62 protein-coding genes, 3 tRNA genes and 2 pseudogenes (2 of these 67 cut by a window edge) are annotated in these 54,229 nt (G+C 61.8%); 38 read left to right on the top strand and 29 right to left on the bottom strand.

Annotated features, from left to right (window positions below):
* Together M2S36_RS07870 and M2S36_RS07865 are read right to left on the bottom strand one after the other, a co-directional pair.
* Positions 1-429, bottom strand: partial view of a c-type cytochrome gene (locus M2S36_RS07870; RefSeq protein ID WP_207831266.1) — the 5' portion only. The gene continues 222 nt to the left of window position 1, outside the view; the window shows 429 of its 651 coding nt (coding positions 1-429); the start codon lies at positions 427-429; its stop codon lies off the left edge, out of view.
* Between the two features lie 77 nt (positions 430-506).
* Positions 507-866 carry a hypothetical protein gene (locus M2S36_RS07865; protein ID WP_207831264.1) on the bottom strand — a complete coding sequence of 120 codons (360 nt, stop codon included), beginning with the start codon at positions 864-866 and terminating at the stop codon, positions 507-509.
* Positions 867-1,026: 160 nt separating this feature from the next.
* On the opposite strand from M2S36_RS07865, the gene M2S36_RS07860 reads away from it, so the two are divergent.
* The 8 genes from M2S36_RS07860 to csrA all read left to right on the top strand — a co-directional run bounded on the left by M2S36_RS07860 (position 1,027) and on the right by csrA (position 6,897).
* The gene (locus tag M2S36_RS07860; protein ID WP_004375922.1) at positions 1,027-1,329 is read left to right on the top strand and encodes a DUF1883 domain-containing protein; all 303 of its coding nucleotides are present in this window, start codon (positions 1,027-1,029) and stop codon (positions 1,327-1,329) included.
* A gap of 7 nt (positions 1,330-1,336) precedes the next feature.
* Positions 1,337-1,507 (top strand): hypothetical protein, encoded by a 171-nt coding sequence (locus tag M2S36_RS07855; RefSeq protein WP_013973186.1) that lies wholly within the window; start codon positions 1,337-1,339, stop codon positions 1,505-1,507.
* Positions 1,508-1,551: 44 nt separating this feature from the next.
* Positions 1,552-2,640 carry an NAD(P)H-dependent flavin oxidoreductase gene (locus M2S36_RS07850; RefSeq protein WP_333956931.1) on the top strand — a complete coding sequence of 363 codons (1,089 nt, stop codon included), beginning with the start codon at positions 1,552-1,554 and terminating at the stop codon, positions 2,638-2,640.
* Positions 2,641-2,834: 194 nt separating this feature from the next.
* Positions 2,835-3,593, top strand: coding sequence for a molybdate ABC transporter substrate-binding protein (gene modA / locus M2S36_RS07845; RefSeq protein ID WP_207831260.1), 759 nt, complete (start codon positions 2,835-2,837; stop codon positions 3,591-3,593).
* Positions 3,593-4,273 carry a molybdate ABC transporter permease subunit gene (gene modB, locus M2S36_RS07840; RefSeq protein WP_207831257.1) on the top strand — a complete coding sequence of 227 codons (681 nt, stop codon included), beginning with the start codon at positions 3,593-3,595 and terminating at the stop codon, positions 4,271-4,273. Before modA ends, modB begins: the two co-directional genes overlap by 1 nt.
* A gap of 1 nt (position 4,274) precedes the next feature.
* Positions 4,275-5,366, top strand: a complete 1,092-nt coding sequence (gene modC, locus M2S36_RS07835) for a molybdenum ABC transporter ATP-binding protein (RefSeq protein WP_207831256.1) — start codon at positions 4,275-4,277, stop codon at positions 5,364-5,366.
* Between the two features lie 57 nt (positions 5,367-5,423).
* Positions 5,424-6,446: a DNA topoisomerase IB gene (locus M2S36_RS07830; protein ID WP_207831254.1), complete on the top strand. Its 1,023-nt coding sequence runs from the start codon at positions 5,424-5,426 to the stop codon at positions 6,444-6,446.
* Positions 6,447-6,699: 253 nt separating this feature from the next.
* Positions 6,700-6,897: a carbon storage regulator CsrA gene (gene csrA / locus M2S36_RS07825; RefSeq protein ID WP_207831303.1), complete on the top strand. Its 198-nt coding sequence runs from the start codon at positions 6,700-6,702 to the stop codon at positions 6,895-6,897.
* Positions 6,898-6,942: 45 nt separating this feature from the next.
* Here csrA and M2S36_RS07820 read toward each other — a convergent pair whose 3' ends face one another.
* From M2S36_RS07820 to M2S36_RS07805, 4 genes are all read right to left on the bottom strand, one after another.
* Entirely contained in the window at positions 6,943-7,296 is a 354-nt protein-coding gene (locus tag M2S36_RS07820) for a response regulator (protein WP_207831253.1), read from the bottom strand.
* A 12-nt stretch (positions 7,297-7,308) separates the two neighbouring features.
* Positions 7,309-8,754 (bottom strand): ATPase domain-containing protein, encoded by a 1,446-nt coding sequence (locus M2S36_RS07815; RefSeq protein WP_233686865.1) that lies wholly within the window; start codon positions 8,752-8,754, stop codon positions 7,309-7,311.
* Between the two features lie 5 nt (positions 8,755-8,759).
* Positions 8,760-9,920, bottom strand: coding sequence for a two-component system sensor histidine kinase NtrB (locus M2S36_RS07810; RefSeq protein WP_233686866.1), 1,161 nt, complete (start codon positions 9,918-9,920; stop codon positions 8,760-8,762).
* Positions 9,921-10,033: 113 nt separating this feature from the next.
* On the bottom strand, positions 10,034-10,309 hold the full coding sequence (locus tag M2S36_RS07805; RefSeq protein ID WP_233686867.1) for a hypothetical protein: 276 nt from the start codon (positions 10,307-10,309) through the stop codon (positions 10,034-10,036).
* Between the two features lie 202 nt (positions 10,310-10,511).
* Between M2S36_RS07805 and M2S36_RS07800 the strand changes: the two genes are divergently transcribed.
* Positions 10,512-10,596 (top strand) — tRNA-Leu (locus tag M2S36_RS07800).
* 104 nt (positions 10,597-10,700) lie between these two features.
* Entirely contained in the window at positions 10,701-11,114 is a 414-nt protein-coding gene (locus M2S36_RS07795; RefSeq protein WP_207831245.1) for a DoxX family protein, read from the top strand.
* Position 11,115: 1 nt separating this feature from the next.
* Here the strand turns inward: M2S36_RS07795 and M2S36_RS07790 are convergent, their stop codons facing one another.
* Positions 11,116-11,313 carry a hypothetical protein gene (locus M2S36_RS07790; RefSeq protein ID WP_207831243.1) on the bottom strand — a complete coding sequence of 66 codons (198 nt, stop codon included), beginning with the start codon at positions 11,311-11,313 and terminating at the stop codon, positions 11,116-11,118.
* Positions 11,314-11,884: 571 nt separating this feature from the next.
* Here M2S36_RS07790 and adhP point away from each other — a divergent pair.
* The gene (adhP, locus tag M2S36_RS07785; RefSeq protein ID WP_333956930.1) at positions 11,885-12,898 is read left to right on the top strand and encodes an alcohol dehydrogenase AdhP; all 1,014 of its coding nucleotides are present in this window, start codon (positions 11,885-11,887) and stop codon (positions 12,896-12,898) included.
* Positions 12,899-12,927: 29 nt separating this feature from the next.
* A complete protein-coding gene (locus M2S36_RS07780) occupies positions 12,928-13,164 on the top strand; it encodes a hypothetical protein (RefSeq protein ID WP_207831239.1) in 237 nt (78 codons plus the stop codon).
* A gap of 47 nt (positions 13,165-13,211) precedes the next feature.
* On the opposite strand, the gene M2S36_RS07775 is transcribed toward M2S36_RS07780, so the two are convergent.
* The gene (locus tag M2S36_RS07775) at positions 13,212-13,676 is read right to left on the bottom strand and encodes a GNAT family N-acetyltransferase (RefSeq protein WP_233686869.1); all 465 of its coding nucleotides are present in this window, start codon (positions 13,674-13,676) and stop codon (positions 13,212-13,214) included.
* Between the two features lie 106 nt (positions 13,677-13,782).
* Here M2S36_RS07775 and M2S36_RS25075 point away from each other — a divergent pair, with 106 nt between their 5' ends.
* Positions 13,783-14,055 (top strand): GNAT family N-acetyltransferase, encoded by a 273-nt coding sequence (locus M2S36_RS25075; protein WP_416775311.1) that lies wholly within the window; start codon positions 13,783-13,785, stop codon positions 14,053-14,055.
* 182 nt (positions 14,056-14,237) lie between these two features.
* Here the strand turns inward: M2S36_RS25075 and M2S36_RS07770 are convergent, their stop codons facing one another.
* Both M2S36_RS07770 and M2S36_RS07765 read right to left on the bottom strand, forming a co-directional pair.
* Positions 14,238-14,621, bottom strand: coding sequence for a c-type cytochrome (locus tag M2S36_RS07770; RefSeq protein WP_333956929.1), 384 nt, complete (start codon positions 14,619-14,621; stop codon positions 14,238-14,240).
* A 267-nt stretch (positions 14,622-14,888) separates the two neighbouring features.
* Entirely contained in the window at positions 14,889-16,103 is a 1,215-nt protein-coding gene (locus M2S36_RS07765) for an aldose 1-epimerase family protein (protein ID WP_333956928.1), read from the bottom strand.
* Between the two features lie 184 nt (positions 16,104-16,287).
* Between M2S36_RS07765 and M2S36_RS07760 the strand changes: the two genes are divergently transcribed.
* Positions 16,288-16,956, top strand: coding sequence for an SOS response-associated peptidase (locus M2S36_RS07760; protein ID WP_233686988.1), 669 nt, complete (start codon positions 16,288-16,290; stop codon positions 16,954-16,956).
* Between the two features lie 313 nt (positions 16,957-17,269).
* Here the strand turns inward: M2S36_RS07760 and M2S36_RS07755 are convergent, their stop codons facing one another.
* Entirely contained in the window at positions 17,270-17,995 is a 726-nt protein-coding gene (locus M2S36_RS07755) for a hypothetical protein (RefSeq protein WP_333956927.1), read from the bottom strand.
* 359 nt (positions 17,996-18,354) lie between these two features.
* Between M2S36_RS07755 and M2S36_RS07750 the strand changes: the two genes are divergently transcribed.
* Positions 18,355-18,663 carry a chorismate mutase gene (locus tag M2S36_RS07750; protein ID WP_207831231.1) on the top strand — a complete coding sequence of 103 codons (309 nt, stop codon included), beginning with the start codon at positions 18,355-18,357 and terminating at the stop codon, positions 18,661-18,663.
* A 46-nt stretch (positions 18,664-18,709) separates the two neighbouring features.
* On the opposite strand, the gene M2S36_RS07745 is transcribed toward M2S36_RS07750, so the two are convergent.
* The 4 genes from M2S36_RS07745 to M2S36_RS07730 all read right to left on the bottom strand — a co-directional run bounded on the left by M2S36_RS07745 (position 18,710) and on the right by M2S36_RS07730 (position 22,395).
* Positions 18,710-19,327 (bottom strand): LysE family translocator, encoded by a 618-nt coding sequence (locus M2S36_RS07745; protein ID WP_267955790.1) that lies wholly within the window; start codon positions 19,325-19,327, stop codon positions 18,710-18,712.
* A gap of 646 nt (positions 19,328-19,973) precedes the next feature.
* On the bottom strand, positions 19,974-20,609 hold the full coding sequence (locus M2S36_RS07740) for a hypothetical protein (protein WP_333956926.1): 636 nt from the start codon (positions 20,607-20,609) through the stop codon (positions 19,974-19,976).
* Positions 20,602-21,363, bottom strand: a complete 762-nt coding sequence (locus M2S36_RS07735) for a hypothetical protein (RefSeq protein ID WP_333956925.1) — start codon at positions 21,361-21,363, stop codon at positions 20,602-20,604. The genes M2S36_RS07740 and M2S36_RS07735 overlap by 8 nt, the downstream gene beginning before the upstream one ends.
* A gap of 684 nt (positions 21,364-22,047) precedes the next feature.
* Complete coding sequence (locus M2S36_RS07730; protein ID WP_333956924.1) at positions 22,048-22,395, bottom strand: hypothetical protein; 348 nt, start codon at positions 22,393-22,395, stop codon at positions 22,048-22,050.
* Between the two features lie 562 nt (positions 22,396-22,957).
* On the opposite strand from M2S36_RS07730, the pseudogene M2S36_RS07725 reads away from it, so the two are divergent.
* Together M2S36_RS07725 and M2S36_RS07720 are read left to right on the top strand one after the other, a co-directional pair.
* Positions 22,958-23,175 (top strand): annotated as a pseudogene (locus M2S36_RS07725) (DNA-methyltransferase); the annotation flags it as partial.
* A gap of 17 nt (positions 23,176-23,192) precedes the next feature.
* A pseudogene (locus M2S36_RS07720) lies at positions 23,193-24,094 on the top strand (tyrosine-type recombinase/integrase).
* A 158-nt stretch (positions 24,095-24,252) separates the two neighbouring features.
* On the opposite strand, the gene M2S36_RS07715 reads toward M2S36_RS07720, so the two are convergent.
* A tRNA-Cys gene (locus tag M2S36_RS07715) sits at positions 24,253-24,326 on the bottom strand.
* A 154-nt stretch (positions 24,327-24,480) separates the two neighbouring features.
* Entirely contained in the window at positions 24,481-25,500 is a 1,020-nt protein-coding gene (sohB, locus tag M2S36_RS07710; RefSeq protein ID WP_233686873.1) for a protease SohB, read from the bottom strand.
* Between the two features lie 197 nt (positions 25,501-25,697).
* On the opposite strand from sohB, the gene M2S36_RS07705 reads away from it, so the two are divergent.
* The 4 genes from M2S36_RS07705 (at position 25,698) to M2S36_RS07690 (ending at position 28,866) form a co-directional block, all read left to right on the top strand.
* Positions 25,698-26,408 (top strand): histidine phosphatase family protein, encoded by a 711-nt coding sequence (locus M2S36_RS07705; RefSeq protein ID WP_063912561.1) that lies wholly within the window; start codon positions 25,698-25,700, stop codon positions 26,406-26,408.
* Between the two features lie 56 nt (positions 26,409-26,464).
* Positions 26,465-26,782 carry an SCP2 sterol-binding domain-containing protein gene (locus M2S36_RS07700; RefSeq protein ID WP_046614879.1) on the top strand — a complete coding sequence of 106 codons (318 nt, stop codon included), beginning with the start codon at positions 26,465-26,467 and terminating at the stop codon, positions 26,780-26,782.
* A 212-nt stretch (positions 26,783-26,994) separates the two neighbouring features.
* Positions 26,995-28,062, top strand: a complete 1,068-nt coding sequence (locus M2S36_RS07695; RefSeq protein ID WP_233693626.1) for a phosphotransferase family protein — start codon at positions 26,995-26,997, stop codon at positions 28,060-28,062.
* Positions 28,063-28,098: 36 nt separating this feature from the next.
* Positions 28,099-28,866, top strand: a complete 768-nt coding sequence (locus tag M2S36_RS07690) for an SDR family oxidoreductase (RefSeq protein ID WP_063912563.1) — start codon at positions 28,099-28,101, stop codon at positions 28,864-28,866.
* On the opposite strand, the gene M2S36_RS07685 is transcribed toward M2S36_RS07690, so the two are convergent.
* Together M2S36_RS07685 and M2S36_RS07680 are read right to left on the bottom strand one after the other, a co-directional pair.
* Positions 28,867-29,688 (bottom strand): class I SAM-dependent methyltransferase, encoded by an 822-nt coding sequence (locus M2S36_RS07685; protein ID WP_333956923.1) that lies wholly within the window; start codon positions 29,686-29,688, stop codon positions 28,867-28,869.
* A 186-nt stretch (positions 29,689-29,874) separates the two neighbouring features.
* Positions 29,875-30,225, bottom strand: coding sequence for a hypothetical protein (locus M2S36_RS07680; RefSeq protein WP_016498900.1), 351 nt, complete (start codon positions 30,223-30,225; stop codon positions 29,875-29,877).
* A 204-nt stretch (positions 30,226-30,429) separates the two neighbouring features.
* On the opposite strand from M2S36_RS07680, the gene M2S36_RS07675 reads away from it, so the two are divergent.
* The 4 genes from M2S36_RS07675 (at position 30,430) to M2S36_RS07660 (ending at position 34,610) form a co-directional block, all read left to right on the top strand.
* Positions 30,430-30,621, top strand: coding sequence for a hypothetical protein (locus M2S36_RS07675; protein WP_003257401.1), 192 nt, complete (start codon positions 30,430-30,432; stop codon positions 30,619-30,621).
* 73 nt (positions 30,622-30,694) lie between these two features.
* Positions 30,695-31,078: a glycine zipper domain-containing protein gene (locus M2S36_RS07670; protein ID WP_025339704.1), complete on the top strand. Its 384-nt coding sequence runs from the start codon at positions 30,695-30,697 to the stop codon at positions 31,076-31,078.
* Positions 31,079-31,216: 138 nt separating this feature from the next.
* Positions 31,217-33,046 carry an SLC13 family permease gene (locus tag M2S36_RS07665; protein WP_233686876.1) on the top strand — a complete coding sequence of 610 codons (1,830 nt, stop codon included), beginning with the start codon at positions 31,217-31,219 and terminating at the stop codon, positions 33,044-33,046.
* Between the two features lie 139 nt (positions 33,047-33,185).
* A complete protein-coding gene (locus tag M2S36_RS07660; protein ID WP_207831286.1) occupies positions 33,186-34,610 on the top strand; it encodes a GGDEF domain-containing protein in 1,425 nt (474 codons plus the stop codon).
* 1 nt (position 34,611) lies between these two features.
* Here the strand turns inward: M2S36_RS07660 and M2S36_RS07655 are convergent, their stop codons facing one another.
* Positions 34,612-35,373 (bottom strand): sulfite exporter TauE/SafE family protein, encoded by a 762-nt coding sequence (locus M2S36_RS07655; protein ID WP_207831217.1) that lies wholly within the window; start codon positions 35,371-35,373, stop codon positions 34,612-34,614.
* A gap of 98 nt (positions 35,374-35,471) precedes the next feature.
* On the opposite strand from M2S36_RS07655, the gene M2S36_RS07650 reads away from it, so the two are divergent.
* Both M2S36_RS07650 and M2S36_RS07645 read left to right on the top strand, forming a co-directional pair.
* Positions 35,472-36,377, top strand: coding sequence for a LysR family transcriptional regulator (locus M2S36_RS07650; RefSeq protein WP_207831215.1), 906 nt, complete (start codon positions 35,472-35,474; stop codon positions 36,375-36,377).
* A 701-nt stretch (positions 36,378-37,078) separates the two neighbouring features.
* Positions 37,079-37,657, top strand: a complete 579-nt coding sequence (locus tag M2S36_RS07645) for a cysteine hydrolase family protein (protein WP_333956921.1) — start codon at positions 37,079-37,081, stop codon at positions 37,655-37,657.
* Here the strand turns inward: M2S36_RS07645 and M2S36_RS07640 are convergent.
* Entirely contained in the window at positions 37,642-37,995 is a 354-nt protein-coding gene (locus M2S36_RS07640; RefSeq protein ID WP_063912570.1) for an SH3 domain-containing protein, read from the bottom strand. The two genes, M2S36_RS07645 and M2S36_RS07640, sit on opposite strands and share 16 nt — an antisense overlap.
* Positions 37,996-38,202: 207 nt before the next feature.
* On the opposite strand from M2S36_RS07640, the gene M2S36_RS07635 reads away from it, so the two are divergent.
* The 3 genes from M2S36_RS07635 to M2S36_RS07625 all read left to right on the top strand — a co-directional run bounded on the left by M2S36_RS07635 (position 38,203) and on the right by M2S36_RS07625 (position 40,445).
* Positions 38,203-39,246 (top strand): alpha/beta fold hydrolase, encoded by a 1,044-nt coding sequence (locus M2S36_RS07635; protein ID WP_333956920.1) that lies wholly within the window; start codon positions 38,203-38,205, stop codon positions 39,244-39,246.
* 293 nt (positions 39,247-39,539) lie between these two features.
* The gene (locus M2S36_RS07630; protein ID WP_063912572.1) at positions 39,540-39,725 is read left to right on the top strand and encodes a hypothetical protein; all 186 of its coding nucleotides are present in this window, start codon (positions 39,540-39,542) and stop codon (positions 39,723-39,725) included.
* 336 nt (positions 39,726-40,061) lie between these two features.
* On the top strand, positions 40,062-40,445 hold the full coding sequence (locus tag M2S36_RS07625) for a hypothetical protein (protein WP_333956918.1): 384 nt from the start codon (positions 40,062-40,064) through the stop codon (positions 40,443-40,445).
* A gap of 214 nt (positions 40,446-40,659) precedes the next feature.
* On the opposite strand, the gene M2S36_RS07620 is transcribed toward M2S36_RS07625, so the two are convergent.
* Positions 40,660-40,747: transfer RNA gene (locus tag M2S36_RS07620), tRNA-Ser, on the bottom strand.
* A gap of 134 nt (positions 40,748-40,881) precedes the next feature.
* On the opposite strand from M2S36_RS07620, the gene M2S36_RS07615 reads away from it, so the two are divergent.
* Positions 40,882-41,553 (top strand): Bax inhibitor-1/YccA family protein, encoded by a 672-nt coding sequence (locus M2S36_RS07615; RefSeq protein ID WP_003251184.1) that lies wholly within the window; start codon positions 40,882-40,884, stop codon positions 41,551-41,553.
* Here the strand turns inward: M2S36_RS07615 and M2S36_RS07610 are convergent.
* Complete coding sequence (locus M2S36_RS07610; protein ID WP_207831308.1) at positions 41,534-41,779, bottom strand: hypothetical protein; 246 nt, start codon at positions 41,777-41,779, stop codon at positions 41,534-41,536. The two genes, M2S36_RS07615 and M2S36_RS07610, sit on opposite strands and share 20 nt — an antisense overlap.
* Before the next feature lie 83 nt (positions 41,780-41,862).
* Here M2S36_RS07610 and M2S36_RS07605 point away from each other — a divergent pair, with 83 nt between their 5' ends.
* The 7 genes from M2S36_RS07605 (at position 41,863) to M2S36_RS07575 (ending at position 46,859) form a co-directional block, all read left to right on the top strand.
* Positions 41,863-43,242: a nucleobase:cation symporter-2 family protein gene (locus tag M2S36_RS07605; protein ID WP_207831207.1), complete on the top strand. Its 1,380-nt coding sequence runs from the start codon at positions 41,863-41,865 to the stop codon at positions 43,240-43,242.
* Between the two features lie 182 nt (positions 43,243-43,424).
* A complete protein-coding gene (gene tusD / locus M2S36_RS07600; protein WP_144173979.1) occupies positions 43,425-43,817 on the top strand; it encodes a sulfurtransferase complex subunit TusD in 393 nt (130 codons plus the stop codon).
* A gap of 1 nt (position 43,818) precedes the next feature.
* Positions 43,819-44,178: a sulfurtransferase complex subunit TusC gene (gene tusC / locus M2S36_RS07595; RefSeq protein ID WP_063912576.1), complete on the top strand. Its 360-nt coding sequence runs from the start codon at positions 43,819-43,821 to the stop codon at positions 44,176-44,178.
* Entirely contained in the window at positions 44,178-44,474 is a 297-nt protein-coding gene (gene tusB / locus M2S36_RS07590) for a sulfurtransferase complex subunit TusB (RefSeq protein ID WP_207831205.1), read from the top strand. Before tusC ends, tusB begins: the two co-directional genes overlap by 1 nt.
* The gene (locus M2S36_RS07585; RefSeq protein ID WP_025339766.1) at positions 44,471-44,806 is read left to right on the top strand and encodes a TusE/DsrC/DsvC family sulfur relay protein; all 336 of its coding nucleotides are present in this window, start codon (positions 44,471-44,473) and stop codon (positions 44,804-44,806) included. The genes tusB and M2S36_RS07585 overlap by 4 nt, the downstream gene beginning before the upstream one ends.
* Positions 44,803-45,807: a glycosyl transferase family protein gene (locus tag M2S36_RS07580; protein ID WP_333956916.1), complete on the top strand. Its 1,005-nt coding sequence runs from the start codon at positions 44,803-44,805 to the stop codon at positions 45,805-45,807. Before M2S36_RS07585 ends, M2S36_RS07580 begins: the two co-directional genes overlap by 4 nt.
* A 92-nt stretch (positions 45,808-45,899) precedes the next feature.
* A complete protein-coding gene (locus M2S36_RS07575; RefSeq protein ID WP_233686882.1) occupies positions 45,900-46,859 on the top strand; it encodes a glutathione S-transferase family protein in 960 nt (319 codons plus the stop codon).
* 33 nt (positions 46,860-46,892) lie between these two features.
* Here the strand turns inward: M2S36_RS07575 and cysG are convergent, their stop codons facing one another.
* The 6 genes from cysG to M2S36_RS07545 all read right to left on the bottom strand — a co-directional run.
* Positions 46,893-48,284, bottom strand: coding sequence for a siroheme synthase CysG (cysG, locus tag M2S36_RS07570; RefSeq protein ID WP_333956915.1), 1,392 nt, complete (start codon positions 48,282-48,284; stop codon positions 46,893-46,895).
* A complete protein-coding gene (gene serS, locus M2S36_RS07565; protein ID WP_025339770.1) occupies positions 48,285-49,565 on the bottom strand; it encodes a serine--tRNA ligase in 1,281 nt (426 codons plus the stop codon).
* Positions 49,566-49,595: 30 nt separating this feature from the next.
* Entirely contained in the window at positions 49,596-49,970 is a 375-nt protein-coding gene (crcB, locus tag M2S36_RS07560; protein ID WP_207831197.1) for a fluoride efflux transporter CrcB, read from the bottom strand.
* The gene (locus M2S36_RS07555) at positions 49,967-51,292 is read right to left on the bottom strand and encodes a replication-associated recombination protein A (RefSeq protein WP_013973284.1); all 1,326 of its coding nucleotides are present in this window, start codon (positions 51,290-51,292) and stop codon (positions 49,967-49,969) included. The genes crcB and M2S36_RS07555 overlap by 4 nt, the downstream gene beginning before the upstream one ends.
* A 12-nt stretch (positions 51,293-51,304) precedes the next feature.
* Positions 51,305-51,940 carry an outer membrane lipoprotein chaperone LolA gene (gene lolA / locus M2S36_RS07550; RefSeq protein WP_063912582.1) on the bottom strand — a complete coding sequence of 212 codons (636 nt, stop codon included), beginning with the start codon at positions 51,938-51,940 and terminating at the stop codon, positions 51,305-51,307.
* 62 nt (positions 51,941-52,002) lie between these two features.
* A protein-coding gene (locus tag M2S36_RS07545; protein ID WP_402799134.1) for a DNA translocase FtsK crosses the window boundary here: on the bottom strand, positions 52,003-54,229 show its 3' portion. The gene runs 329 nt beyond the window's last position; 2,227 of the gene's 2,556 nt are visible here — the last part of the coding sequence; the start codon falls outside the window, past its right edge — the gene reads right to left on this strand; the stop codon is at positions 52,003-52,005.

Genomic DNA, 54,229 nt, shown 5'->3' with positions numbered 1-54,229 from the left:
CTGCACGCAGCCAGGAATCTGCCGGCTCCAGTCGCCGTACAGGGCCATGCGGGTGGTGGGGTCATCGGCAATCTGCTGGCGACGCAGGTCGCCTGCGGGGTCTGCCGGCAGGCTGGCCAGGTAGGTGCTGACCGCCTTGATCTCATCCTCGCTCAGGGCCTTGGCAAGCGGCTCCATCACCGGCTGCTTGCGGCTGCCGCTGCGCCAGTCATGCAATTGCTTGCTGAGGTAAGCCGCCGGTAGTCCGGCCAGGCGCGGGAAGCCGGCAGCGGCAATGCCCTTGCCGTCCGGGCCATGGCAACCCAGGCAAGCCATGGCGGCGGGGTTGGCCCCGCCCTGGGTGAAGACTTTCTGGCCATCGGCGGCATGCGCCGTGGGCCAGGCCAGGATCAGCAGGCTGCCGATCACGGCGCGACTCAACGGTGTCATCACGAATCTCCTTTTCTATTGTTATAAGCTTAGGCTTAAAACATATAAGCAAAAGGAGCGTAATCACTTGCCCTGGATCAACTACCGGAGATGCATTTGGTGGCTGCGGTGCGCACATCGCCCAGGCGCAGCGGGAAATTGTTCAGCCGCTCGTGCAGCTTGATGCTGCTGCCGCTGCCACGCTTGTCGATGTCCACCAGCGCCGCCGGGCCCACGCCCGAGCTGATCTTTTGCGGCACGATCAGCCGCAGGCCATCGCCGCGCTGCTCTTCCACCAGCGGGTCGCGGGTATCGGCCAGATTCTGCTTGACGCAATCGGCATACGCGCGCGGAGACTTGCCAGAGATTACATCCAGCGTTTCACGCGATTGTTCCAGTTCCGAAACACTCACACAGCCACCCAGCGTCACTGCCAACGCCGCCACCATCCACTTCATTTGCAGCACCTCTGCCTTCAAGAATCCGATTCGACCACGGCCAGGCCGTTTTGCTCCCTGCTTTGGCAGATTTATCTGCGCCTGGCGCAACAGCGCGGCAGTGTAACCCGACATCGTGGTATCGTTTGCCTTTGCAGAACCAATCCTTGCGGAGCATCACATGAAATTCGTACACCAGCGCGAGCACCTGAACGAGGACGACATCGTCGTCATCGAGTGCTCCCAGCGCTGCAATATCCGCCTGATGAACGACGCCAACTTCCGCAGCTTCAAGAACGGCGGTCGTCACACCTACCACGGCGGCCATTTCGACAAGTTCCCGGCAAAGATCACCGTGCCCAGCACCGGGTTCTGGAACATCACCATCGATACCGTGACCACCCGCCCGATCTCGGTCACCCGCAAGCCAACCTTGACCCACAAGATCAAGATCGTCCGTCGTTCGTCGTCGAAACTCAGATAAGGCCACCATGACCCAGACCACCAAATACGTCATCAAGTACAAGCTCGACGGCCAGCGCCGCTGGGATTTTGCGCTGATGCCCGACGCCTCCCTCGAACAAGCCCTGGAAGCCCTGCGCAAGATCCACGGCGAAGATGCCGAGAAGATCAGCGACATCCAGGTCAGCAAAGCCTTGTAAACACCCGCCCCCGCCGCACCGCTCGCCCGCGCAAGGAGAACCGCATGAGCCACTGGCCCGACCGCCGCATCCTCGACCTGCTGGGCATCGAGCTGCCCATTCTGCAGGCCCCCATGGCCGGTGCGACGGGCTCGGGCATGGCCATCGCCGTGGGCCTGGCGGGCGGTTTGGGCGCCCTGCCCTGCGCCATGCTCACAGGCGACCAGGTGCGCGCCGAGATCGCCGCCTTCCGTACCGGCTGCCCGGGCCGCCCGTTGAACCTGAACTTCTTCTGCCACCAGCCGCCAGCGCCCGATGCCGAGCGCGATGCACGCTGGAAGCAGGCGCTCGAGCCCTATTACCGCGAAGTGGGTGCCGACTTCGCGGCCCCCACGCCGGTATCCAACCGCGCGCCTTTCGACGAGCAGAGCTGCCAGCTGGTCGAGCAACTGCGCCCGGAGGTAGTGAGCTTCCACTTCGGCCTGCCGCAGGCTGACCTGCTGCAGCGGGTAAAGGCCAGCGGCGCCAAGGTGCTGTCCAGCGCCACCACCGTCGAGGAAGCCGTGTGGCTGGAGCGCCACGGTTGTGATGCGATCATTGCCATGGGCTATGAAGCGGGTGGCCATCGCGGCATGTTCCTCAGCGACGACATCACCAGCCAGATCGGCACCTTCGCCCTGGTGCCGCAGGTGGCCGATGCGGTCAGCATCCCTGTGATTGCCGCTGGCGGCATTGCTGACCACCGCGGCCTGTTGGCGGCACTGGCCTTGGGGGCTTCGGCCGTGCAGATCGGCACGGCTTACCTGTTCTGCCCCGAGGCCAAGGTGTCGCCGGCGCATCGCCAGGCCCTGGACAGCGCGCCTGCCAGTGAAACGGCGCTGACCAACCTGTTCACCGGCCGACCGGCGCGTGGCATCAACAACCGCATCATGCGCGAGCTGGGGCCGATGAGCGACCTGGCGCCGCGCTTCCCGCTGGCCGGTGGGGCGTTGATGCCTTTGCGGGCGATTACGGATCCGCAGGGCAATAGCGACTTCAGCAACCTGTGGTCGGGGCAGGCATTGCGGCTGGGCAAGCATATGCCGGCGGGTGCGTTGACCCGGGAGATTGCCGAAAAGGCGCTGGCCGTGCTCGGCCGCCAACCGTCCGCCTAAGCAGGCCTGGCCTCTTCGCGGGTAAACCCGCTCCCACAGGTACTGCGCAACATTCACCTTTTGTGCCGACCCTGTGGGAGCGGGTTTACCCGCGAAAGGGCCCAGCCTGCTTAAGCATTACTGGGCCCCTTCACGGTCCATGGCCTATCGCTATATAGTTAAGGATATAACGATAACCCCAAGGAGCTGTGTTCATGCGTATCCGCCCGCCCCACCTGGCTGCCACCGCCCTGGCCGGCCTGCTCGCCTTCAGCACTGCCTGGGCCGATGAGGTCCAGGTCGCGGTCGCAGCCAACTTCACAGCCCCCATCCAGGCCATTGCCAAGGACTTTGAAAAAGACACCGGCCACAAGCTGGTCGCCGCCTACGGCGCCACCGGCCAGTTCTACGCACAGATCAAGAACGGCGCGCCGTTCGAGGTATTCCTCGCTGCCGACGACAGCACCCCGGCCAGGCTCGAGCAGGAAAAGGCCATTGTCCCGGGCTCGCGCTTCACCTATGCCATCGGCACGCTGGCCCTGTGGTCGGCCAAGCCTGGCTATGTCGACGCCAACGGCGAAGTGCTGAAGAAGAACGCATTCAAACACCTGTCCATCGCCAACCCGAAAACCGCACCTTACGGCCTGGCCGCCACCCAGGTGCTGGACAAGCTGAAGCTGACCGAAGCCACAAGGCCCAAGCTGGTCGAAGGGCAGAACATCAGCCAGGCATTCCAGTTCGTCTCCACCGGCAACGCCGAACTGGGCTTTGTCGCCCTGTCGCAAATCTACAAGGACGGCAAGGTCGAAAGCGGTTCGGCCTGGATCGTTCCCTCGTCCCTGCACGCGCCCATCCGCCAGGACGCGGTAATCCTCGAAAAGGGCAAGGACAACCCTGCTGCCAAGGCCTTGGTCGACTACCTGAAAGGCCCGAAAGCCGCGGCAGTGATCAAATCCTACGGTTATGAAATCTGATGCCACTGGACGCGAGTGACCTGGGTGCCATCTGGCTGACCGTGAAACTGGCCAGCCTGACCACCCTGATCCTGCTGATCGTCGGCACGCCCATCGCCTGGTGGCTGGCGCGCACGCGCTCGTGGCTGCGCGGGCCGGTGGGCGCGGTGGTGGCGTTGCCGCTGGTGCTGCCACCCACGGTGATCGGTTTCTACCTGCTGATCGCCCTCGGCCCGCATGGCTGGCTGGGCCAGGCGACCCAGGCGCTGGGCCTGGGCAGCGCGGTGTTCAGCTTCACCGGCCTGGTGATCGGCTCGGTGATCTACTCCATGCCGTTCGTGGTCCAGCCGCTGCAGAATGCCTTCGGCGCCATTGGCCAGCGCCCGCTGGAAGTGGCCGCCACGCTGCGCGCCAGCCCCTGGGACACCTTCTTCCATGTAGTGCTGCCGCTGGCCCGCCCAGGCTTCATTACCGCCAGCATCCTCGGCTTCGCCCATACCGTGGGCGAGTTCGGCGTGGTGTTGATGATTGGCGGCAACATCCCCGACAAGACACGCGTGGTCTCGGTGCAGATCTTCGACCATGTCGAGGCCATGGCCTATTCGCAAGCACACTGGCTGGCCGGCGCCATGCTGCTGTTCTCGTTCCTGGTGCTGCTCCTGCTGTACGCTGGACGCCGCAGCAAAGCTGGCTGGAGCTGAAATGAGCGCATCGATTGTGGCGCGCCTGAAACTGGCGCGCGACGAATTCACCCTGGACGTCGACCTGCACCTGCCCGGGCGCGGCATCAGCGCGCTGTTCGGCCACTCGGGCTCTGGCAAGACCAGCTGCCTGCGGTGCCTGGCCGGGCTGGAACGGGCCACCAGCGCCTACATCGAAGTCAACGGCGAAGTCTGGGAGGACAGCGCCCGCGGCTACTTCCAGGCACCGCACCTGCGCCCGGTGGGCTACGTGTTCCAGGAGGCCAGCCTGTTCCCGCACCTGTCGGTACGTGGCAACCTGGAATTCGGCTGGCGCCGGGTGGCCGCTGCCGAGCGCAAGGTCAGCCTCGACCAGGCCTGCCAGCTGCTGGGTATCGGCCACTTGCTGGCACGCCGGCCGGCAACCTTGTCCGGTGGCGAGGCGCAGCGGGTAGGCATTGCCCGCGCCCTGCTCAGCAGCCCGCGACTGTTGCTGATGGACGAGCCGCTGGCGGCCCTCGACGGGCCGCGCAAGCGCGAGATCCTGCCCTACCTGGAACGCCTGCACAACGAACTGGAAATCCCGCTGGTGTATGTCAGCCATGCCCAGGACGAAGTGGCGCGGCTGGCCGACCACCTGGTGTTGCTGGAACAGGGCCAGGCGGTGGCCAGCGGCCCGATCGGCGAAACCCTGGCCCGCCTCGACCTGCCACTGGCCCAAGGCGAGGATGCCGGTGTGGTGTTCGAGGGCCTGGTGGTGGGTCACGACCCGCACTACGACCTGCTCGACCTGCGCCTGCCGGGCAAGGATGGGCCGCTGCTGCGCATCGCTCACCCGGCCCAGGTGGTGGGCAGCTCCCTGCGGGTCAAGGTGCAGGCCCGTGACGTCAGCCTGGCCCTGGCAGCCGACAGCACTTCGAGCATCCTCAACCGTTTGCCGGTGCGCGTGCGCGAAAGCCGCCCGGCCGGCAACCCGGCCCATGTGCTGGTCAGCCTGGATGCCGGGGGCAATGCCTTGCTCGCGCGCATTACCCGCTTCTCGGCAGACCAGCTCGGCCTGCACCCGGGCCAGATACTGTTTGCCCAGATCAAGTCGGTGGCCTTGCTGGGCTGAGCATCGGCCGCGTGGCTGGTGTCCATTGATCAGTAACCTGATCGAGGTCTGCCAGCCATGCTCGACTGTCCCCTGCCGCGCACCCTGCACTACGTGGATGACAACCAGCCGGGCCTGACCCGGCGGCGCTGGCGTGGCCGTTTCATCTACCTGGATGCAAACGGCCAGCGGGTGCGCGACAGCGATACCCTCGCCCGGATCGCTGCACTGGTGATCCCCCCGGCCTATACCGATGTGTGGATCTGCGCTGACCCGCAGGGCCACCTGCAAGCGACGGGTCGCGATGCCCGTGGCCGCAAGCAATACCGCTACCATGCGCAGTGGCGCGAAGTCCGCGACCAGCACAAGTACGGGCGCATGCTGGCGTTTGCCCAAGCCCTGCCAAAGCTGCGCGCACAGTTGCAAGCGCACCTTGCCCGGCCAGGCCTGGACCGGGAAAAGGTGATGGCGCTGGTGGTCAGCCTGCTGGACCATACCTTGATCCGCATCGGCAACCAGCGCTATCTGCGTGACAACCAGTCCTATGGCCTGACCACCCTGCGCAACCGCCACGTCGAAGTGAAGGGAAGCAGCATCCACTTCCAGTTCCGCGGCAAGCGCGGCGTCGAGCACAACGTCAGCCTCAACGATCGGCGCCTGGCCAACCTGCTCAAGCGCTGCATGGAACTGCCCGGGCAGGCGCTGTTCCAGTACCTGGACGAAGACGGCCAGCGCCACAGCGTCGGCTCCAGCGAGGTCAACCAGTTTCTGCGGCAGCTGACCGGCGCCGACTTCACCGCCAAGGACTACCGCACCTGGGCCGGTAGCAGGCTGGCGCTGGAGCTGCTCAGGCCCTTGGCCTGGGAGCCCGAGAGCGAAGCCAAACGCCAGGTCACCGCCATCGTTCGCCAGGTGGCCACACGCCTGGGTAATACGCCAGCGGTGTGCAGGCGCTGCTACATCCACCCGGCTGTGCTTGAACACTTTGCCTTGGGGCGCCTGGCCAACTTGCCGAAAAGACGTGTACGCAAAGGCCTGGACCAAGAGGAAGTGGCCTTGCTGTTATTTCTTCAGGCACTTGAGGAACAGGATGACCATTAACTCGGTCTATTCAGCCGATGATGCGAAGAAATTTCCCATTGGGCGCCAAGCCCCCTATTCTTGCCATCGAGCACCTTGGCCGACAAACCGCTGGCGGTTTGCTTCGGCACCTGCAACTGAAGACACGCAACAGAATTTGTCTGTCGGGGAATTACTATCTGCCGAAAGCGTCTTTAATGAGAAGGAAGAGGGACAAGCTCCCGCCGCCGTGGCAACTAGCCCGACGGACTTTTACATCACCAAGGAGAAATACATGCTGATACTCACCCGCAAGGTTGGCGAAAGCATCGTCATCAACGATGACATCAAAGTCACCATTCTGGGCGTCAAAGGGATGCAAGTGAGGATCGGTATCGATGCACCGAAAGACGTCCAGGTCCATCGCGAAGAGATCTTCAAGCGTATCCAGGCCGGCAGCCCGGCACCGGAAAAGCAAGACGACTCGCACTGAGCGACCTGCCTCAAGCCGCACGGACGCGCTTGATCGCCCCGCGCCTCAGGTGCCCAGCAGTTCGCGCACCTTGGCGATCATACAGTCCATGTCGAACGGTTTGTCGAACACCGCGGCGAACAGTTCCGGGCATCCCTGGTTGGCCTGCGCGCCGCTCATGAGGATGACCGGCAACTCGCTCAAGGCCGAGTCTTGACGCATCGAGCGCACCAGCTCCTCACCGTTGAGCAGCGGCATCATGTAGTCGGTGATGACCAGCTGAACGCGCTTTTCCTTCAACGCCTCCAGCGCCTTGAAGCCGTTACTCGCCTTTTCCACCAGGAAACCTTCGTCCTCCAGGGCAAAACCGAGGATGTCGGCAATCAGGTACTCGTCATCGACGATCAGGATGGTGTTCATCGGCCCGCCCCGTCACCCGCTCCCCTGCGGCACCGGCGTTCCCGAAAGCACACCGCAGGCGCCTTCGAACGCCTTGCGCAGGGTAATGCCCTGCGGCCCGATCAGCAGCTCGTGCAAGGCAGGATCATGGTGGCTGTCACGCACCTTGAGGATCGACAGCATGCGCCGTAGCTGCGAATCCAGTTCGACGAAGCGCATCAGCATCAGGTTGTCGACGATACTCGACAGGTCCGGGGCCGGGGCGCTGATTTCCGCACCGAAGATGTCGCGCATTTCCCAGGTGAGCATCACGCTGACATCACGCGCGCGCAGCTCGCCGACCAGCGCGCGGAAAAACGCATTGAGCCGCGCCGGGTCGGTGGCCAGGCGGCTGAACGCCCCCAGGCTGTCGATCAGTACGCGCTTGCTGCCTTGCGCCGCTACCCGTTCGAGCAGGCGCGCACCGACCTGGTCCAACAGGCCCTCGGTGGTCGGTTGCCAGCACAGCTGCAGGCTGCCGCCCTGCTCCATGGCGGCAAAGTCGTAACCCAGCGACACGGCCTTGATACGCAAGCGTTCCGGTGTTTCGTAAAAGCCGAAATGCAGCCCCGGCGCCTGCGGGCTGCTGGCACCGAGAAAGGCCAGGCCCAGGGACGTCTTGCCAATACCCGAGGGCCCGATCAGCAAGCTGACCGAACCCGTAGCCAGGCCGCCACCGAGCATTTCATCCAGGCTTTCCACCCCGCTGCCGATACGCTCCAGGGTGGCACTGCCCGCCTGGCTGGGGTGGCTGAACAGCGACTCCAGGCGTGGGTAGACGTGCATGCCGGCTTCATCGATGAGGCACTCATGGCGCCCCGACAACGCCGCACTGCCCCGCGTCTTGCGCAGCTGGATATGGCGCACGGCGCGGCTGCCGAACAATTGCTCGCCCAGCTCGATCACGCCGTCGACCATGGTGTGCTCCGGGCTGCCCTCTTCCAGCCTGGCGCTGGTCAACAGCAGCACGGTGCAACCGGCAAAGGCCGCATGGCCCTGCAGTTCGGAGACGAATTTCTTGGTGTCCAGCGCGGTTTCCGCACGCACCCGGGCATTGAGCACGCCATCGACGATCAGCAGGCTGGCCTGCTGCCGGGCGATTTCCTGGCGCAGCAACCGTACCACCGCGTCCAGGCCTTCCTGCTCCAGGGTGTCAAAGGCACTGACGAACTGGATCGGGTCGCCGACCAGCACCGGGTCGAAGAACTCCAAGGTCGCCAGGTACTGGAACAGCCGCTCGTGCGACTCGCTCAGCAAGGTAGCCACCAGCACCCGGCCACCGTTGCGCACATGCCCGCAGGCCAGCTGGTTGGCAAGTATGGTCTTGCCGGCCCCCGGCGGGCCCTGGATGATGTAGGACGCGCCAGCCACCAGGCCACCCTGGAGCAACGCATCGAGCCCTTCGATCCCCGTCACCAGCCGCCTGAGTGCCTGTGCCATGGTGTCTACCTGTCGAGTTGGCTGTCCGTCTGGTCCTGATAGATTGGCAAGTAAAGCTGCATGCAAGTTCCCCGGCCGGGCTCACTGTCGACGCAAATGGCGCCACCGCTCTGCCTGGCAAAACCATACACCTGGCTAAGGCCCAGGCCAGTCCCCTTGCCGAAGGGCTTGGTGGTGAAAAACGGCTCGAAGATCCGCGGCAGTACCGCTGGCGCGATACCTTCGCCGCTGTCTTCCACCTCGAAACGCACAAACCCGCCGTGCAGCCCTTCCACTTCGCCGGCCAGTTCGACCACGTCGACCGTCAGGACGATCCGGCCCTGCCCTGTGATGGCATCGCGGGCATTGAACAACAGATTGAGCAGCACCATCTGCAATTGCCCGGCATCCACCTGGATCAGGGGCAGGTCCGGTTGCAACAGTACCTTCAGGTCAATCGAACCAGGCAGCGCATGCTCCAGTAGACCACGGGTGGCGGCAACAAGGTTCGCCGGGGCGACGCAGGCCACATCAAGCTTGCGGTGGCGAGCAAAGCTGAGCAACTGCTTGGTCAGTTCGGTGCCCCGCTGCCCGGCATCGAGAATGTGCTGCAGCATGCGCTGGGCGCGTGCCGGGTCCTGGGTGGCCAGCGCCAGGCGCGCCGAACTGATGATGATGGTCAGCATGTTGTTGAAGTCATGCGCCAGGCCACCGGTCAACTGGCCGAGGGCCTCCAGCTTCTGTGCCTGGAACAGCTGGGCGCGCACCGCGTCCAGCTGCAGCGCCGATTCGCGACGGTCGGTGATGTCCCGGGTCACCTTGGCCAGGCCGACGACCTGGCCATGGTCATCGCGAATCACATCCAGCGCGGCCAAGGCCCAGAACTGCGTGCCATCCTTGCGAACGCGCCAGCCTTCGTCCTGCGCCACGCCCTGCTCCAGCGCCTGACGCAGCAAGCGCTCCGGGCGGCCCTCAGTGCAATCCTGCGGGGTGAAGAACAATGAGAAATGCTGGCCGATCACTTCATCGGCACGGTAACCCTTGATGCGTTGCGCGCCTGCATTCCACGACACCACATGGCCGGACGGGTCGAGCATGTAGATAGCGTAATCCACCACCGACTGCACCAACTGCTCATAGCGGTGGGCAGGCATGACGGGGTGGTCGAGGCAGTCAGCTGAAACCATGCGAGCTCCACCGGCACAACAGCAGGAGGGAAAATAGGCCTGGCCGAACGCGCTCGCCTGTGAGCGCTCGCGTGGTTAGCCCTGCGTGATGGACCCCGTGTGGCTGGCCAGGTTCAACGCTCAGTTTCAACCAGCACCGGGCTTATGTGTCGCGGCATCGCCACTTTCAGCAGCCACAAGCCGACCAGCAGGATAAGCCCGCCACCGGCCAGGGCCATCAACCGCTGCGGTTGAGGGTGTTCGGCATCGAACCCCAGCATCAGCAGGTAACCGCCCAGGCTGATCAGGCTGAGGTAGAGAAATGCCCCCAACACGACCACCTGCGCGAACAGTAGTCGCCAGAACAGCCGTGGGCGCACGATACGCCCGGAAGTAGCGGACTGGGTCATTACCGCACACTCCTGGATCCAATAATGAGGGCAACAGTGGCGTAATGACAGCAAGGTGTCAATTGCCCATACGATCGACCCTTCATTCTGTTGATCATAGGTGCTGCGGTTGACTCAACTATAACAATGGGTTATAAAGCGCGCTTGATTGCAAAGCCCTTCTGCTTAGAAGCGAGCTGGTCGTTGCGACCCCTTCAAGCGTGCGAGTGTGGTGGAATTGGTATACACAGCAGACTTAAAATCTGTCGGCGTGAGCCTTGCGGGTTCGAGTCCCGCCACTCGCACCAAACTTCCTTGAAAAGGCGCCCTTGCGGCGCCTTTTTGCTGTCTGCCAGCAATCCTGGGCGCAGCTGCTAGAGTGGACCTTGTACCCGTCCACTGGAACGCCGCCATGCGCTACTCCCTGTTCGATGGTCAACGCGACATCATTATCCTGATTGCCCGCCTGCTGCTGATGATCCTGTTCGTCTTGTCTGGCTGGGGCAAGCTGACCGGGTTCGAAGGCACGGTCGGCTACATGACCTCACTGGGCGCCCCTGCCCCGATGCTGGCAGCGGCAGTTGCCGTGCTCATGGAGTTCGTCGTCGGCATCCTGCTGATCCTCGGTTTCTACACCCGGCCGCTGGCCTTCCTGTTTGCGCTGTTCGTGCTGGGCACGGCGCTGCTGGGCCACCCGTTCTGGAGCATGGTCGACCCTGAGCGCAGCGCCAACATGACCCAGTTCCTGAAAAACCTCAGCATCATGGGTGGCCTGCTGTTGCTGGCAGTGAGCGGCCCTGGGCGTTTTTCGGTAGACGGGCGCTGAGTCAGTCGTCTTCGCAATCGTCGAACCAGGCTGGGTGATCGCGTTCCTCGTCATCGAGGTCATCCAGCGTTTCCTCGTCTTCCTCCACCTCGTCCTCGGCGCCTTGGGCATCCGCTTCCGGCTCCACATCGTCGTAGAGGAATTCATGGTCAAGCAGGTGATCGTGCTCGGGTTCGTGCAGGTCGTCTTCGTCGTGCATGTTGGCTCCTGGGCTAAAGGCAGGCCTGTATAGGCCGATCGGCCGTGCAGGTCAATGCGCTACCGCTTAATGCTCGGTTAACCGGCCGGGTCCAGCATGCAGGCTCTCCCTTCAAACGTTGCTTGCCCGCCTTCCATGGCGGGCTTTTTTTGTCCCTTGGTATTTCCTTTGTCCAGCCTTGGCAAATCATATTGAACTGCGTGCATATTGCCCGCTGCGAGTGGAAGAAGCCCCTGTACCAGGCCCTGAACAGCAGCGCCCGGCACCGCAATTACCGGACCATGACACGCTCATGACCTGACCTTCACGAAACACTGACATCCGTGTGGGCACACTGACCCTGCTCCGTATGTTCTTGCAGCCCGCCGCATTATTGCCGCGGGCTTTTCTTTTTGTGCCTAGTCTCTGGCAGCCGTCATACGCAGGGCACTTGTGGGAGCGCAAGGCCGGTAAATGAGTACAAGGCGGTTACCCCCCCAGAGCATGACCTGAAGCAGTTTTGCCCCTCCAGGCAAGGGCTATGCTAACCCGGCGATAACCCAAGCTCACTCGGATAGACACGGAGGCTCCTATGAAAGCTGCTGTTGTTGCACCAGGCCGTCGCGTGGCTGTGGTGGAGAAAACCCTGCGCCCCCTCGAGCACGGTGAAGCGCTGCTGAAGATGCAGTGCTGCGGTGTGTGCCACACCGACCTGCATGTGAAAAATGGCGACTTCGGTGACAAGACCGGCGTAGTGCTAGGCCACGAAGGCATCGGCGTGGTCCAGGAAGTAGGGCCAGGCGTCACCTCGCTCAAGCCGGGTGATCGCGCCAGCGTGGCCTGGTTCTACCAGGGCTGCGGGCATTGCGAGTATTGCACCAGCGGCAACGAAACCCTGTGCCGCGAAGTGAAGAACTCCGGCTACACCGTGGACGGCGGCATGGCCGAAGCCTGCATCGTCAAGGCCGACTACTCGGTCAAAGTGCCCGACGGGCTCGACTCCGCTGCTGCCAGCAGCATTACCTGCGCCGGCGTGACCACCTACAAGGCGGTGAAGATCTCCAACATCCGCCCCGGCCAGTGGATCGCCATCTACGGCCTTGGCGGCCTGGGCAACCTGGCTCTGCAATATGCCAGGAACGTCTTCAACGCCAAAGTGATCGCCATCGATGTCAACGAAGAGCAACTGCGCTTCGCCAGCGAGATGGGCGCCGACCTTGTCATCAATTCACGCACCGAGGATGCCGCCAAGGTTATCCAGGCCAAGACTGGTGGCGCCCATGCCGCCGTGGTTACCGCCGTAGCCAAGGCTGCGTTCAACTCGGCCGTCGACGCCCTGCGCGCCGGGGGGCGGCTGGTTGCTATCGGGCTACCATCGGAAGCCATGAACCTGAATATCCCTCGCCTGGTACTGGACGGTATCGAAGTGATCGGCTCGCTGGTCGGCACCCGCCAGGATCTGCAGGAAGCTTTCCAGTTTGCGGCAGAAGGGAAAGTGGTGCCGAAGGTGGCCCTGCGGCCGATCGAGGATATCAACCAGATCTTCGAGGAGATGCTGGAGGGCAAGATCAAAGGGCGGATGGTGATTCAGTTCGCTTCAGAGTAGAAGGCTGGCTAGCACATCGAGGTGAATGTATGAGCATCCGCAGCTTGGCGAAAAACCTGCCACCCGACCCGGCCAGGGACGGCTGGGTGCTCGGATGGGGCGTGCTGAGAGATCGGCATCCCTGGCATTTCGTCGATGTCTATGCCGACCAGAAGACTGCCAGGGCCGAGGCGCAGCGCCGCGGTGCTGGCTACGTTGTGGAGTTCGGCTCGCATCGCCTGGGATCGGATGAATTCGTTTGCGGGATATGCCCGCCGGAAGGCTAGCCTGAATGGGCGGAGCGACGGGGACGCCTGGGCGCCCCCGCCTTCGATCATGCCGACATCCGTCGCATGATCAGCTCGCCATCGATGACTTCGCCGGTCTCGACAAAGCCTTCGGAGGCATAGAGATGTTTTGCCCCGATGTTCTCCGGGGCGACGCCAAGGGCAACACCGGGACCACCTGGCAACGGTTGCAGGTATGCCAGCAGCGCGCGCAGGGCGGCGCGCCCATAACCGCGGCCCTGGTGGCGGTGGTCGATCATCAGGCGATAGATCCAGCGGCTGTTCTCATCCGGATCGAGGGCATGCATCAGGAAACCGACCATTTCACCGGTCTGCATGGCACGCACGGCCAAGGGTTCACACCAGGGGCTATCGGCAGCCTGTTCCAGTGATTCGGCGTTACTGGCGATAAAGTCAGATTGGTCGTCGCGTACACGCAGAGTGCGGCAGTGGGCTTCCTCCTCAGGCGAGCTGAGGGCAACAAGAAGCACCGGTGGGCAAAGAGTGGACATGTTGGATTCTCCGCGGGGCAGCAAGGGCCCCTCCAGAATTTCGTTGACGGTTCATTGACGGACACATCATTGGAAACTGGGTCATGGGGCACCTCCTTGTTCGCGGATGAAGAGACAGTCGGCTGATCCGGCCGACCGGGGCAACATTCCAGAGGACTGCCTGGGAATTGCCAGGGAATTGCACAAGCGATCCAGGATCGCAGTGGAAGCTCGCAATGCGTCGATGTTGCTGGGGTATAGTGTACTTAACTTTTCGCTCTTTGGACACGCATTCATCCGGCTCATCATGGTGAGAAACTCACAGCGCCGTCACGGCGTCGGCTCCGCGATCCTCCGTACACTGGAATCTCAGTGCGGAGCCGTAAAGTTATTCACATAGACAAATGCCTTAAATGATCCGTTGCAAAAACCACTCGGAAAGTTCGGTTTCATTGAGAGCAGTTATGTCGAGAATCTGGATGAGGCAATCCCGGGATTATTTTTGTGAAGCTCTACTCCTGAAGTCGTTGAGAGATCTTAGCGGAGTCTCTTAATTGACCCCGATCCTTCATTAACACTTGCTCACTGAGCTTTTGAAATCAAGCTGCTCATGTATTGGTTAACATCTCGCAGATCCTGAACACTCCAAGAGTGAGGCGGAATCTTGACATTGTTTTCTTTTAATGTGTCTAGAATCAAACTTCCATTTGGGCGAAGCACTATCGAAGATACAATTACTCCGGGATAATCGGCTAATCGCTTCCTGAAACTCAACGTCGTAAGGTCTGGCGTCGGAGGATTGCTTTTCCTTGCCAGCGGCCCTGTTCCTTTGATATCCGCGCCATGACAAACCGAGCATCTCTGCATGTAGAGTTTCTTTCCATTGATATTTTCCGCCAATGAATGCTGCGCTTGGGTTGCTGCGCAGAATCCAAGCAAGGCGATGAACAATTTTCTGTTTTTCATTTTTTCTTGCGCCAATCAATTTTAACGAAACGAACCGTACGCGATCACAACCTCTCCAATCAGGCAGCTCGGCTGCCGACATGAATACGCCTCTTTCCGAGGAAGGACAGCTTAGATGCGGTTCGGTCGTCTGTCGAACGGTAAGACGCCCCTAAGAAGGCAACGGCCAGAAGCCAGCAACTTGATAAACCTTGAATAAGTCGACGGGATCACACGTGAATATCTGGCCGATGCTTTGCAACATCGGCCGACATGCTCTGGCCAGCACTACCCTTTGGTCAGATCAACCAATGGCATCTGCCGCACTTCGGTTTCGCGCCCACCCTGAATCTCGCTCACCTGCTTCAGGGCCTTGTCCACCGCCACCTTGTCCGGCAAGAAGCTGTAGCTGATGTGGAACTGCCTGCGCTCCTTCGGTCCGATTGTCGGCACCAGGTTCAGTGGCCGCTGGTAACGGCGGTTGTAGGAAAAACTCGTCCCTGGCTCCAGCCCCGTGACATAGCCCTGGCCTTGGGTATCGGTATTTTTCCACAGGGAGAATACAGGCAGCGTCCGAATATTGAAGCCGACCGAAACGCCCAGACTGCCAGCCTTGTTGTGCAACACAGCCAACGTATTGCCTTGGCCATCAGCATACGGCACCACGTTGTAAACCGTTTCGTCATAGTCCTTGGTGGGCGCACGGTAGGTTTGCCAATCGGGCAGATCGCCCCTGGCCTTGTCGTTGAACGGCGAGACCTGTTTCACCGGCGCGACGAAACGAGCGCCCTGCTCCAGGAACGGGGTGCTGAAGTTACTGTGATACAGCGCCTGGTATTCCTTCGGATAGTCGCCGTTGTTGGTCAGGGTGTCATTGAGGACGAACACCGCGCTGCCGGGTTCGGTGACCACTTCGGTCATAACGGAGAAGTCGACTTTCTTGAACGCCTGCTCTTTCAGTTCGCCGCGCAAGGTGATGGCGTACGGTGGTTTCTCATCAATGTGCAGGGTGACTTTGCTCGCAGGAATATTGGCGGCCCGACCGTGCAGGGTCAGCAGTTCGCCGTTGTCGATGCCGGGGTGCCCGACCCATTCGTAACCGCAGCGGGTGACCAGTTCGTTGAAACCCTCCAGCCAGCCCAGACCATTACGCCCATTGAGTTCGATGAAGGACGGGTTGACCACTTCCTTGACTGGCGAATCCCAGCCCATGCGCACATTACCGACCGACGCCTGCAAGATGTTCATACCGCGGGTCGGCACTACGGAGAGTTTCATCGTTCCGTTATCGATGTCGACAATGCTGACCCCCTCCTGCCGACCTCCGTGCAAGGTGCGCAGGGTAACGCTGAAGGGCTTGTCGGTTTTTACGCCAAGTTGCTGGCTGGTGATCTGCCAGTTCTGGGCGGCTTTGTCGGTATCGAGTAGAACGTAATCCCAGGCCAGGGCATGAGAGGTTGCGGACAGGGCGCCGAGAGCAATGAACAGCTTGAGGAGGGACATGGCAGTAGCCTTTCTTGGAGTTGTGCCTTTTTATAAACGCGAAGAAACGTTTCAGCAAGCCAGGAAGCCAGACATCTCGGCGCATTCGATGCCCAGCGCAGCCTCCGGCAGTGGTTACGGCAGGCAGAACACAAGTGCGCGTCACCACGACGAGGCAGCGGCTATCCTTCAGGTTGGAGGGCGTATGTGTGGAAGGTTGAGCCAATACCGTGGCATACATGACTTCGTTGAAACCCTGAGCCTGCCAGAGGCCTGGAGGAACAACGTCGGTGACCAGCCGCTTGGCCGGTACAATGTCGCGCCGACCACGCCGGTAGCAGTGCTGCGTGTGGATGATGCAGGCCCGAGGGCGGACCTGGTGCGGTGGGGCTGGCGGCCGCATTGGGCAACCGATCGTGCTGCGCCGATCAATGCCCGAGTCGAAAAAGTTGCGCACGGCCCGTTCTTCCGGGCGATCTGGCCGCACCGGGCCATCACGCCCATCGACGGCTGGTACGAATGGGTTGATGAAGGCAGGCCGAAGAAGCAACCGTACTACATCCGCCGCCGGGATGGGCGCCCTGCCCTGTGCGCCTCGATCGGCCAGTTCACTGGAAGCGAGCACGACGGGTTCGTCATCATTACCGCCGATGCCCAAGGCGGGATGGTCGATGTTCACGACCGCCGGCCTGTGGTGCTGTCACCTGAGCTGGCATATGAATGGATCGCGGCGGAAATGCCGAGCGAGCACGCAGAGCAACTGGTGCTCAGCCTGGGAGAGCCGGTCGAAGCCTTCGAGTGGTATCGGGTGAGCACAGCCGTGGGGAATGTGCGCAACCAGGGCGCCGAGCTGATTCACCCGCTTCAGTGTTGAAAGGCGCCGAGTGATCGCCACCGCTCACACGCCAGGTGTTTTTACCTTCGAGCAACACCCATAACAAAAAAACCGCAGACGTTAGTCTGCGGGGTTTTGAATGGTGAAGGCCGAGGTCGGAATCGAACCGGCGTAGACGGATTTGCAATCCGATAGAAGACTCGCCGTCTCATGGGCCTTTGGCGCTAAAACCAGTTCCAAAACGAATCAGTATTTGCCAGTCTGCAACCCGCATTCTACAAGGGCCGGCGTTTCAGTTTTGGAACTGATTTTCGCTCTCCTCCGGCGCTCTGCCGACCTACTCCCAACCCCTTTACGTCCTGAAGTCAAACCCTTCTGGTGAATGCGTCGTCACGTAGTGCGCCAGGTAGTTGTCCAGTACCGTCTCCGGATCTTCGAGCAAACGGTAATCGGCAAAGTCATCGTTCTTAACGTGATAGACCTTCCCATCGCACTTGCCTTCGTCAAGAAACAGGGCATCGCCCGCATCAGTCAGCAGCCAGCAACGCAGGTAGTGCTCGGAACTCGCCTGGATGCCTTTGACGAAATCCCTGATAACGGCCTTCTTAACCCCACGTAGCACTCGATAGCGTTCGATTGACAGACGTCCGCCGTAGGAAAACGGGGTGTTGGTCCAATCGATGGACAGATAGGAATCCTCGGTCAGCATAAAAGACCAGAAATAGCGATACAGTTCCTTCCAGCGGGGCGGCAGCATCGCACAGTCTCGTTCGAATGCAGGACCCTCTGTTTCAAGTATAACGGGCACGATGTCGAAGAACAGGTTCAACTCCCGCCCTTCAGCCGCCAGCGAGGCCATCCAAGTACCTTCAAACAGCCTGAACATCACTATCGGCACCGCATACTCACGCTCGATCGCCGCACCGGTACGAGGAAAGGCCTCGGCAAAGCCAGGAAACATTTCGCCAACGGATGCGCCAAGCGCATCGATCACCACGCTGTTCAGGCGCGGCCGCTGAGCCTCTCCAAGATCAGCTGCGCTTGTGCACACTAAATCGTACCTATCCTTGTCAAGCATCATCTATCCCTATTCGAGCTCCAACTTCGAAATCCTGTATCGGCCGGACGGATCATTCCTCTAGCTCCGGTATAGGCTCGGCCATGATCGGTACTAAATAGATCTCTATTGCCACATTACCATGCAGTTTCCTAGGGGTGTCTGGCGGTGCTAAGGGGTTGAGTTTATTCGGCAAAACACCCCTCCTGCCCCCTCATTTCCCCGTTAGTGGTATCAAAATTGGTATCACTTGGTAGCCGCCGTTGACTGTCCGCTTTCGACCCATTGCGGACATTCACCAGAGGCTACAATACAGCACCAAATCACCAGCAACTGCCTGCCCTAATAAAGCGCAGGCTCATGAAAAGGAAGTCAAGCAAATGGATGTACTTTGCACCTCTCTGGACGAAGTCCGCCAAGGGATCGATGAAATCGACCGCAACCTCGTTTCGCTTCTCGCCAAACGGGGCCGGCTTGTGACGCAAGCAGCTGCCTTCAAGAAAACCACCGATGATGTGCGTGCGCCTGCTCGGGTTGAGCAAGTGATAAGGAAGGTTCGTGAAATGGCTGACGAAACTGGTGCCTCGGCTGAGGTCGTGGAGCAGGTCTACCGGGCAATGATTTCGGCCTTCATCACTGAAGAACTGGCCACCCATGCGAAGCTGGCCAATGAACCTTCAGCATCTTGATGACAACGCGGGGCTCATCCGAAGCCCCGCCGCTTTTCCTCACCCACTACCTTTGACTCAAAGCCGCAATCGAAACACCAGATGCGACAAAGGTGAGGCCAGCGCCCACATTTAGCCCATTTACCAGCCGCGGCCGCTGGTACAGGTAGCGAGATAACACCGTGGCGAAAATGCCCATCAAGGCAAAACCGAAAGCTGTGAGTACAGCAAACCACACCCCGTAAACCATCATCTGCACGCTGACCGATCCACGAGCCGGATCGACAAATTGGGGAATGAATGCCAACACGAACAAGCCTGGTTTCGGGTTGAGCACAGCCGAAAGCAGACCGGTTAGAAAAATGCTGGACAACGATTGCCGGGACGCCGGCTGAAAGCTGATCAAACTGCGTGCGCGCAAGACCTTGATGCCGAGCCAGAGCAGATAGCCAGCACCAATGAGTTTGATCACCCAGAAAGCGACCACCGAGGTCTGCATCAGAAGGGTCAATCCTAACGAAGCGGCTGCGACGTGAAACAGAATGCCCGCGCCTGACGCCATGCCGGATACGGCCGCTGCGACTTTGCCCTGGCTGAGACCACGGCCAATGGCCAACAGGTTGTCAGGGCCCGGCGCCAATACCAACAGCACGCAGGCAGCAGTGTAGGCAAACCACACATTCATTGGAAACACGGCTCTCTCCTTAAGCCTGATAAAGCATCCATCCTGACGGTGGGGTATGCCAATGGCAAGGAGGAATCTCAAGGATTGTTGGCTCTGATGGGTTTAGACCTGCTGAGTTGTCCAAGTCAGCGAAAAACGCTATGTCTGCAGTGGCTCGAAAGCAGCCGTTCGCATAGGGCAATCGAGCCGCCCAACAGGTGCGGCCCAGGCGCAGGTTCTGCTGAACGGTTTTCAAGACCGTGTGATAAACCCCCAATTCATGGATCCTGCAAAGCAAATCGATTCCAAAACAAAGACGAAACGGTACGGCTACAGGCCGCATACTGCAAGGGTCGCCATTTCAGTTTTGGAATCGATTTCCGCATTCCTCCGGCGCTCTGCCGACCTACTCCCCATTCCTCTCAAATTCATCAAGCGCCCACAGCCTGGCCAACTCGACTATCTCCAGCATGTCGACCAGGTCGCCGTCATCGACCTCTCGCCGCCGGCGTGCGGCATAGGCCATCTCATCGAACACTGCTGCGCGCCCATCAGGATCAGCCCCCAAGGCAACCTGGTCATTCAGCCGTCAGGTACAGACTATAAACCTCGGCTTTGGTGAATTAGCACTCGCCAAGCAAATCGTAGTTTTCCCCCAAAAAACTACTCACTGCACCACGCGATATTGTCCTGGTGAGCCTTCGATTTCGCAGTAGCGGACAATACTTTTGGCTGTGCCCACGAAGGCATCCGCGGCGCTTTCACCCAAAAGAAGCGCCGTTACTGGCACCACGATCTTCTCTTGGATATCTTGCATCGTATTCATCTCTGCAAGACGGAGGCTATAGACCCACTCGCTCAAGCTTTCACTGGACGTTGTCCATCTGAACAACTGACCGTGTTCGAGGGTTCGCGGTGAATCATCTAGGGGGAACCCCATCCAGCACTCGTCAAAATCCACGGCCTTAGACCAGAAGCCTACGTGCAGGAGCGGTTGATTGTTATCCAACGCTGCAATACCAGTCCCCACGAAGCTAATCTGGAAACTCAGATACGCGCCAATCTTTCGTTTGGGCTTCATGATCACGGGCAGAGAGTAAGCAATGTCGGTGTATACCCATTGATTACTGTCCGTCAAAGAAGCTTCCTCCCATGGCCCTGCTACAACGTACTTTCTGACTGATCCGTTGCTCAGCAGGCTATTCAGTTCCTGCTTCAACATCAAAGCGAGGACCTCACACTCTGCACCGACTTTGGAAATTAATGAGATACACTCGGAAATAGTCTTGCCTATATCAGCCATGACAGCCTCCCGCTGCATAAAAAAATATTTGTTGCGAGCCGTTCACTGAGAAAATTTCAGATGTTTCCAGACCAGCAAAACCATCGAAGCCCCTCCAGAAAACCTCTGCTCTCTGCGGTGCTAATTCCAGCGCGCCTAGTTTCTTGAAACCACAAAAAGGGCGAATCCCCAGCCTTTCGAGGCATCCAATCACCTCTTCGGACCAACGACGCAGGAGCAACTCAGAGCTCTTCAATTCATGCAAAGTATTCAACACATCGTACCAAGAGAAAAGTAGGAGGTGGCCTTTCCATATGTCCTCTCGGCCTTTTGCCTCAATACCCGCGCTGGTCTCAGGGGCAATGAAGATGTGCAAGGCTCGTTTCTGCTCATCCGGCGGCAGAAAGTTCTTCCATTGTTTATGGAGTTGGTCTTCACCACTCAAGGGAGCCCTCCACTTGAATTCGATCAGTAGCGACCACTTCTCTGTCCACCACCACAGCTCGACCAACATGTCCGGTTCAACTCGATTTTTTCGGGGCCAAAATCTCATTTCCGCATGTGTCACCGGCCCCTCAGGGAACTCTCCTAGCTTTCCCTTTTTCGCAAGCGCCATCCAGAATGCTCCGATCGCGCCGGCAGGAAGGAAAGCCAACGGCCCCATGACTAAAGCGGTGATCTCGTCTTCCTCCGAGACTCTCTTTTCACCAGGATCTCGATGCCCCAGGTAGCGCTCATATACACGAGATTTATTGTGCGTTATGGCGTGCAGCACACGTTACTCCTTGATCTTTCATTTCGCTCGGGCGCAACCGCCAAGATAAAAGTCAGCCTGTATCCTGCGCGCTCCGCCGCTTTGGGGAGACGAAATATAGCGCGCGGGACATAGCGCACCATGAAATCTGGCGTCAAGTTGCATATTGCACCCTAACCTCTTCCAAGCCCGTTGATGTAGGACCAAGTGATCACCACTGGCCGCAAAAATTACGCCCCAGGTACCACTGAAGAACTGGCGGCCATGGGCGGAGGTAGTTGGCCGTAACCGGAAACCAACAGCCAAGCAGCCATTCACGACCTGCAACTAACGCCCCCCCTCAGACGCTGGGCGCATCGAGCGGCTCAAGCTGCCGCTTCAACCTCAATCAGCGCCCACAGCCTATGCGGCTGCCCGCCAGCGCCTTAACACTTCTCCCCGAGGAATGGGGGCAAGGCTGTGAAGAACCAGTAGATCCCAGTTCCTAACACCAAGGTCCACCGGCTTTCAGGGTTGAGAAACATCCCGACCACGCCAAGCGCGATCAGCGCAACGCCAGCCCACCGTCTGCGCTTGGAGTTAAACCACAGCTGGAACGCTCGAAGCCTTTCGCGCAAATGCATCACCACTCTCCTTGGCTGGTAAGCGGCGAAGGATACCACCCTCTCAAACGATGAACGCCTCCCCGGCGAAGGCGGCGCCAGATCATTTCTTGTAGGTAACTTCGAGTCGTCCAAGAGTTAAATTTTTGCCAAGCTCGTAGTCTGGGTTCCATGTAGCCACGTTGTGCGCAGCGATCCCAACAACAGAAGCCAATCCAGCAATTGCGGTGACGGGGTTAGACATCGCAGCAGCGAGCATGCTCGTTGACCGATAGGTCGTATAAACACGACACGACAAGCCTTCTCCCTCGATAAGACTTTCAACCTTCTCTACAGCCCTAAAAAAATCGAGTCTGTTGATGCCTTTGATCTCAAATGATTCGTGCGCTTTGATCAATTTAAGAAGCTGGTCATTTGTTACATCATCAATTTCAAAAACGTTAATTTCCACAACGTCCATCCTGTACGCGGTTGATAGCCTGACTACTTTATCGGCTGCATAGGGAAATCTTTAGGTTTCATAATCCGGCTTCTACCCTGACCACAGTAATCGACCTATTCGAACACCTCGGCGGGCCCGGCGCGCCCCGCTCGTTCCGAGTTAACGAGGAGCTGCCTGCAAACGCCACCTTGCGGCTTGGAGCAGCTCACCATGGAATAGCGATGCGAATTCTGGCCTGAGCATTATCGACTCGACTGTTAGGTGCTCCCTTCCGTCCCGCAGCAACTTCCTGAACCCGTCTTGGAAGTCGGAAGACTGGACCAGCATTATTGACGCTTCAACCGGATGCCGAGCGCGATTCAAGGCCTCCCATTTTGTGGGGTGATAACCGTATTCGTGGCACTGACGGATCGCGTCCAAAATCGCTTCGGCAAACTCTGCTCTAACCTGCTCCACAGATCATTCCTTCTATACTTGGATGGCACATTGCCTCCTGCAATCACCTGAATACCTCATATCACCAACTTACGCCACCCCGGCGAGGGCGGCGCCTGCACGCAAGGACAACGACATGACCCAGCAGCACCGCATCCTGGTGGGCGACTGCATCGATATGATGCGGACGCTGCCGGATCAGTCCGTGCACACCTGCATCACCCGCCCTATTTCGGACTACACGACTACGGGGTCGACGGCCAGATCGGGCTGGAGGCCTCTCCCCGAGAACTCATCGATAGCCTGGTCGCTGTGTTCCGCGAGGTGCACCGAGTGCTGCGGGATGACGGAACGGCAAGGCGTGGGAGGCGCTGTACTACAGAGACAAGTCAGGAAAGGACATCTTCCTCGGCAATGACTTGGTGAAGGCCAAGCTGAAGTGGGCGGAACTGGAGGCCAAGTCGGTACCGAAAGAGCTGACCACAATGAAGGGGATCTTCGACGAGTACCTGCTGAAGATCATCCCGGGCAAGGCCGCCAGGACCCAAAAGGACAACATCTACGAGCTCAAGCATCTGCGAACCGTGTTCGACTCGGCGCCAATCGATGCCATCACGCCGGCGATGATCGCGCAGTACCGCGATTCGCTGTCGGCCAAGACCAGGGCAAACAGGGAGATCGCCCTGCTCCCCCATGTGTTCAACACAGCAAGGGAATGGGCCTCACTACCAGGGACAACCCGTGTCTGGGCGTGAGGAAGAACAAGGAAAAGCCGCGCGACTTCTATGCCAACGAAACGGTGTGGCAGGCGATATATGAGGAAGCTCCACCGGAGCTCAAGGATGCGACGGACCTGGCGTACCTGACTGGCCAACGACCGTTAGACGTGCTGTCCATGCGAAAGGACGATGTGGAGGGGATCTACCTGATGGTCAGCCAAGACAAGACCGGCAAGCGATTGAGGATCGTCTTGGAAGTGGAAGGGGTGAAGAAAAGTCTGGGCCAGCTGCTCGAGCGAATCATGCGCAGGACCAGCGAGCACCTGTCGCCGTTCCTTATTCTCAACGAGCACGGCAAGCGCATGAGCTGGCCGATGCTGCGCAACCGGTGGGCAGACGCCCGAGAGGCGGCCAGAGTGAAAGCTGAAGTCGAGAAAAAGCCAGACCTCGCCAACCGAATCGCCCAGTTTCAGTTCCGCGATATCCGACCGAAGGCTGCCTCGGAAATCAACGACCTGAGCGATGCGAGCATGCTGCTGGGGCACTCGAAATAGGGAATCACCGAGCGCGTTTACCGGCCCGTCGGGGCCATTGCCAAGCCTTCAATAATGAGGAAGTTTTGGGACTGCTTGCAATTTGTTTTGGGACTTCGGCATTTTCTGGCGCACAAAGAAAAACCCCGCAGACGTTAATCTGCGGGGCTTTCGAATGGTGGAGGCCGAGGTCGGAATCGAACCGGCGTAGACGGATTTGCAATCCGGAGCATAACCACTTTGCTACTCGGCCTCAAAGGTCGGATCTAGCAGCTTGCGCTTCGCTATCTCCTTGAAACGCTGAACCTTTTTCAAAGTTTGCTGCGTTTCGATGGGCGCCATTATGTCTTCATTCCTTTAACCTTGCAACCCCCTGAACGAAAAAAAATTTCAACGGGTTCAAGGTGTTAGCGCAGGCGGCCGAGTTTACTCCACAAGCCCACCACGGTGTTCTCCACCGTGCCACTGGCAGCCATGCCGATTCGCTCCTGCAGGCTCTTGCGTTCGGCGTAGTGCAGGTGGAACAGGTTGGCGTTGCGCGCGCGCTCGCTGAGGTACTCGTCACTGGTCTGCAGCTCGTCCACCAGCTTGCGGTTGAGTGCCGCGACGCCCAGCCAGACTTCGCCAGTGGCCACTTCGTCGATGTGCAGCTGTGGACGATAGCGGGCAACGAAGTCCTTGAACAGCTGGTGGGTGATGTCCAGGTCTTCCTGGAACTTCTCCCGGCCCTTCTCGGTGTTCTCGCCGAACACCGTCAGGGTGCGCTTGTATTCACCGGCGGTCAGCACTTCGAAATCGATGTCGTGCTTCTTCAACAGGCGGTTGACGTTGGGCAACTGCGCCACCACGCCGATGGAACCCAGCACGGCGAACGGCGCGCTGACGATCTTCTCGCCGATGCAGGCCATCATGTAACCGCCGCTGGCAGCCACCTTGTCGATACACACGGTCAACGGGATGCCGGCCTGGCGAATGCGCGCCAGTTGCGATGCGGCCAGGCCGTAGCTGTGCACCAGGCCGCCACCGCTTTCAAGGCGCAGCACCACTTCGTCACGCGGGGTGGCGAGGGTCAGCAGCGCGGTGATTTCGTTGCGCAGGCTTTCGGTGGCAGAGGCTTTGATGTCGCCATCGAAGTCCAGCACGAAGACCCGGTCCTTTTCCTCGGCCTTGCCCTTCTTCTGCTGTTTTTCCGCCTTGGCCTGCTGCTTGCGCAAGGCCTTGAGCTGGGCCTTGTCGAGCAGGCCGGACTCCAGGCGCTCGCGCAGGTCCTTGTAGAACTCGTTCAGGCGGGTGACCTGCAATTGCCCACCCGATTTGCGCCGCCCCTTGCCGCGCAGCCCGGCGATAGCCGACAGCACTATCAGGATGGCGATGACCAGGGTGGCGGTTTTGGCGAGAAAGCTTGCGTATTCGGCAAGAAACTCCACGTTGACTCCTTAAATACCTGCGCCACGACGGCGCGTAACTGTTGCAAGCATACCGTTGCGCCTGAGGTGCTGCCAGCCGCTGTAAACGCCGGCAACACCTTTCAAACAACCTTTTCAAACGCTTGTATGTTTTTTCGTTGACAGCCCGTGTGCCGCATCCTAACCTCGCAGCAACCTCCAACAGGCCGGAACCTTTCGTGGGCAACCTCTACCTGATCCGACATGGCCAAGCCTCCTTCGGCGCCGATGACTACGATGTCCTCTCGCCCGTGGGCGAGCGCCAGAGCCAGGCCCTGGGTGAGCACCTGGCCCAGCTCGGGGTACGGTTGGACCGCTGCGTGGCAGGCGACCTGCGCCGCCAGCAGGATACCGCGCGCCTGGCCCTGGCAGCACTGCATGCCAACGGCAGCCCGGTGCCGGCTGTCGAGACCGATGCTGCGTTCAATGAGTTCGATGCCGATGGCGTGATCCGCGCCCTGTTGCCCGGGCTGCTGCCGCAAGAGCCCGACGCCCTGCACATCCTGCGCAATGGCGCGCAGCACCGCAGCGAGTTCCAGCGCCTGTTCGCACTGATGGTGCAGCGCTGGCACGATGGCGAACATGCCGACGATGGCCTGGAGACCTGGCAGGCCTTCACCGCCCGCGTGCAAGGCGGCCTGCAACGCGTACTCGACGCCGCCGGTAGCGGTGACAATATTGCCATCTTCACCTCGGGCGGCACCATTGCCGCCCTGCTCCACCTGGTTACCCGTATTACCCCCAGCCAGGCGTTCGCGCTGAACTGGCAGATCATCAACACGTCGCTCAGCCAGCTGAAGTTCCGCGGCCGCGACGTGGCACTGGCTTCCTTCAACAGCCAGGCCCATGTGCAGCTGTTGAGGGCGCCGGAGCTTGTCACCTATCGATGAGCCCGGCTTGTTGTGTCCCTGCGGGGACGTGTAAATCACTCTATAAGGAATGCGCCATGACCTCCGTAGCTGATGCCGTTAAAAAGATGCAAGAGAAGTTCAACCCATCCGCTGCCGCCGGCCTGGACCTGGTGTTCGGCTTCAACATCACCGACGAAGGCAAGCACTACGCACTGATCGTCAAGGACGGCACCTGCGACCTGCAGGAAGGCGAAAACCCGGATGCCAACTGCACCCTGGTAATGGACAGCGAAACCCTGAAGGGTATCGTCAGCGGCGAAACCGACGGCATGCAGGCGTTCATGGGCGGCAAGCTGCGCGTTGAAGGCGACATGATGCTGTCGATGAAGCTCAGCGAGCTGTTCCCGTCCTGAGGGTCGGGGGTACCGGATGATCGAAAAACCGAAGCCTGACCGGCTTCGGTTTTTTTTTGCCCGCCTGTTCGGGCCCTATCGCCAGTCGCTTCATCAAGGCAGTTGATCGGGCAGCAACACCCTCGCCTATATGGCACCTGGCACGCTTGTCCCACACCCAGCTGACCATTAGATTAGCCAATAGTCCTTGCGATCGAGAATAAGGAAAACGCATGACGCTCACCGACCAGTCCACCCAGGTACGCCCCGGCGAAGAACTCGACGCGGCGGTCATCGACCCTTACCTCAAGGCCAACATCCCCGGCCTGGATGGCCTGCCGAGCATCAGCCAGTTCCCTGGCGGCGCCTCCAACCTTACCTACCTGGTCAGCTATCCGGGCCGCGACTTCGTACTACGCCGCCCACCGTTCGGGCAGAAGGCCAAATCGGCCCACGACATGGGCCGCGAGTTTCGCATCCTCAACCAGCTGAACAGCGGCTTCCCCTACTGCCCCAAGGCCTATGTGCACTGCACCGACACCAGCCTGATCGGCGGCGAGTTCTACGTGATGGAGCGGGTCAAGGGCATCATCCTGCGCTCGGACATCCCGGCCGAACTGGACCTCGACGCCAACCGCACCGAGGCCCTGTGCAAGAGCTTCATCGACCGCCTGGTGGAACTGCACCAGGTGGACTACAACGCCTGCGGCCTGGCCGACCTGGGCAAGCCGGAAGGCTATGTGCAGCGCCAGATCGAGGGCTGGACCAGTCGCTATGAAAAGGCCCTGACCCCGGACGCCCCGCGCTGGGAACAGGTAACCGCCTGGCTGCACGAGAAAATGCCCGCCGACCACCCGCGGCCCGGCATCGTGCACAACGACTACCGTTTCGACAACGTGATCCTCGATGCCGACAACCCCATGCGCATCATCGGTGTGCTGGACTGGGAAATGGCCACCCTCGGCGACCCGCTGATGGACCTGGGCAACAGCCTGGCCTACTGGATCCAGGCCGACGACCCGGCGCCAGTGCAGTTGATGCGCCGCCAGCCGAGCAACGCCCCGGGCATGCTCAGCCGCCGCCAGTTCGTCGATTACTACGCCGAGCGCGCTGGCATCCGCCTGGACAACTTCGATTACTACTATTGTTATGGCCTGTTCCGCCTGGCCGGCATCGTCCAGCAGATCTACTACCGCTATTACCACGGTCAGACCCAGGACAAGCGCTTTGCCCAGTTCATCCACATGAACCGCCTGCTGGAGCAGATGACCTTGCAGGTCATCGCCAAGTCCAGCCTCTGAGCCCCGACCTCGACGACGGATAACAAGGAAAACAGCATGTCCAAGACCCACCTGTTCGACCTCGACGGCAAGATTGCCTTCGTTTCCGGCGCCAGCCGTGGCATCGGCGAGGCCATCGCCCACCTGTTGGCCCAGCAAGGTGCCCATGTGATCGTGTCCAGCCGCAAGCTCGACGGTTGCCAGCAGGTGGCCGACGCCATCATCGCCGCCGGCGGCAAGGCAACGGCGGTAGCCTGCCACATCGGTGAACTGGAGCAGATCCAGCAGGTGTTCGCCGGCATCCGCGAGCAATTCGGGCGGCTGGACATCCTGGTCAACAACGCCGCCACCAACCCGCAGTTCTGCAACGTGCTGGATACCGACCCGGGTGCTTTCCAGAAGACCGTGGACGTGAACATCCGTGGCTACTTCTTCATGTCGGTAGAGGCCGGCAAGCTGATGCGTGAACAGGGTGGCGGCAGCATCATCAACGTGGCGTCGATCAACGGGGTGTCGCCCGGCCTGTTCCAGGGCATCTATTCGGTGACCAAGGCGGCGGTCATCAACATGACCAAGGTCTTCGCCAAGGAATGCGCGCCGTTCGGGATCCGCTGCAACGCCCTGTTGCCGGGCCTGACCGATACCAAGTTCGCCTCGGCACTGGTAAAGAACGACGCCATCCTCAACGCCGCGCTGCAGCATATCCCGCTCAAGCGCGTGGCCGACCCCAAGGAAATGGCCGGCGCCGTGTTGTACCTGGCCAGCGATGCCTCCAGCTACACCACCGGTACCGCGCTCAATGTCGACGGCGGCTACCTGTCCTGATCAGGCTTTTACTGCCACCAGGGTGTAACTCAGGGGCAGGCGCGCGGGCTGCTCGCGCAGGCGATATTCACCGTCGTCGCCCTTGACCATCTGCCCCGGCAGCGCCTCCCAGGGGATGCTCTGGTGCTCGACCAGGGCGGTCAGCTGCAGGCCGTGGGCCAGTAAGGCACTGATCACCTCGCCCAGGCCGTGGTTCCACTCGTGGGTTTCGATGTGAGACAGGCGCTGCTCGGTTTCGACGTAGGTTTGGTCGTTGTGCCACACCGTCGGCTCTTCGTGCTCGAAATACGGGTACTCGAGTTGCAGGCGGTCCTGGTGGTCTTCGTTGACCGCCATCAGCATCGGGTGCCCGTCGCGCAGAAACAGCCGCCCACCTGGTTTCAGCAGGGCCGCGACAGTACGCGCCCACGGCTCGATGCGGGGCAGCCAGCAGAGCGCGCCGATCCCGGTGTAGACCAGGTCGAACGTGCCAGCCGGCAGCACCTTGTCGGCGGCATAGACATCGGCCTCGACATACGCGATGGGTGCCGCACAGCGCTCGGCCAGCACCCGCGCCTCGGCCAGCGAAGCCGTGGAATAGTCCAGGCCACAGACCTTGGCGCCAAGGCGCGCCAGCGAGAGGGTGTCGGTGCCGATGTGGCACTGCAGGTGAACGGCGTTGAGCCCGTCGATATTGCCAAGCAATGGCAGGTCGAAGCGTACGGTTTCGGAAAGGTGTTCGGGTTGCCGGATGAGCCGTTCGACTTCGTAGTCGTTGGAAGCAGCGTGCAGCGGAGCACGTTCATCCCAGCTGGCGCGGTTGAGTTGCAATGAGCGGTCCATGGTGTCTTCCTTGATTCGTGGGGGCTTATGCTAGCCCCCACCAATCTCCCTGCGACAGGACTGCATTGCTAAAAATTGTAAAGCTCGCGCGCCCCCTGTGGGAGCGGGTTTACCCGCGAATGCGGTGTTGAATGTACCGACGCATTCGCGGGTGAACCCGCTCCCACAGGGGAATGTGTTTTGACGTTACAGGCAGGTCGCCGCCGCCGCCCGGCGCTGCAGGGCCACGCCGTCGTTCTTCTGCGCGTAGTAATCCACCCGCGCCCCACCGGCCTGCGGGTACACGTCCACGAACGCCTCGGCCTCACGGGTATACACCGTGAACCCACCCTGTTTGCGTGGTTCCAGGTAGCCACTGGCATCGTCGCCGAACACCTTCTCTTCCTGCCAGCTGAACTGGATGCACTGGGCCACCAGCTCCGGCGCCTTGTGCGAGTCGAGCTGCGCAGTCGGCTTGCCGCCGCGGGCCGTTTCCATGGTTGCAGAAGCACAACCGACCAGCATCAGCGCCGCGGCCATCGGCAGAATCGCACGCATGTTCCATCCTCAGGGTAAAAAAGAACGCGACTCTAGCACTGGCAAGCCACGCGAGTGAATTGCCGCGCAGGTGGCAGTCGCAGACAAGGCATGCCGCTCATCGCTGGCCCGACAAATTTTTTGCCTGACAGGGAAACCAAATGGATCCTTCCCAGTCTCAGAAGGTGTGCCGTAAACCTTTGCGGATCAAGGACCTATATCGTGATGACCCGTCTTGCAAGCCTTTCGCTGATTGCCGTTGTCCTGCTGACCGCAGGGTGCCATAGCCATCGCTACCATGACGACGACGATGGCTGGCGTGACCGTGATCGTGACCATCGCCACCACCATCGGCATGACCGCGACGACGATGATGATGACTATCGTCGGTACCGTGGTGACCGCTACTACCGCTGAAGCGTCTTTTCAACCCTGAGCCGCCGCCCGTTGCGCGGCACCTTAACCTGATGATTCCTTTGAGGTTCGTATCATGCGTCTGACTCTGCCTTCCCTTGCCCTCGGCCTGCTGCTGTGCCAGGGCGCTTTCGCCGGTGACGGTACCGCCGCCATTGGCGGTGGCCTGGGTGGTGTTCTGGGTAACGTTGTCGGTCAACAGATCGGCGGCAAAACGGGGGCGGCCATCGGTGCCGGCCTCGGCGGCGCAGCCGGCAGTGCGGTAGGTGCACGCAAGGGCAACCGTACCGAAGCCGCCATCGGCGGTGGCCTGGGCTCGGCCGGCGGCTCGCTGCTGGGCGGTGCGGTGGGCGGCAAGACCGGCTCCACTGTAGGTGCCGGCCTGGGTGGCGCGGCAGGTGGTGCCATCGGCAACCACCTGGGCGACAACAACGGCAAGCACCGTCGTCACCGTCACTGATCCCGGTGACCAAGGGGCCGCAATGCGGCCCCTTTTGTTTTGCAAACCCTGCAGTACATCAACACCCCCTTCACCACGTTCCGGCACACTGGCTGCTACTGTCTATCGTGCCCCCGTGTGAAGGAACACCCCCTCCCCATGAACCAAGAGCTGCTCTGGGTCCTCGGCCTGCTGGCCATCGTCATCGTCCTGTTCGTCATCAACCGCCCACGCATGGACGTGGTCGCGCTACTGGTGATCCTCGCCCTGCCGCTGTCGGGCATCCTCACCGTGGAACAGGCGCTGGCCGGCTTCAGTGACCCCAACGTGGTACTGATCGCCGCCCTGTTCGTGATCGGTGAAGGCCTGGTGCGCACCGGCATTGCCTACCGCATCGGCGAGTGGATGAGCGAGCGGGCCGGCAACAGCGAGGCCCGCCTGCTGGTGTTGCTGATGGTGGCCGTGGCGGGGCTGGGTTCGATGATGAGCTCCACCGGTGTGGTGGCCATTTTCATTCCGGTGGTGCTGAGCATCGCCGCGCGCCTGCAGATTTCGCCCAGCCGCCTGATGATGCCACTGGCTTTCGCCGGCCTGATCAGCGGCATGCTAAGCCTGGTGGCCACACCACCCAACGTGGTGGTGCACAGCGAACTGGTGCGCCATGGCGAAGCGGGCTTCAGCTTCTTCAGCTTCACCCCGTTTGGCCTGGTGGTGCTGGTGCTGGGCATCGGCTACATGCTGCTGACCCGGCACTGGTTGAACGGCGAAGTGCGCAAGGACGGCCGCGTGGAAAGCCGCCGCACCCTGCTGGACCTGGTGCTGGACTACAAGCTCAATGGCCGTGAGCGGCGCCTGCGCATCCGCCCCCACTCCCCGCTGATCGGCCACACCCTGGGCGAGCTGGAGCTACGCACCCGCCATGGCGCCAACGTGATCGGCATCGAACGCCAGCACAAGTTCACCACGCGGGTGATCGCCGCCGACTCCAGCACCGTGCTGCACCAGGGCGACGTGCTGCTGCTCGACCTGTTCGCCAACCACGACGACCTGCGCAGCCTGTGTCAAACCATGCAGCTGGAGCCTCTGCACTTCAAGGCCGCCTACTTCATCGACCAGTCCCAGGAGCTGGGCATGGCCGAGGTCTCGCTGCCACCTGGCTCGAAACTGATCGGCAAGAGCATCCTCGAACTGGCCTTCCGCACTCGCTTCGACCTCAACGTGGTCGGCTTGCGCCGCGAGCAGGCAGCGATCGAAGAACAACTGGTGGAAGAAAAGCTGCGCCTGGGCGACACCCTGCTGGTAGTCGGCCCATGGAAAGCCGTGCGCCAGTTGCAAAGCAAGCCCAAGGACTTCCTGGTTCTGAGCCTGCCCGCAGAAATCGACCTGGTCGCGCCCGCCCGCACCCGCGCACCACAGGCGTTGCTGAGCCTGGCGGTGATGGTCGGGCTGATGGTCAGCGGCGCGGTACCCAACGTCATTGCCGCACTGATCGGTTGCCTGCTGATGGGCGCCGGCCGCTGCATCGACATGAACAGCGCCTACCGGGCCATCCACTGGCAAAGCCTGGTGCTGATCGTCGGCATGCTGCCCTTTGCCCAGGCACTGCAGAAAACCGGCGGTATCGACCTGGCGGTGGGTGGCCTGGTCAGCGTGCTGGGCGGTGCCGGCCCAAGTGCCATTCTTGCCTGCCTGTTCGCGGTCACGGCAGTAATCGGCCTGTTCATCTCCAACACGGCCACCGCGGTACTGATGGCACCCGTGGCCGTCAGCACCGCCGCGCAGCTGGGCATGTCGCCCTACCCGTTCGCCATGACCGTGGCGCTGGCCGCGTCGGCGGCGTTCATGACGCCGGTGTCATCGCCGGTCAACACGCTGGTACTGGGCCCGGGGCAGTACCGCTTCGCCGACTTCGTCAAGGTCGGCGTGCCGTTTACCGTGCTGGTGATGCTGGTGACCGTGTTGATGGTGCCGTGGTTCTTCGGGCTGTGAGGTGATCGGCAGCGGATGGAGGCAATTTGGCATTATCTCGACCAATCGCGGCAGATTGACATCAAGTCCTCTGACGAAACAAACTTGTGCGCAATTGCTCCAGGTGCTTCAAGCCGTTGTCCTGGATTTCGTTTCCGCTTTGCCGGTCGAGCCCATGGTTTTTCCAGCCCAATCGCGCGTGCTGCACTACGTCGTTCTGCTCGGCCTGACCTTTGCCCTCACCCTGGGCGGCATCCTGGCCCGTCCGATCGAATCCCTGTCGCTATTCTGGCCGGTCAATGCGGTACTGGCCGGCGTGCTGCTGCGTTATCCCCGGCAGGCCACGCTGACGGGCTTTACCCTGGTCTGGCTGGCCATGGTCGGCGCCGACCTGCTGTGCGGCAGTGCCTGGGTACCCGCCCTGTGGTTCAACCTGTGCAACCTGGGCGTGGTGGCCACCCTCTGGCTGCTGCTCTCGCGCTTGCCGCGCCTGCACCGGCGCATGCGTACCCCCCACGGCGTGCTCAGCGTGTTTGGCGCCTCTGCCGCCGCGGCGATCGTGGCGGCCAGCATGGCGGCGGTAATGGCCGCGCCGTGGTTCGAACAGTCCTTGCGCGCCACCTGGCTGGCCTGGTTCAGCGAACAATTCTCCACCAGCGTGCTGGTGCTGCCAGTGCTGCTAACGGCGCCTTCGGCACGGGCGCTGGTGCGCGGTGGCGCCCAGGCCATCCGCCTGGCACCGTTGCTTGTGCTGCTGGCCTCGCTGGCGTTCAGCATTGCCTTCGGCGGCCCCGGGGCCATTGCCTTCCCGATTGCCGCACTGCTGTGGTGCGCCTGGACCTACTCCCCGTTTCTGGTCTCTCTGCTGACACTTACCGCTGGCAGCACGCTGATCGTGGCGGTAGCGCAAAACCTTATGCATTTCAGCGTGCCGCAAAGCGAGCCCGGGGTGACCACGCTGATGTCGGCGCGCCTTGGCATCGCCATGCTGGTGCTCGGGCCGCTGGTGGTGGCCTGCGTCAGCCAGGCCAACCGCAGCCTGATGGCCCGCCTGGCGCATCAGGCCACCATCGACCACCTCACCGGCGTGCTCACCCGCAGCGCCTTCACCCGCCGCGCCAACGCGCTGCTGGACAGCCGTGAGCAACACGCCCAGGCGCTGCCGCTGACCCTGATGATGCTGGACATCGACCACTTCAAGTCGATCAATGATGCCCACGGCCATGCGGTTGGTGACCAGGTGCTGCGCCAGTTTGCCGGGACCCTGCAGGAGCAGCTGCATGATGGCGAACTGTTCGCCCGCCTGGGCGGCGAGGAGTTCGTCGTGGTCCTCCCGGGCCTGGCGCCAGATCGGGCCAAGTTCACGGCAGAACGCCTGCGCCGCGCCGTGCAGGACCTGCATGTGGTGCAGGCCGAGCAGCCCCTGCAGATTACCGTCAGTATCGGCCTGGCCGGTTGTGCCGCCGACATGCCGGCCCCCACCCTCGACGAACTGCTGGCGCGCGCCGACCAGGCGTTGTACCGGGCCAAGGCCCATGGCCGCAACCGCGTCGAGCAGGCCGAACCGCAACGCCAGGTGATGTGAACTAGCCGGCCAGCAAGTCCCACGTCAACTTGGCGATCAGCACGCACAGCAGCACCAGGAACAACCCGCGGACAAAGCCCGCGCCCTTGCGCACCGCCAGCCAGGCACCGGTCAGCGCGCCGAGGATGTTGCACACCGCCATGGGCAAGGCGATGGCGTACAGCACGTTGCCCGATGGCACGAAGAACACCAGCGCCGCCAGGTTGGTGGCGATGTTGACCACCTTGGCCGATGCCGAGGCGTGCAGGAAGTCCAGGGCAAAGAAGCGGATGAACAGGAAGATCAGGAAGCTGCCGGTGCCCGGCCCGAACAGGCCATCGTAAAAGCCGATCGCACCACCGATCAGCACCGCCAGGCACTGCTCCTTGCGGCCGATCGTTGCGGGTTTGTGCAGCGTGCCAAAGTCCTTCTTGCAGAAGGTGTAGATGGCCATCAGCACGATCAGCACCAGCACCGCCGGGCGCATCACGCTGGGCGGCACCAGCGAGACCGTGGCGGCACCGGCGAACGACATGACGAAGGCACTGAGCGCCGCCGGCACGATCAACCCCCAGTCCAGCGTCACCCTGCGAATGAACGAACGCGCCGCGAAGGCCGTGCCACACACCGACGCCAGTTTGTTGCTACCAAGCAATGCCGCCGGTTGCGCGGTGGGCAGCACGTTGAACAAGGCCGGGATCTGGATCAGCCCGCCGCCACCCACGGCAGCATCGATCAGCCCAGCGGCGAAGGCGAACACGGAAAGCACAGCGATATCCATCATGACGCGGTTCCAGGCAGTGGAGACGCCTGCAAGGCTAATCAAAGTGCCGCGCTTGTGTTGAAATGCCACATTGCGAAAACTGCAACGAGGAGCAGGCAATGGCATTGGACATGCTGCGGGAAATCCAGGCGTTCGTCAGCGTGGCGCACAAGCGCAGCTTCGTTGCCGCCGCCCGCGCCCTGGGGCGCTCCCCCAGCGCAGTAACCCGCGCGGTACAAACCCTGGAAGACAACGCAGGGAGCAAACTGCTCAACCGCAACGCCAACGCCGTGACCCTGACCGAAGCCGGCGAGCGCCTGCTGCCCCATGCCGAACGCTTGCTGGATGTGCAACGTGATGCCGCCGACGAACTGGCCGCGCTCAGCGGCAGCGCACAAGGCTGGATCCGCTTCGCCGTACCGCAGGTGCTGGGTGAACATGTGCTGCCCCAGGTGCTTGCCGAGTTTTCCCGCTGCCACCCCCAGGTAACCCTGGACGTGCAGTACAGCGACGGGGCGTTGGACCCACTGCAAGGCAAGTTCGATTTCGTGGTGCGCGGCGCCTTCCCGCAGTCGAGCGAGCTGATCGGCTACCCGCTGTGGGATTACCGGCGCCACCTGTATGCGAGCCCTGAATACCTGGCCCTGGCCGGCACGCCACAACAACCCGAGGACCTCGAAGGCCACGCGCTGATCCTGCACACCGCCCCGCGCATCCTCAAGGCCTGGCACTTCTGCCGCGACGGCCAGATCACCAGCCTGCGCCCCAGGCCCAGGCTGCGGCTGGACTCAGGCGACGCGGTGTACCACAGCACACTGGCCGGTGCCGGCATCGCCCGCCTGGCCGCCTGGGTTGGCGAAGCGCAGGTCAAGGCCGGGCGGCTGGTGCGGGTATGCCCGCAATACCGCCTGACCTCCAGCAACGGCCAGGACCCGCAGATGCATGCCGTGTACCCCGCCGGCGAGCTGCCGGCGCGGGTGCGCGACCTGCTGGTGGCCCTACGCCGCGCCGGCCTGGCCTACTGAAACACCCCCCTGAAACGGCTGTTCAAATTCTGCTCAATTTAACAGAGCCCGCCGTGGGCCTGGCTTGCAGCACTTTATCCACAGACCTACCCACGTTTTTTGTGGACAGATTTCCCAGTGCAAAGAATGACTTATCGTACAAATCGGTAGGGTGAATCGGCCAACAACGAAGAGCAATGGGCCCGCCCGGAGGACAGGCAGGCCACGGGGAATTTGGATGATGAACGTCAGCTTGGCGGAATGGTGCCAAGAATACCAATCAGAATGGTCAGCAGCAGAAAACCACCCAGGAATAGCGCAAGCTTGCCCATTGGAACCTCTACAAGTGTGATGCGGGAATGGACATATTGTCGGGTGTGAGCTGATACGGTTACAGATTCAGGTTTGTGGAAAAAAAGCGGATCAGATGCAACGGCGCCGATTCTTTGTGGGAGCGGGCGTGTCGAGGCGTCGAACCGCCGCGAACACCGGCGAAGCCGGTGCCAGGCACCGCGTTGGATTCTTCGCGGGCACGCCCGCTCCCACACGGTACGCGGACCGCTTGCGCACTGAGTTCTCTGCGCGACAGCGCAGCCCAAAGGGCTGGGTAATCTCCCACAAGAGCAACGCACCAGCCCCTTACGCGTGACAGCAATTTTTTGCAGTCATCCACGCTGTGCTAGGGTCAAGCGCCCGAACCTGCCAAGGAGTGCCATCCCGTCATGACCGCTTTCGCGACCAACGCTACCCTGTTGTTGATTGACCTTCAGGTTGGCATCCACCACCCGCGCCTAGGCCGGCGTAACAACCCCGAGGCCGAACTGCGTATAGGCGAGCTGCTGGCCGCGTGGCGTCAGTCAGGGCGCCCGGTGATCCATGTGCGCCACCTGTCCCGCTCGGTGGACTCGGTGTTCTGGCCAGGCCAGTCCGGTTGCGAATTCCAGCCCGCATTCACCCCGCTGGCCAGCGAAACCGTGTTCGACAAACATGTGCCCGATGCCTTCGCCAACTCCGGCCTGGAGCGCTGGTTGCACGCGCGCAGCATCAACGAGCTGGTCATCACCGGGGTAATTACCAACAATTCCGTGGAATCCAGCGCACGCTCGGCGGGCAATCTCGGTTTCGATGTGGTGGTAGTAGAGGATGCCTGCTTCACCTTTGACCAGCACGACCTGCAAGGCCGGCTTTGGCCCGCGGAGGATGTACATGCGCTGTCATTGAGCAACCTGGCTCTGGATTACGCGCGCATTCTGCGCACGGAGCAGGTACTGGCCGGAGGCGCGCTTCAGGACAGCCGCTGAAGCTTCTGCGCAGGCAACCAGCCAAACTCGTCATCGCCATGGCGCCGACACCAGACCCAGCCATTGAGCGGGCGCACCATCTGCACCAACTGCCCTGGGTCGGCATCCAGTTCATGCGCCGAATAGTGGTCCAGCGCCCTGCCCTTGCACACGCTGAGGCGCTCGATCAATTGGGCCGGCACCCAGCCCGGCTCCTGGCCGGCGCAGGTGCACAGGTACCAGTCCTGCCAGCCTGGCTCGCCCTCGTAGCGCGGGCCGATATCCAGCAGAGTGCCCTTGGCGAAGCGGATGGGCCGCGGGTACTCACTGCGATGAGGTGCTATCACGACGTAATGCATGGGCCTCTCCCTGCCCGGGAAACCTATCGATCGTAGCAGAAGCGGCAAAAACCGCTGCCACCCGGTATTTGTATCTTCATGTGTACAAATTGGGACCTGATACACAACAACGTTTCCTGCAGGCTGCGCGGACACATCCTCGATACAGCCGTCATCTTTACTGGCCCCCATCAACCCGCACCGATGGCCTCGCCAAGGAGATGCCCGATGTCTGCCCGCCACTCGACCACCACCCTGCCACACCGCTTCAGCCGTACACTGCTCGCCTGTGCCCTGCTGCCACTTGGCCTGCTGGCGGCGAACATCGCCACGGCTGCACCACAGCAGCCCCAGCCAGCCGCCACAGCGGCAGATGACTTCGGCCCGCTGAAACACGTCAACGCTGGCGTGCTCGATGTGGCCTACGTAGAGCAAGGCCCGGCCGACGGACCGGTGGTGATCCTGCTGCATGGCTGGCCGTATGACATTCACAGTTTTGAACAAGTTGCACCCGCCCTGGCAGCAAAAGGCTACCGGGTGCTAGTGCCCTACGTACGTGGTTACGGCCAAACCCGCTTCCTGTCTGCAGCAACCCCACGCAACGCCCAGCCCGCGGCGCTGGCCAGCGATGTGATCGCCTTCATGGACGCGCTGCATATCCAGCGCGCCGTGCTCGCCGGCTTCGACTGGGGCGCACGCACCGCCGACATCGTCTCGGCACTGTGGCCCGAGCGGGTGAAGGCACTGGTGTCGGTCAGCGGCTACCTGATCAGCAGCCAGGAAGCCGCCAAGGCCCCCCTGCCCCCCAGCGCCGAGTTGCAGTGGTGGTACCAGTACTACTTCGCCACCGCGCGCGGCCAGGCCGGCTATGACAAGAACCGCCATGCCTTCGCCAAGCTGATCTGGCAAACCGCCTCGCCCAAGTGGGCCTTCGACGACGCCACCTTCGAGCGTAGCGCCAAGGCCCTGGACAACCCCGACCAGGTGGCGATTACCGTGCACAACTACCGCTGGCGGCTGGGCCTGGCCCAGGGCGAAACACGCTACGACCCGCTCGAGGCCAAACTGGCCAGTTTCCCCAGCATCGGCGTACCGACCATCACCCTGGAAGGCGACGCCAACGGCGCCCCGCACCCGCCGGCCGAAGCCTATGCGCAGCGCTTTACCGGCAAGTACGAGTACCGGCTGATCAGCGGCGGCGTCGGCCACAACCTGCCGCAGGAAGCGCCGCAAGCGTTCACCCAGGCAGTGGTGGATGCGGATCACCTTTAGTTTTCGGGGCAGCAATTGCTACATAAGATTTCGAAAAGCACGACACGCCTTCGATTGAGCCGCGTTGAAGGCGGGCATTGCGGAAACTGCTTGTTCCCAGCTACTACGCGGTGTTGAGCCGGGTTTGAAAGACATGTCTTGAAACGTAGCCTGTAGGATCTTTTACCGCGCAATGTAGGAAGAATCGATGCAGTGGGCTTTGCCTGTATGAAACATCAGTTTCTCCAGCAAATTCCAGCTGCTACGGTCCAGTTTTCCTACAACGGCACGGAGGCCTACAGCATGAGAAAAGCATGGACCCGTTCAATGCCTCGGCCCTGAAACTGCAGAAAAATTTGCTTAACCTGCGCCTTGAGCGCGATCGCCTGAGAAGGGAGGGCAAGGACAAGGAAGCGGACGAACTCGCGGCACCGATCGAGCGGATAGAGGCGGCTATTCGGCAATTACCGGATGACATGAAGCCAGTGACCCTGCAATAGAACCTGTGGGAGCGGGCATGCCCGCGAAGAATGCAACACGGTGCATGACACCGGCTGCGCCGGTGTTCGCGGCTGAAGCCGCTCCCACAGGTACAGGGCAGACCTCAAGCTTTACGCAGCTCCTGCAGAACATTACCCACCTCCGCGCTGCGTCACTGATCGTGAACATCAACGTCCGCGGTTTTGTGGGTGACGGGATCTACCTCTTCTACTAGGATGCCCACGTCTGCATCATCCCGGAGAACCCCAGGCACAAGGATCGGCTCATCCGCCTGGACGTAACCTGTATCCAGGCCCTGCAGCAGCATTCACCCATTACATCTATCGGGATCACCAGTGTCACGTATCAAAAAGCTTGGTGTTTTTATCATTCTGCTCGTTGGTTCCGGCTATGCAGCTGTCGAATGGAAGAGGCACGCAGACTTTGAAAAGACCGGGGAGGACCTGGTCCGCCAGCTGGGCTTACAAATCGTTACCAATCTTGGGCAGATGAACGCCACCTGCAGGTCCGTGGCCAGGATTGACTCGGTCGCCCTTGATACTGACGGGCTGCTTGGCATGAAGGGGTCGGCCGTTCTGTACATTACCGGGAAGAACGACAGCGCTATTTCCATCAACTACCGCATGGAAACGGTGGGAGACAAGGTTTGGGTCCGGCCTACGGATCAGATTTCCGCGCAGTTGTCAGTGATGCAATTTGGCTTGAGAGGCTGCGGCTAGCGCTCAGTAACCAGCGAGGAGCCCGCCTCGGCGGGCTTTTTCGTGCCTGTCAGAATGGGATGACGCCAGGAAGGAAGTTGGAGCCTTGGCGAAACCGACCAAGTAAGAAGTATCGGAAGCGCTTGCGAAACAATCCATTCCCACGGACGTTCCCAAGGATGGCTTACTATGCCCCAAAAACGCAAAAAGCCCTGAATAATCAGGGCTTTGAATATGGCGGAAGCGTAGAGATTCGAACTCTAGGATAGTTGCCCATCGACGGTTTTCAAGACCGTTGCCTTAAACCACTCGGCCACGCTTCCAGCTCGTTTTGCGGCCGCCATCATACCGTAATGAAACAAGCTGTCAAACTCTCTGTGTCGCGGGTTGTGGGAGCTCTGATAGACTCCTAGCATCTGAACGTTTGAAAACCACAGGTTTACCAAGGAGTGTCGCCATGCGCGAACAGGATTACGCCGTACACCACGGCCAGCAGGTCGAGCAGCAGGAGATCAGCAAGGTCCTGCGCAACACGTACAGCCTGCTGGCACTTACCCTCGCCTTCAGCGGTGTCATGGCCTTCGTGGCCCAGCAGATGCGCGTCGGCTACCCGAACGTGTTCGTGGTGCTGATCGGCTTCTACGGGCTGTTCTTCCTTACCAACAAACTGCGTGACTCGGCCTGGGGCCTGGTCTCTACCTTCGCCCTCACCGGCTTCATGGGCTTCATCCTCGGTCCTATCCTCAACCGTTACCTGGGCATGGCCGGTGGCGCCGAGGTGGTCAGCTCGGCGTTTGCCATGACTGCACTGGTGTTCGGTGGCCTGTCGGCCTATGTGCTGATCACCCGCAAGGACATGAGCTTCCTCAGCGGCTTCATCACTGCGGGCTTCTTTGTCCTGCTGGGTGCTGTCGTGGCTAGCTTCTTCTTCCAGATCAGCGGCCTGCAACTGGCGATCAGCGCTGGCTTCGTGCTGTTCTCGTCGGTCTGCATCCTGTTCCAGACCAGCGCGATCATTCATGGTGGCGAGCGTAACTACATCATGGCGACCATCAGCCTGTATGTGTCGATCTACAACCTGTTTGTCAGCCTGCTGCAGCTGTTTGGCATCATGGGTCGTGATGACTGATTGATTGCTGCGTGAGAAAGCCCGCTTCGGCGGGCTTTTTTGTGGGAGCGGGTTCACCCGCGAACACCGGCGCAGCCGGTGCCAGGCACCGCGTTGGTTTCTTCGCGGGTGAACCCGCTCCCACCGGGTCCGCGCAGGTTTCAGGCTTATGCTCTACCTGCTGAAGCATATAGCGCTCAATAACTGACCATAAAGTCAGATAATAAGGCGCATGGTCGTCGATCATGCCGCCATCGTGCTTTGCTCTACCCCAATCCGCCATCACCCCGTAGAATGCGCTCCTTTTTTCTTTCGGGGCAGCTTTCTGCAATGAGCTCACACGAACACAGCCCAGGCGCGGCGGCGCCTGCCAATGAACTGGTGCTGGGTCTGGAGGACAAGCCAAGGCTGTTGATCGGCCTGCTGGCTGCCCTGCAGCACCTGCTGGCGATCATCGTGCCGATCGTCACCCCTGGCCTGCTGATTTGCCAGGCGCTAGGTGTTTCCGCACGGGATACCAACCTGATCGTTTCCATGTCGCTGGTCATCTCGGGGATCGCCACCTTCGTCCAGTGCAAACGCTTCGGGCCGTTCGGCGCCGGGCTGCTGATCGTCCAGGGCACCAGCTTCAATTTCGTCGGCCCGCTGATTGCCGGCGGGGCGCTGATGGTCAAGCAAGGTACGCCCGTAGAGGGCGTGATGGCGGCCATCTTTGGCGTGGTAATCGCCGGCTCGTTCGTCGAAATGGGCGTGTCGCGCATCCTGCCCTTCGTCAAACGCCTGATTACCCCGCTGGTAACCGGCATCGTGGTGCTGATGATCGGCCTGACCCTGATCAAGGTCGGCCTGATCAGCATGGGCGGTGGCTTCGGCGCCATGGCCAATGGCACCTTCGCCAATGGCGAGAACCTGCTGCTGTCGGGCGTGGTACTGGCGATCATCGTCATCCTCAACCGCATCCCGGTGGTGTGGATGCGCAGCTGTGCCATCGTTATCGCCCTGGCAGTCGGCTATGCGCTGGCCGGCTACCTGGGCCGCCTGGACTTCACCGGCATGCACGAAGCCGCGCTGTTCCAGGTGCCGACGCCGCTGCACTTCGGCCTGGGCTTCTCCTGGGCGCTGTTCATTCCGATGCTGGTGATCTACCTGGTGACTTCGCTGGAAGCCATTGGTGACGTTACCGCCACCAGCAAGGTGTCGCGCCAGCCGGTCGAAGGGCCGGTGTGGATGCAGCGGATCAAGGGCGGTGTGCTGGTCAACGGGGCCAACTCGCTGCTGGCTGGCTTGTTCAACACCTTCCCGAGCTCGATCTTTGCCCAGAACAACGGGGTGATTCAGTTGACCGGGATCGCCAGCCGCCATATCGGCCTGTGGATAGCCGTGATGTTGGTGCTGCTGGGCCTGTTCCCGAGCGTTGCCGGGGTGATCCAGGCAGTGCCGGAGCCGGTGCTGGGTGGTGCGGCCATGGTCATGTTCGGGGCGGTTGCGGCGTCAGGGATCAATATCCTGGCCAGCACGCGGCTGGACCGTCGCGCCCTGCTGATTATCGCTGTGTCCCTGGCCTTGGGCCTGGGTGTGGCGCAGGTGCCGGAGTTCCTGGCGCACATGCCGGCGGCGATTCGCAATGTGCTGGAGTCGGGCGTGGCTACCGGGGGTATCTGTGCCCTGGTGTTGAACTGGTTCTTGCCGGAGAGCAAGGAACAGGCTTGAGCCTGGAGTCCTTCTGTCAGGGCCATGGGGCTGCTTTGCAGCCCGTCGCGACACAAGGCCGCTCCTATGAGGCCGCGTAGACCTGAAGATTGGTGCAAGACAGAAAGCCCGCCCCGCCATGCACAAGCGGGCGCGGGCTTTTTTGCTTTATCATGGCACCATTCCTTTTGCATGAGTTATCCATGAAATTCGCTATCGCGGTGTTCTCCCCGGCCCATGCGCCCTCCTCGCGGCGCGCCTTGCGCTACGCCGAGGCGGTGCTGGCTGGCGGGCATGAGATTGCCCGGCTGTTCTTCTACCAGGACGGGGTACACAGTGCCTCGGCCAACGTGGTCGCCCCCCAGGATGAGCTGGATGTGGCCGGCCAATGGCGCGCCTTCATCGAAGCCAACCAGCTGGACGCAGTGGTGTGCATCGCCGCCGCCCTGCGCCGTGGCGTGCTCGATGAGGCCGAGGCCAACCGCTACCAGCGCCCGGCCGTGAACCTGCCCAAACCCTGGGAATTGTCGGGGCTTGGCCAGTTGCATGAGGCGGCGCAGGTTGCCGATCGCCTTGTCTGCTTCGGAGGCGACTGAAATGGCCAAATCCTTGTTGATCATCAGCCGCCAGGCACCCTGGAACGGCCCATCGGCCCGCGAGGCACTGGACATCGCCCTGGCTGGCGGCGCGTTCGATTTGCCGCTGGGCATGCTGTTCCTCGATGACGGCGTATTCCAGCTCGCTGCGGACCAGCAGCCCACCGCCGTGCAACAGAAGAACCTGGCCGCCAACCTGCAAGCGCTGCCAATGTTCGGCGTCGAAGACCTGTTCGCTTGCAGCCACAGCCTCGCACGTCGCGGCCTGGCAGCCGACACCCTGGCGCTGCCGGTGCAAGTGCTGGACGACGCGGCCCTGGCCGCACTGATCGCCCGTTTCGACCAGGTGGTAACACTCTGATGACGACCCTGCATGTAATTGCCCACTCCCCGTTCGGCGACGAGCGCCTGGCCAGCTGCCTGCGCCTGCTCGGTACCGACGACGCCCTGCTGCTGTGCGGCGATGCGGTGTATGCCCTGCGCAGCGGCAGCGAGCCGCACCGCCAGTTGCAAGCCGCCGGCCTGGCCCAGCGCCTGTTCGCCCTGGAAGAAGACGTGCAGGCCCGCGCGGTCGGCAACGAACTGGCCAAGGCCGTGGACTACGGCGGGTTCGTCGAACTGTCGCTGCATTACGACAAGGTCAACAGCTGGCTATGAATACCCTCAACGTTGGCGATCAGGCGATCGCCCTGGACAAGGACGGCTTCCTGGTCGACCTGCAAGACTGGTCGCATGCCGCCGCCGAGGCCTTGGCCGCACGCGAGGGCATCCCGCTGACGGCGGACCACTGGGAAATCCTCGAGCTGCTGCGCCAGTTCTACCAGGAATACCAGCTGTCCCCGGCCACGCGCCCGCTGATCAAGTACACGGCCCTCAAACTGGGCCCGGACAAGGGCAACAGCCCGCACCTGAACCGCCTGTTCAACGGCACTCCCGCCAAACTGGCCGCCAAGCTGGCGGGCCTGCCCAAGCCGACCAACTGCATATGACAGCACCTCGCCCGCTTACCCTGGAAACCCCCGCCGAACATCCGTTCGCCGAATTCGTGCGCATTCTTGGCAAAGGCAAGCGCGGCGCGCGCGGCCTGACCCGTGACGAAGCCCGCGTGGCCATGACCCTGCTGCTGGAAGACAAGGTCGAGGACACCCAGCTCGGTGCCTTCCTCATGCTGCTGCGGCACAAGGAAGAAAGCGCCGAAGAACTGGCCGGCTTCACCGAGGCTCTGCGCGCGCACTTGCAGGCGCCGAGCATTGCCGTGGACCTGGACTGGCCCACTTACGCCGGCAAGAAACGCCACCTACCCTGGTACCTGCTGGCCGCCAAGTGCCTGGCCAACAATGGCGTGCGCATCCTGATGCACGGTGGCGGTGCACACACCGCCGGGCGCCTGTACACCGAGCAGTTGCTGTCCTTGCTGGAAATCCCGCTATGCCGTGACTGGGCCGCCGTCAGCCAGGCCCTGGACCAGCAGCACCTGGCCTTCTTCCCGTTGCAGGACTGGGCGCCGCAGTTGCAGCGCATGATCGACCTGCGCAACACCCTGGGCCTGCGGTCGCCCATCCATTCGCTGGCCCGGGTGCTCAACCCGCTGGCTGCGCGCTGTGGCCTGCAGAGCATCTTCCACCCCGGTTACCAGGCGGTGCACCGCGAGGCCAGCCGCCTGCTGGGCGACCATGCAGTGGTGATCAAGGGTGATGGCGGCGAGATCGAGGTCAACCCCGATGTCATCAGCCACCTGTACGGCACCACTGCCGGCGAAGCCTGGGACGAGGAATGGCCAGCACTAAGCGGGCGCCGCCACGTGAAGCCGCCCAGCCTGCAGCCCGAGCAATTGCTGGCGGTCTGGCGCGGCGAGGCCGAGGACAGCTACGGTGAGATGGCCGTGGTCGCGACCATGGCCTTGGCCCTGCGCGGCCTGGGCCAGCACCGTGAGCAGGCTTTCGCAACCGCACGTGGTTACTGGAGCGCACGGAACCAATCGAATAACTAGATACTAAGGGGGCATTCTTTGCGCTAGTTATTCGAACGATTTCCCCTAGACTGGGCTCCAACGACAAACAACTTTGTTCCGAGGAGCTCACCATGGGCCTTTTGATCGACGGCCGCTGGCATGACCAGTGGTATGAAAACGGCAAGGACGGCACGTTCAAGCGCGAAAATGCCCAACGCCGCAATCAGCTGCCCGCTCCCGAAGCCGGCCGTTACCATCTGTACGTCTCGCTGGCTTGCCCATGGGCGCACCGCACCCTGATCTTCCGTGCCCTCAAGGGCCTGGAACCCCTGATCGACGTATCTGTGGTCAGCTGGCTGATGCAGGACCATGGCTGGACTTTCGACCAGCAGCAAGGCTCCAGCGGCGACCACCTCGATGCGCTGCAGTACCTGCACCAGCGCTATACCCAGGATGACCCGCACTACACCGGCCGCGTGACTGTACCCGTGCTGTGGGACAAGAAAGAGAAACGCATCGTCAACAACGAGTCGTCGGAGATCATCCGCATCTTCAACAGCGCGTTCAATGAACTGACCGACAATACGCTGGACCTGTACCCAGAGCCGCTGCGCCCGACCATCGATGCGCTGAACGAGCGCATCTACCCGGCGGTGAACAACGGTGTGTATCGCGCAGGCTTTGCCACTACGCAGGAAGCCTACGAGGCTGCCTTTGATGAAGTGTTCAACGAACTGGACTACCTGGAAGACTTGCTCGGCCGCAATCGCTACCTGGCCGGGGAATACCTGACCGAGGCCGATGTGCGCCTGTTCACTACCTTGGTGCGCTTCGATGCGGTGTACCACGGGCACTTCAAGTGCAACCTGCGCCGCCTGAGCGATTATCACAACCTGTCGAACTGGCTGCGCGAGCTGTACCAATGGCCGGGGGTGGCGGGTACGGTGGACATGGAGCATATCCAGAAGCACTACTACATGAGCCACAAGACCATCAACCCGAACGGGATCGTGCCCAAGGGGCCGCTGCAGGACTTCAACCTGGCGCATGATCGGGAGCGGTTGGCAGGCAAGGGAATCTGGCAGGCTTGAGATTGTCGGGGCCGCAAAGCGGCCCCAACGATTTCAGCTGTTCTGCGAGCCTTCGAACCACGCCAGCTTGTCACGCAACTGCACCACTTCCCCAACAATCACCAGGGTCGGCGCATGCACTTCATGCTGGGCCACCAGCTCCGGCAGATCCGCCAGGGTGCCGGTGAACACCCGCTGATTTCGCGTAGTGCCCTGCTGCACCAGCGCCGCCGGGGTACTGGCCGCACGGCCATGGCGAATCAGCTCGGCACAGATGGTCGGCAAACCCACCAGGCCCATGTAGAACACCAGGGTCTGCGCCGGCGCCACCAGGTCATGCCAAGGCAGGTTGCTGGTGCCATCCTTCAGGTGCCCGGTCACGAAACGCACCGACTGGGCATAGTCGCGGTGAGTCAACGGAATGCCCGCATAGGCGGAGCACCCACTGGCCGCGGTAATGCCCGGCACCACCTGGAACGGGATGCCATGCTCGGCCAGCTCTTCGATCTCTTCGCCACCCCGGCCGAAGATGAACGGGTCGCCGCCCTTCAGGCGCAGCACACGCTTGCCCTGCCGGGCCAGATCGACCAGCAGGCGGTTGATCTGGTCCTGCGGCACGGCATGGTCGGCACGGCGCTTGCCCACATAGATACGCTCGGCATCGCGCCGGCACATCTCGATGATCGCCGGTGCCACCAGACGGTCGTACAACACCACGTCGGCTTGCTGCATCAGGCGCAAGGCGCGGAAGGTCAGCAAGTCCGGATCGCCCGGGCCCGCACCCACCAGGTACACCTCACCACCCTGCTGCACCGGTGCACCGTCGACCATCGCCTGCAACAGGCGCTCGGCCTCGGCGCCCTGCCCGGCCAGCTGGCGCTCGGCAATCGGCCCCTGGAATACGGTTTCCCAGAAGCCGCGGCGCTGGTTGACGTCCGGGTACAAGGCCTTGACCTTGTCGCGGAAGCGCGCGGCCAGGCCAGCCAGTTCGCCGTAGGCGGACGGGATCCAGGCCTCCAGCTTGGCGCGAATCAAGCGCGCCAGCACCGGAGCATCGCCGCCACTGGACACCGCCACCACCAACGGCGAACGGTCGACGATCGCCGGGAAGATCACCGTGCACAGGGCCGGCGCATCCACCACATTGATCGGCAGGCTCAGCGCCTGCGCATCCGCCGACACCTGGGCATTGAGCCCAGGGTCGTCGGTGGCCGCGATCACCAGCCGGCAACCGACCAGGTCGGCCGCCTGATAGCCACGCACCAGCACCTCGCCGCCACCTTCCCGGGCGAGCGCTGCCAACTGGCCGTCGACATCCGGTGCCACCACCCGCAGCGCGGCGCCGGCATCGGCCAGCAGGCGCGCCTTGCGCAAGGCGATCTCACCACCGCCAACGACCAGCACGCGGCCGCCCTGCAGCTTGTGGAACAGCGGCAGGTAATCCATTTAGCGGATGACCTCGACGCCGCCCATGTATGGCTTGAGCACTTCCGGCACACGGATCGAACCGTCGGCCTGCTGGTAGTTTTCCAGCACGGCAACCAAGGTACGGCCTACGGCCAGGCCGGAGCCGTTGAGGGTGTGCACCAGCTCTGGCTTGCCGGTTTCCGGGTTGCGCCAGCGGGCCTGCATGCGGCGCGCCTGGAAGTCGCCGCAGTTGGAGCACGAGCTGATTTCGCGGTACTTGTCCTGGCTGGGCACCCACACTTCCAGGTCGTAGGTCTTCACCGCGCCAAAGCCCATGTCGCCGGTGCACAGGGCCAGCACGCGGTACGGCAGCTCCAGCAGCTGCAACACTCGCTCGGCGTTGGCGGTCAGGCCTTCCAGGGCTTCCATCGACTTGGACGGCTCGACGACCTGCACCATCTCGACCTTGTCGAACTGGTGCTGGCGGATCATGCCGCGGGTGTCACGGCCCGAAGCACCGGCTTCACTGCGGAAGCACGGGGTGTGGGCAACCAGCTTCAGCGGCAGCTGTTTGGCGTCGAGGATTTCACCGGCCACCAGGTTGGTCAGCGACACTTCGGCAGTCGGGATCAGGTAGAAGTCGGCCTCGCCTTCGCGGCTGATCTTGAACAGGTCTTCCTCGAACTTCGGCAACTGGCCGGTACCCTGCAGGGCCGGAGCCTGCACCAGGTACGGGGTGTAGTGTTCCTCGTAGCCGTGCTCACCGGTGTGCAGGTTGATCATGAACTGCGCCAGGGCGCGGTGCAGGCGTGCGATCGGGCCACGCAGCACGGCAAAGCGCGCACCAGACAGTTTGGCGGCGGCTTCGAAGTCCAGGCCACCGCTGACTTCGCCGAGGGCGACGTGGTCCTTGATTTCGAAGTCGAAGGCCTTCGGTGTGCCCCAACGGCGCACTTCGACGTTGTCGTCTTCACTGGCACCGACCGGTACGCTGGCGTCCGGCAGGTTGGGGATGGTCAGCAGGATGCCGTCCAGTTCGGCCTGGATGCCGTCCAGTTCGGTCTTGCCGGCAGCCAGTTCATTGGCCATGCGCTCGACGTCGGCCATCAGCGGCGCGATGTCTTCGCCCTTGGCCTTGGCCTGGCCGATCGACTTGGAACGGGCGTTACGCTCGGCCTGCAGCTGCTCGGTGCGGGTCTGCACCGCCTTGCGGCGCTCTTCCAGTGATTCGATGCGCGCGACATCCAGGCTGAAGCCACGGGAGGCCAGGCGATCCGCCACTTCCTGAAGTTGGCCGCGTAACAGTTTGGAATCGAGCATATCGTTCTCTCGTTATGTGTAGGTGTTGGTTCAGAATCGGGTCAAGGACAGGCCGGCCCAGGTCGCGAGCAGCCCGCCCACCACGCTGATACCGGTATAACCCAAAGCCAGGGGCACTTGCCCGCTTTCCAGCAGGCGTACGGTATCCAGCGAAAAGGAGGAAAAAGTCGTCAGGCCGCCGAGGAAGCCGACGATCAGCCCGGCGCGCAGCTCGACCGGCACGATCGGCTTGTGCAGGAACAGACCATAGAGCAGGCCGATCAGCAGGCAGCCAATCAGGTTGACCCCCAGCGTACCGAGATAGAAGTGCCGTGGCCAGTGGGCAGCCACCCAGTTGGTGGTAGCAAAGCGCAACAAAGTGCCGGCAATACCGCCCGCGCTGACGGCGGCAATCAGTGCAATCACGGTTTTCTCCGCTGGCGGGGGCTGTTGCGGTCAAGGTCGGCCAGGTGGCGCAGCTTCTCGCCAATCTTCAGTTCCAGGCCACGGGGCACCGGCTGGTAGTACTGGCGCGGCTCGAGTTCCTCGGGGAAGTAATCTTCGCCGGCGGCATAGGCGTCGGGCTCGTCGTGGGCATAGCGGTACTCGTCGCCATAGCCCAGTTGCTTCATCAGCTTGGTCGGGGCGTTGCGCAGGTGCAGCGGCACTTCCAGCGAGCCATGCTCGGCGGCTTCGCGCAGGGCGGTCTTGAAGCCCATATACACTGCGTTGCTCTTCGGTGCACAGGCCAGGTAGGTGATGGCCTGGGCCACCGCCAGCTCACCCTCGGGGCTGCCCAGGCGCTCTTGCACATCCCAGGCCGCCAGGCACAGGCTGAGCGCGCGCGGGTCGGCGTTGCCGATGTCTTCGCTGGCCATGCGCACCACGCGGCGGGCGATGTACAGCGGGTCGCAGCCGCCGTCGAGCATGCGCGCGAACCAGTACAGGGCGCCATCGGGGTTGGAGCCGCGCACCGACTTGTGCAGCGCGGAAATCTGGTCGTAGAACGCCTCGCCGCCCTTGTCGAAGCGGCGGCGGCTGTCACCGAGCAGGCTCTGCAGCATCTCGACGTCGATCTCGCTGCCGTCTTCAGCCAGGTCCGAGGCGTTCTCGAGGAAGTTGAGCATGCGCCGGCCATCGCCATCGGCGGCAGCCATCAGCATCTTGAAAGCGTCATCGCCAACCCGCAGGTTGCGCTTGCCCAGGCCGCGCTCTTCAGTCAGCGCGCGGTTGACCAGCTTGCGCAGCGCCGCCTCGTCCAGGCTCTTGAGCACATATACCCGCGCCCGCGACAGCAGTGCGTTGTTCAACTCGAACGACGGGTTTTCGGTGGTGGCGCCAATGAACAGCAGGGTGCCGTCTTCCACATAGGGCAGGAAGGCATCCTGCTGCGACTTGTTGAAGCGGTGCACTTCGTCGACGAACAGGATGGTACGGCGGCCGTACTGGCCAGCCTGCTGCTTGGCCACCTCGACCGCCTGGCGAATTTCCTTCACCCCGGCCAGCACCGCCGACACCGTTTCGAAGTGCGCATCGCAGAACTGCGCCAGCAACCGCGCAAGAGTGGTCTTGCCCACCCCCGGCGGCCCCCAGAAGATCATCGAGTGCAGCGCACCCTGCTCCAGCGCCTCGCGCAGCGGTTTGCCGCGCGCCAGCAGATGCTCCTGGCCAACGTACTCGTCCAGGTTGGACGGGCGCAGGCGAGCGGCCAGGGGCTGGGCGACGGGTTCGCTTCGAAACAGGTCCATGGCGAGTTCTGGTTACTCCTTGATGACGTCCGCGCCTTTGGGGATGTCGAACTTGAACTTGCTGTCCGGCACCGCCTGGTTGGCCTTCACGCCATTGAACAGGATGTTGGTGCGCTGGCCGACGCTGTCGATCAGTTGCATGTCATTGATCAGGCCTTTGCGGAACGACACGCGCAGCGAGTCGAACAGGGTGTCCTTGGTTTTCGGCTTGAGGGTGAAGTCCATCACTTCGCCCTGCTCCTTCGAGCTGATGTCGAAGCTCTGGCTGATCTTCGACACGTCACCGGACAGCAGCAGCGCCGGGGTCTGGTTCAGGCGCACATCAAGCTTCTTGATGGTGGCCTGCTCCAGGTCCGGGTCCCACAGGGTGACGTTCTTGCCATCGGAGACCACCACCTGCTCCTGCGGCGCATCGGTGTGCCAGTAGAACAGGCCCGGGCGCTTGACGGTCATCTTGCCGGAGGTTTCCTGCAGGCTGGTGCCGCCAGCGTCCAGGGTCAGCTGGGAGAAGTTCGCCTCGATGGTCTGCGACTTTTCCAACAATTGGGTCAGGCGTTGTACATCTTGCTCACCGGCATAAGCCGAAACGGTGGCCGACACAGAAGCCGCGGCCAGGGCAGAAACCAACAGCATGCGAATCGCGCGCATGGGAATCCTCATCGAGCATTGAAAAGGCCGGACGCCACCGTTGGCGCCCGGCAAGGTGTTCATCAGTCGCGCGGGCCACCCGGGGCAATCACTTCCCGCGAGCCGTTGCTGTTCATGGGGGTGACCACGCCGGCCATTTCCATGGCTTCGATCATGCGGGCGGCGCGGTTGTAGCCGATCTTCAGTTTGCGCTGCACGGCCGAAATGGATGCGCGGCGGCTTTCCAGCACGAACTGCACGGCCTCATCATACAGGGCGTCGCTTTCCGAATCTTCGCCATCGCCACCGCCGCCGCCGCCGCCTTCGAAGCCGCTGCCGGCCTCTTCGACACCGTTGAGGATGTCGTCGTTGTAGTCCGGGGCGCCCCGCAGCTTCCACGCTTCCACCACGCGGTGCACCTCGTCGTCGGAGACGAACGCGCCGTGCACGCGAATCGGCAGGCTGGTACCCGGCGGCATGTACAGCATGTCACCGTGGCCCAGCAGCTGTTCGGCACCACCCTGGTCGATGATGGTCCGCGAGTCGATCTTGCTCGACACCTGGAACGCCATGCGGGTCGGGATGTTGGCCTTGATCAGGCCGGTAATCACGTCCACCGACGGGCGCTGGGTGGCGAGGATCAGGTGAATACCGGCCGCACGTGCCTTCTGGGCGATACGGGCGATCAGCTCTTCGACCTTCTTGCCGACGATCATCATCATGTCGGCGAATTCATCGACCACCACCACGATGGTCGGCAGGGTTTTCAGCGCAGGCGGCTCGTCGTCCATGCTCTCGCGGCGGTACAGCGGGTCATGGATGATTTCGCCGGCTTCCTGGGCGTCCTTGATCTTGCGGTTGAAGCCGGCCAGGTTACGCACGCCCATGGCCGCCATCAGCTTGTAGCGCCGCTCCATCTCGGCCACGCTCCAGCGCAGGGCGTTGGCGGCGTCCTTCATGTCGGTGACCACCGGGCACAGCAAGTGCGGGATGCCTTCGTAGATCGACAATTCGAGCATTTTCGGGTCGATCATGATCAAGCGTGCGTCTTCCGGGCTGGACTTGAACAGGATCGACAGGATCATCGCGTTCACACCCACCGACTTACCGGAACCGGTGGTACCGGCCACCAGCAGGTGCGGCATCTTGGCCAGGTCGGTGATTACCGGCTTGCCGCCGATGTCGTGGCCCAGGGCCAGGGTGACCGGCGATTTCTGCTCGTCGTACTGCGGCGTGGCCAGCACTTCCGAGAAGCGCACCATCTGCCGGTTTTCGTTGGGGATCTCGATACCGACGGTGGTCTTGCCAGGAATGACCTCGACCACACGCACACTGGTCACTGCCAGCGAACGCGCCAGGTCCTTGGCCAGGTTGGCGATGCGGCTGACCTTCACGCCGGCGGCCGGCTGGATTTCGTAACGGGTAATCACCGGGCCCGGGTGGATCGAGTCCACCGTCACTTCCACGCCGAATTCCTTGAGCTTGATTTCCAGCAGCTGGCCGACACCGGCCAGGGATTCCGGCGAGTACTCGATCTTCTTCTGTTCGGCCGGGTCGAGGATGGAGATCGACGGCAAGGTGCCCTCCACCGCGCTGTCAACGAACAGCGGCGCCTGCTTCTCCTTCATCACCCGCTTGCTCGGCTCCGGCGCCCTGGCGGGTGTCGGCGGCACGATCATCGGAGCCGCGGCAGGTTGTTCGCGGGAGATTATCGGCTCACGTGGTGCCAGCGACTCGCGCGGTACCACAGGCTCGCGTGACAGGGTGGGCTCACGCGGCTCGACCGGCCGGGCAGGTGCCTCCTCACGTTTGAAAATGCGCTCGCGCAGCGCCGGTTTGGCCGGCTCACGCTTGTCGGCAGCCATTGGCGCGGCCTGGACCACCACCGGTTCATCCTCGCGCAGCTGCGCCTCCAGGCGCTTGCGCTCGTTGCGTGCTTCCCACCAACGGTTGGCGGCGCCCTGTACCAGCTCGAACAGGTCGAGGGTGATCTTGCCGGTCAGGTCCATCACCTTGAACCACGACAGGTCGGTGAACACGGTCAGGCCGAACAGGAACAGGGCAATGAACATCAGCGTGCTGCCCTGCACGTTCAGCAGGTTGCGCGCCAGGTCGCCCAGGCTCTCGCCGAGTGCGCCACCGGCCGAGAACGGCATGCTCGCTGGCGGGTGGAAATGGATATGCGCCAGCGCCGCACCAGACAGCACCAGGAACACCAGGCCGATCAACCGCCAGGAGAACAGCCAGCCGCTCCAGTCCCAGGGCTGGTGGCGTTCGCGGAAGATCTGCCAGGTCTTTATCGCCAGCAGC

It is taken from the genome of Pseudomonas sp. SF2, assembly GCF_036858055.1.
GTDB lineage: Bacteria > Pseudomonadota > Gammaproteobacteria > Pseudomonadales > Pseudomonadaceae > Aquipseudomonas.
The sequence above is the reverse complement of the archived record's forward strand: the minus strand, read 5'-3'. Positions and strand labels throughout refer to the sequence as shown.

Coding starts and splice junctions, on each gene's coding strand:
- tusB (WP_207831205.1), top strand. CDS start 44,178: ATGACGACCCTGCATGTAATTGCCCACTCCCCGTTCGGCGACGAGCGC.
- M2S36_RS07605 (WP_207831207.1), top strand. CDS start 41,863: ATGAGCTCACACGAACACAGCCCAGGCGCGGCGGCGCCTGCCAATGAA.
- M2S36_RS07850 (WP_333956931.1), top strand. CDS start 1,552: ATGAGCCACTGGCCCGACCGCCGCATCCTCGACCTGCTGGGCATCGAG.
- lolA (WP_063912582.1), bottom strand. CDS start 51,940: ATGCGCGCGATTCGCATGCTGTTGGTTTCTGCCCTGGCCGCGGCTTCT.
- M2S36_RS07755 (WP_333956927.1), bottom strand. CDS start 17,995: ATGCTTGACAAGGATAGGTACGATTTAGTGTGCACAAGCGCAGCTGAT.
- M2S36_RS07630 (WP_063912572.1), top strand. CDS start 39,540: ATGGACCCGTTCAATGCCTCGGCCCTGAAACTGCAGAAAAATTTGCTT.
- M2S36_RS07700 (WP_046614879.1), top strand. CDS start 26,465: ATGACCTCCGTAGCTGATGCCGTTAAAAAGATGCAAGAGAAGTTCAAC.
- cysG (WP_333956915.1), bottom strand. CDS start 48,284: ATGGATTACCTGCCGCTGTTCCACAAGCTGCAGGGCGGCCGCGTGCTG.
- M2S36_RS07640 (WP_063912570.1), bottom strand. CDS start 37,995: ATGCATTACGTCGTGATAGCACCTCATCGCAGTGAGTACCCGCGGCCC.
- M2S36_RS07580 (WP_333956916.1), top strand. CDS start 44,803: ATGACAGCACCTCGCCCGCTTACCCTGGAAACCCCCGCCGAACATCCG.
- M2S36_RS07865 (WP_207831264.1), bottom strand. CDS start 866: ATGAAGTGGATGGTGGCGGCGTTGGCAGTGACGCTGGGTGGCTGTGTG.
- M2S36_RS07615 (WP_003251184.1), top strand. CDS start 40,882: ATGCGCGAACAGGATTACGCCGTACACCACGGCCAGCAGGTCGAGCAG.
- M2S36_RS07745 (WP_267955790.1), bottom strand. CDS start 19,327: ATGAATGTGTGGTTTGCCTACACTGCTGCCTGCGTGCTGTTGGTATTG.
- serS (WP_025339770.1), bottom strand. CDS start 49,565: ATGCTCGATTCCAAACTGTTACGCGGCCAACTTCAGGAAGTGGCGGAT.
- M2S36_RS07795 (WP_207831245.1), top strand. CDS start 10,701: ATGCGCTACTCCCTGTTCGATGGTCAACGCGACATCATTATCCTGATT.
- M2S36_RS07855 (WP_013973186.1), top strand. CDS start 1,337: ATGACCCAGACCACCAAATACGTCATCAAGTACAAGCTCGACGGCCAG.
- M2S36_RS07775 (WP_233686869.1), bottom strand. CDS start 13,676: ATGTCCACTCTTTGCCCACCGGTGCTTCTTGTTGCCCTCAGCTCGCCT.
- M2S36_RS07810 (WP_233686866.1), bottom strand. CDS start 9,920: ATGGTTTCAGCTGACTGCCTCGACCACCCCGTCATGCCTGCCCACCGC.
- M2S36_RS07820 (WP_207831253.1), bottom strand. CDS start 7,296: ATGAACACCATCCTGATCGTCGATGACGAGTACCTGATTGCCGACATC.
- M2S36_RS07650 (WP_207831215.1), top strand. CDS start 35,472: ATGGCATTGGACATGCTGCGGGAAATCCAGGCGTTCGTCAGCGTGGCG.
- M2S36_RS07690 (WP_063912563.1), top strand. CDS start 28,099: ATGTCCAAGACCCACCTGTTCGACCTCGACGGCAAGATTGCCTTCGTT.
- M2S36_RS07680 (WP_016498900.1), bottom strand. CDS start 30,225: ATGCGTGCGATTCTGCCGATGGCCGCGGCGCTGATGCTGGTCGGTTGT.
- M2S36_RS07765 (WP_333956928.1), bottom strand. CDS start 16,103: ATGTCCCTCCTCAAGCTGTTCATTGCTCTCGGCGCCCTGTCCGCAACC.
- adhP (WP_333956930.1), top strand. CDS start 11,885: ATGAAAGCTGCTGTTGTTGCACCAGGCCGTCGCGTGGCTGTGGTGGAG.
- M2S36_RS07555 (WP_013973284.1), bottom strand. CDS start 51,292: ATGGACCTGTTTCGAAGCGAACCCGTCGCCCAGCCCCTGGCCGCTCGC.
- M2S36_RS07645 (WP_333956921.1), top strand. CDS start 37,079: ATGACCGCTTTCGCGACCAACGCTACCCTGTTGTTGATTGACCTTCAG.
- M2S36_RS07685 (WP_333956923.1), bottom strand. CDS start 29,688: ATGGACCGCTCATTGCAACTCAACCGCGCCAGCTGGGATGAACGTGCT.
- M2S36_RS07655 (WP_207831217.1), bottom strand. CDS start 35,373: ATGATGGATATCGCTGTGCTTTCCGTGTTCGCCTTCGCCGCTGGGCTG.
- M2S36_RS07805 (WP_233686867.1), bottom strand. CDS start 10,309: ATGACCCAGTCCGCTACTTCCGGGCGTATCGTGCGCCCACGGCTGTTC.
- M2S36_RS07610 (WP_207831308.1), bottom strand. CDS start 41,779: ATGATCGACGACCATGCGCCTTATTATCTGACTTTATGGTCAGTTATT.
- M2S36_RS07740 (WP_333956926.1), bottom strand. CDS start 20,609: ATGGCTGATATAGGCAAGACTATTTCCGAGTGTATCTCATTAATTTCC.
- M2S36_RS07665 (WP_233686876.1), top strand. CDS start 31,217: ATGAACCAAGAGCTGCTCTGGGTCCTCGGCCTGCTGGCCATCGTCATC.
- M2S36_RS07585 (WP_025339766.1), top strand. CDS start 44,471: ATGAATACCCTCAACGTTGGCGATCAGGCGATCGCCCTGGACAAGGAC.
- csrA (WP_207831303.1), top strand. CDS start 6,700: ATGCTGATACTCACCCGCAAGGTTGGCGAAAGCATCGTCATCAACGAT.
- modC (WP_207831256.1), top strand. CDS start 4,275: ATGAGCGCATCGATTGTGGCGCGCCTGAAACTGGCGCGCGACGAATTC.
- tusD (WP_144173979.1), top strand. CDS start 43,425: ATGAAATTCGCTATCGCGGTGTTCTCCCCGGCCCATGCGCCCTCCTCG.
- M2S36_RS07780 (WP_207831239.1), top strand. CDS start 12,928: ATGAGCATCCGCAGCTTGGCGAAAAACCTGCCACCCGACCCGGCCAGG.
- M2S36_RS07790 (WP_207831243.1), bottom strand. CDS start 11,313: ATGCACGACGAAGACGACCTGCACGAACCCGAGCACGATCACCTGCTT.
- M2S36_RS07575 (WP_233686882.1), top strand. CDS start 45,900: ATGGGCCTTTTGATCGACGGCCGCTGGCATGACCAGTGGTATGAAAAC.
- M2S36_RS07695 (WP_233693626.1), top strand. CDS start 26,995: ATGACGCTCACCGACCAGTCCACCCAGGTACGCCCCGGCGAAGAACTC.
- modB (WP_207831257.1), top strand. CDS start 3,593: ATGCCACTGGACGCGAGTGACCTGGGTGCCATCTGGCTGACCGTGAAA.
- M2S36_RS07635 (WP_333956920.1), top strand. CDS start 38,203: ATGTCTGCCCGCCACTCGACCACCACCCTGCCACACCGCTTCAGCCGT.
- M2S36_RS25075 (WP_416775311.1), top strand. CDS start 13,783: ATGAAGAGACAGTCGGCTGATCCGGCCGACCGGGGCAACATTCCAGAG.
- modA (WP_207831260.1), top strand. CDS start 2,835: ATGCGTATCCGCCCGCCCCACCTGGCTGCCACCGCCCTGGCCGGCCTG.
- M2S36_RS07815 (WP_233686865.1), bottom strand. CDS start 8,754: ATGGCACAGGCACTCAGGCGGCTGGTGACGGGGATCGAAGGGCTCGAT.
- tusC (WP_063912576.1), top strand. CDS start 43,819: ATGGCCAAATCCTTGTTGATCATCAGCCGCCAGGCACCCTGGAACGGC.
- M2S36_RS07830 (WP_207831254.1), top strand. CDS start 5,424: ATGCTCGACTGTCCCCTGCCGCGCACCCTGCACTACGTGGATGACAAC.
- M2S36_RS07670 (WP_025339704.1), top strand. CDS start 30,695: ATGCGTCTGACTCTGCCTTCCCTTGCCCTCGGCCTGCTGCTGTGCCAG.
- M2S36_RS07760 (WP_233686988.1), top strand. CDS start 16,288: ATGTGTGGAAGGTTGAGCCAATACCGTGGCATACATGACTTCGTTGAA.
- M2S36_RS07860 (WP_004375922.1), top strand. CDS start 1,027: ATGAAATTCGTACACCAGCGCGAGCACCTGAACGAGGACGACATCGTC.
- M2S36_RS07770 (WP_333956929.1), bottom strand. CDS start 14,621: ATGAAAAACAGAAAATTGTTCATCGCCTTGCTTGGATTCTGCGCAGCA.
- M2S36_RS07750 (WP_207831231.1), top strand. CDS start 18,355: ATGGATGTACTTTGCACCTCTCTGGACGAAGTCCGCCAAGGGATCGAT.
- M2S36_RS07675 (WP_003257401.1), top strand. CDS start 30,430: ATGACCCGTCTTGCAAGCCTTTCGCTGATTGCCGTTGTCCTGCTGACC.